The 56700-nt window shown below is 66.6% G+C and carries 56 protein-coding genes (2 of these 56 cut by a window edge); 25 read left to right on the forward strand and 31 right to left on the reverse strand.

The genetic code is table 11. The features are described from left to right. Positions 1-3073: the 5' portion of a transglutaminase family protein gene (locus tag NL2_RS05405; RefSeq protein ID WP_068072736.1), read on the reverse strand. Its footprint begins 341 nt before the window's first position; 3073 of the gene's 3414 nt are visible here — the first part of the coding sequence; its start codon is at positions 3071-3073; the stop codon falls past the left edge of the window. A 144-nt stretch (positions 3074-3217) separates the two neighbouring features. Further along, on the reverse strand, positions 3218-3463 hold the full coding sequence (locus NL2_RS05410) for a hypothetical protein (RefSeq protein ID WP_068072739.1): 246 nt from the start codon (positions 3461-3463) through the stop codon (positions 3218-3220). Positions 3464-3720: 257 nt separating this feature from the next. Here NL2_RS05410 and NL2_RS05415 point away from each other — a divergent pair, with 257 nt between their 5' ends. The 5 genes from NL2_RS05415 to NL2_RS05435 all read left to right on the forward strand — a co-directional run bounded on the left by NL2_RS05415 (position 3721) and on the right by NL2_RS05435 (position 8177). Then, positions 3721-3987 carry a spike base protein, RCAP_Rcc01079 family gene (locus NL2_RS05415; RefSeq protein ID WP_068072742.1) on the forward strand — a complete coding sequence of 89 codons (267 nt, stop codon included), beginning with the start codon at positions 3721-3723 and terminating at the stop codon, positions 3985-3987. Between the two features lie 3 nt (positions 3988-3990). Next, positions 3991-5316: an SGNH/GDSL hydrolase family protein gene (locus NL2_RS05420; protein ID WP_084355903.1), complete on the forward strand. Its 1326-nt coding sequence runs from the start codon at positions 3991-3993 to the stop codon at positions 5314-5316. Positions 5317-5672: 356 nt separating this feature from the next. Continuing rightward, positions 5673-6635: an exosortase V gene (xrtV, locus tag NL2_RS05425; RefSeq protein ID WP_068072748.1), complete on the forward strand. Its 963-nt coding sequence runs from the start codon at positions 5673-5675 to the stop codon at positions 6633-6635. Beyond that, positions 6632-7354, forward strand: a complete 723-nt coding sequence (locus tag NL2_RS05430) for an exosortase C-terminal domain/associated protein EpsI (RefSeq protein ID WP_157083044.1) — start codon at positions 6632-6634, stop codon at positions 7352-7354. The genes xrtV and NL2_RS05430 overlap by 4 nt, the downstream gene beginning before the upstream one ends. Further along, positions 7344-8177, forward strand: coding sequence for a hypothetical protein (locus tag NL2_RS05435; protein WP_157083045.1), 834 nt, complete (start codon positions 7344-7346; stop codon positions 8175-8177). The genes NL2_RS05430 and NL2_RS05435 overlap by 11 nt, the downstream gene beginning before the upstream one ends. A gap of 27 nt (positions 8178-8204) precedes the next feature. On the opposite strand, the gene NL2_RS05440 is transcribed toward NL2_RS05435, so the two are convergent. From NL2_RS05440 to NL2_RS05450, 3 genes are read right to left on the reverse strand one after another with little or no spacing between them, the layout of a single operon-like run. After that, positions 8205-9290, reverse strand: a complete 1086-nt coding sequence (locus NL2_RS05440; protein WP_068072756.1) for a glycosyltransferase — start codon at positions 9288-9290, stop codon at positions 8205-8207. A gap of 14 nt (positions 9291-9304) precedes the next feature. Then, positions 9305-10561 carry a glycosyltransferase family 4 protein gene (locus tag NL2_RS05445; protein ID WP_068072760.1) on the reverse strand — a complete coding sequence of 419 codons (1257 nt, stop codon included), beginning with the start codon at positions 10559-10561 and terminating at the stop codon, positions 9305-9307. 55 nt (positions 10562-10616) lie between these two features. Next, positions 10617-11906, reverse strand: coding sequence for a glycosyltransferase family 4 protein (locus NL2_RS05450; protein WP_281190726.1), 1290 nt, complete (start codon positions 11904-11906; stop codon positions 10617-10619). 61 nt (positions 11907-11967) lie between these two features. Here NL2_RS05450 and NL2_RS05455 point away from each other — a divergent pair, with 61 nt between their 5' ends. Next, positions 11968-13020 (forward strand): glycosyltransferase family 4 protein, encoded by a 1053-nt coding sequence (locus NL2_RS05455; RefSeq protein ID WP_169799472.1) that lies wholly within the window; start codon positions 11968-11970, stop codon positions 13018-13020. Here the strand turns inward: NL2_RS05455 and NL2_RS05460 are convergent. Beyond that, positions 12993-14072, reverse strand: coding sequence for a glycosyltransferase (locus NL2_RS05460; RefSeq protein WP_068072764.1), 1080 nt, complete (start codon positions 14070-14072; stop codon positions 12993-12995). The genes NL2_RS05455 and NL2_RS05460 overlap by 28 nt on opposite strands. A gap of 250 nt (positions 14073-14322) precedes the next feature. On the opposite strand from NL2_RS05460, the gene NL2_RS05465 reads away from it, so the two are divergent. Beyond that, complete coding sequence (locus tag NL2_RS05465; protein WP_068072766.1) at positions 14323-15720, forward strand: oligosaccharide flippase family protein; 1398 nt, start codon at positions 14323-14325, stop codon at positions 15718-15720. 19 nt (positions 15721-15739) lie between these two features. Beyond that, on the forward strand, positions 15740-16837 hold the full coding sequence (locus tag NL2_RS05470; RefSeq protein WP_068072768.1) for an acyltransferase family protein: 1098 nt from the start codon (positions 15740-15742) through the stop codon (positions 16835-16837). Between the two features lie 27 nt (positions 16838-16864). Here NL2_RS05470 and NL2_RS05475 read toward each other — a convergent pair whose 3' ends face one another. Together NL2_RS05475 and NL2_RS05480 are read right to left on the reverse strand one after the other, a co-directional pair. Then, positions 16865-18238 (reverse strand): DUF6418 domain-containing protein, encoded by a 1374-nt coding sequence (locus NL2_RS05475; protein WP_157083046.1) that lies wholly within the window; start codon positions 18236-18238, stop codon positions 16865-16867. A 98-nt stretch (positions 18239-18336) separates the two neighbouring features. Next, positions 18337-19497 carry an acyltransferase family protein gene (locus NL2_RS05480; protein ID WP_068072775.1) on the reverse strand — a complete coding sequence of 387 codons (1161 nt, stop codon included), beginning with the start codon at positions 19495-19497 and terminating at the stop codon, positions 18337-18339. Positions 19498-19628: 131 nt separating this feature from the next. On the opposite strand from NL2_RS05480, the gene NL2_RS05485 reads away from it, so the two are divergent. Continuing rightward, positions 19629-20543, forward strand: a complete 915-nt coding sequence (locus tag NL2_RS05485; RefSeq protein WP_169799473.1) for a metallophosphoesterase — start codon at positions 19629-19631, stop codon at positions 20541-20543. 62 nt (positions 20544-20605) lie between these two features. On the opposite strand, the gene NL2_RS21385 is transcribed toward NL2_RS05485, so the two are convergent. The 3 genes from NL2_RS21385 to NL2_RS05500 all read right to left on the reverse strand — a co-directional run bounded on the left by NL2_RS21385 (position 20606) and on the right by NL2_RS05500 (position 24040). Continuing rightward, positions 20606-21697, reverse strand: a complete 1092-nt coding sequence (locus NL2_RS21385; RefSeq protein WP_068072784.1) for an acyltransferase family protein — start codon at positions 21695-21697, stop codon at positions 20606-20608. Further along, on the reverse strand, positions 21694-23331 hold the full coding sequence (locus NL2_RS21390; RefSeq protein WP_068072786.1) for a hypothetical protein: 1638 nt from the start codon (positions 23329-23331) through the stop codon (positions 21694-21696). Before NL2_RS21390 ends, NL2_RS21385 begins: the two co-directional genes overlap by 4 nt. A gap of 139 nt (positions 23332-23470) precedes the next feature. Beyond that, positions 23471-24040, reverse strand: a complete 570-nt coding sequence (locus NL2_RS05500; protein ID WP_068072788.1) for a polysaccharide biosynthesis/export family protein — start codon at positions 24038-24040, stop codon at positions 23471-23473. Positions 24041-24321: 281 nt separating this feature from the next. Between NL2_RS05500 and NL2_RS05505 the strand changes: the two genes are divergently transcribed. From NL2_RS05505 to NL2_RS05520, 4 genes are all read left to right on the forward strand, one after another. Next, a complete protein-coding gene (locus NL2_RS05505; RefSeq protein WP_169799474.1) occupies positions 24322-25566 on the forward strand; it encodes an outer membrane beta-barrel protein in 1245 nt (414 codons plus the stop codon). A gap of 110 nt (positions 25567-25676) precedes the next feature. Then, complete coding sequence (locus NL2_RS05510; RefSeq protein WP_169799475.1) at positions 25677-27878, forward strand: GumC family protein; 2202 nt, start codon at positions 25677-25679, stop codon at positions 27876-27878. Positions 27879-27967: 89 nt separating this feature from the next. After that, complete coding sequence (locus NL2_RS05515; protein WP_157083047.1) at positions 27968-28363, forward strand: hypothetical protein; 396 nt, start codon at positions 27968-27970, stop codon at positions 28361-28363. A gap of 227 nt (positions 28364-28590) precedes the next feature. Further along, on the forward strand, positions 28591-28833 hold the full coding sequence (locus tag NL2_RS05520; protein WP_068072794.1) for an XrtV sorting system accessory protein: 243 nt from the start codon (positions 28591-28593) through the stop codon (positions 28831-28833). 93 nt (positions 28834-28926) lie between these two features. On the opposite strand, the gene NL2_RS05525 is transcribed toward NL2_RS05520, so the two are convergent. Next, positions 28927-29223: a hypothetical protein gene (locus NL2_RS05525; RefSeq protein ID WP_068072796.1), complete on the reverse strand. Its 297-nt coding sequence runs from the start codon at positions 29221-29223 to the stop codon at positions 28927-28929. Positions 29224-29634: 411 nt separating this feature from the next. On the opposite strand from NL2_RS05525, the gene NL2_RS05530 reads away from it, so the two are divergent. Then, positions 29635-30165, forward strand: a complete 531-nt coding sequence (locus NL2_RS05530) for an FxDxF family PEP-CTERM protein (RefSeq protein ID WP_169799476.1) — start codon at positions 29635-29637, stop codon at positions 30163-30165. 71 nt (positions 30166-30236) lie between these two features. Then, positions 30237-30926, forward strand: a complete 690-nt coding sequence (locus tag NL2_RS05535; protein WP_281190733.1) for a sugar transferase — start codon at positions 30237-30239, stop codon at positions 30924-30926. A gap of 203 nt (positions 30927-31129) precedes the next feature. On the opposite strand, the gene NL2_RS05540 is transcribed toward NL2_RS05535, so the two are convergent. Next, complete coding sequence (locus NL2_RS05540) at positions 31130-31576, reverse strand: ATP-binding protein (protein WP_068072800.1); 447 nt, start codon at positions 31574-31576, stop codon at positions 31130-31132. A gap of 81 nt (positions 31577-31657) precedes the next feature. On the opposite strand from NL2_RS05540, the gene NL2_RS05545 reads away from it, so the two are divergent. Both NL2_RS05545 and NL2_RS05550 read left to right on the forward strand, forming a co-directional pair. Beyond that, positions 31658-32050 (forward strand): FecR family protein, encoded by a 393-nt coding sequence (locus tag NL2_RS05545; RefSeq protein WP_245647579.1) that lies wholly within the window; start codon positions 31658-31660, stop codon positions 32048-32050. A gap of 3 nt (positions 32051-32053) precedes the next feature. Further along, positions 32054-32632 (forward strand): OmpA family protein, encoded by a 579-nt coding sequence (locus NL2_RS05550; RefSeq protein ID WP_157083049.1) that lies wholly within the window; start codon positions 32054-32056, stop codon positions 32630-32632. A 203-nt stretch (positions 32633-32835) separates the two neighbouring features. Here the strand turns inward: NL2_RS05550 and NL2_RS05555 are convergent, their stop codons facing one another. The 5 genes from NL2_RS05555 to NL2_RS05575 form a co-directional block, all read right to left on the reverse strand. After that, positions 32836-34926, reverse strand: a complete 2091-nt coding sequence (locus tag NL2_RS05555) for a CHASE2 domain-containing protein (RefSeq protein WP_084355908.1) — start codon at positions 34924-34926, stop codon at positions 32836-32838. Then, a complete protein-coding gene (locus NL2_RS05560; RefSeq protein ID WP_068072805.1) occupies positions 34901-35878 on the reverse strand; it encodes an MBL fold metallo-hydrolase in 978 nt (325 codons plus the stop codon). Before NL2_RS05560 ends, NL2_RS05555 begins: the two co-directional genes overlap by 26 nt. Before the next feature lie 93 nt (positions 35879-35971). Further along, positions 35972-36334: an STAS domain-containing protein gene (locus NL2_RS05565; RefSeq protein WP_174522591.1), complete on the reverse strand. Its 363-nt coding sequence runs from the start codon at positions 36332-36334 to the stop codon at positions 35972-35974. A gap of 61 nt (positions 36335-36395) precedes the next feature. Beyond that, complete coding sequence (locus NL2_RS05570) at positions 36396-36935, reverse strand: isoprenylcysteine carboxyl methyltransferase family protein (RefSeq protein WP_068072807.1); 540 nt, start codon at positions 36933-36935, stop codon at positions 36396-36398. Continuing rightward, positions 36932-37984 carry a type III polyketide synthase gene (locus NL2_RS05575; protein WP_068073061.1) on the reverse strand — a complete coding sequence of 351 codons (1053 nt, stop codon included), beginning with the start codon at positions 37982-37984 and terminating at the stop codon, positions 36932-36934. The genes NL2_RS05570 and NL2_RS05575 overlap by 4 nt, the downstream gene beginning before the upstream one ends. Before the next feature lie 160 nt (positions 37985-38144). Between NL2_RS05575 and NL2_RS05580 the strand changes: the two genes are divergently transcribed. Next, on the forward strand, positions 38145-39740 hold the full coding sequence (locus NL2_RS05580) for a DHA2 family efflux MFS transporter permease subunit (protein WP_084355930.1): 1596 nt from the start codon (positions 38145-38147) through the stop codon (positions 39738-39740). Here the strand turns inward: NL2_RS05580 and NL2_RS05585 are convergent. Together NL2_RS05585 and NL2_RS05590 are read right to left on the reverse strand one after the other, a co-directional pair. Then, positions 39728-40261, reverse strand: a complete 534-nt coding sequence (locus tag NL2_RS05585; protein ID WP_068073065.1) for an aromatic-ring-hydroxylating dioxygenase subunit beta — start codon at positions 40259-40261, stop codon at positions 39728-39730. The genes NL2_RS05580 and NL2_RS05585 overlap by 13 nt on opposite strands. Continuing rightward, on the reverse strand, positions 40258-41592 hold the full coding sequence (locus tag NL2_RS05590; protein WP_068073067.1) for an aromatic ring-hydroxylating oxygenase subunit alpha: 1335 nt from the start codon (positions 41590-41592) through the stop codon (positions 40258-40260). Before NL2_RS05590 ends, NL2_RS05585 begins: the two co-directional genes overlap by 4 nt. A 112-nt stretch (positions 41593-41704) precedes the next feature. Between NL2_RS05590 and mdlC the strand changes: the two genes are divergently transcribed. The 3 genes from mdlC to fghA all read left to right on the forward strand — a co-directional run bounded on the left by mdlC (position 41705) and on the right by fghA (position 44612). Next, positions 41705-43279, forward strand: coding sequence for a benzoylformate decarboxylase (mdlC, locus tag NL2_RS05595; RefSeq protein WP_068072809.1), 1575 nt, complete (start codon positions 41705-41707; stop codon positions 43277-43279). Positions 43280-43366: 87 nt separating this feature from the next. Next, positions 43367-43747, forward strand: coding sequence for a VOC family protein (locus NL2_RS05600; RefSeq protein ID WP_068072811.1), 381 nt, complete (start codon positions 43367-43369; stop codon positions 43745-43747). A 1-nt stretch (position 43748) separates the two neighbouring features. Continuing rightward, positions 43749-44612: an S-formylglutathione hydrolase gene (gene fghA / locus NL2_RS05605; protein ID WP_245647580.1), complete on the forward strand. Its 864-nt coding sequence runs from the start codon at positions 43749-43751 to the stop codon at positions 44610-44612. A gap of 33 nt (positions 44613-44645) precedes the next feature. Here fghA and nusB read toward each other — a convergent pair whose 3' ends face one another. Genes nusB through hisG form a run of 3 tightly spaced genes read right to left on the reverse strand, consistent with a single transcriptional unit; the run spans position 44646 to position 47079 of the window. Beyond that, positions 44646-45104 carry a transcription antitermination factor NusB gene (gene nusB, locus NL2_RS05610; RefSeq protein WP_068072815.1) on the reverse strand — a complete coding sequence of 153 codons (459 nt, stop codon included), beginning with the start codon at positions 45102-45104 and terminating at the stop codon, positions 44646-44648. After that, positions 45101-46390, reverse strand: a complete 1290-nt coding sequence (gene hisD / locus NL2_RS05615; RefSeq protein WP_068072817.1) for a histidinol dehydrogenase — start codon at positions 46388-46390, stop codon at positions 45101-45103. The genes nusB and hisD overlap by 4 nt, the downstream gene beginning before the upstream one ends. Next, the gene (gene hisG / locus NL2_RS05620; protein ID WP_245647581.1) at positions 46390-47079 is read right to left on the reverse strand and encodes an ATP phosphoribosyltransferase; all 690 of its coding nucleotides are present in this window, start codon (positions 47077-47079) and stop codon (positions 46390-46392) included. The genes hisD and hisG overlap by 1 nt, the downstream gene beginning before the upstream one ends. A 57-nt stretch (positions 47080-47136) precedes the next feature. On the opposite strand from hisG, the gene NL2_RS05625 reads away from it, so the two are divergent. Next, positions 47137-48252, forward strand: a complete 1116-nt coding sequence (locus tag NL2_RS05625; RefSeq protein WP_068072819.1) for a DUF2332 domain-containing protein — start codon at positions 47137-47139, stop codon at positions 48250-48252. 140 nt (positions 48253-48392) lie between these two features. Here NL2_RS05625 and NL2_RS05630 read toward each other — a convergent pair whose 3' ends face one another. The 6 genes from NL2_RS05630 to NL2_RS05655 are packed head-to-tail and all read right to left on the reverse strand — an operon-like array spanning position 48393 to position 53090. Continuing rightward, positions 48393-49646, reverse strand: a complete 1254-nt coding sequence (locus tag NL2_RS05630; RefSeq protein ID WP_068072821.1) for a low temperature requirement protein A — start codon at positions 49644-49646, stop codon at positions 48393-48395. Beyond that, positions 49639-50577 carry an alpha/beta fold hydrolase gene (locus tag NL2_RS05635; protein WP_068073072.1) on the reverse strand — a complete coding sequence of 313 codons (939 nt, stop codon included), beginning with the start codon at positions 50575-50577 and terminating at the stop codon, positions 49639-49641. The genes NL2_RS05630 and NL2_RS05635 overlap by 8 nt, the downstream gene beginning before the upstream one ends. Before the next feature lie 11 nt (positions 50578-50588). Then, a complete protein-coding gene (locus NL2_RS05640; protein ID WP_068072823.1) occupies positions 50589-51503 on the reverse strand; it encodes a pirin family protein in 915 nt (304 codons plus the stop codon). Further along, a complete protein-coding gene (locus NL2_RS05645; RefSeq protein ID WP_068072825.1) occupies positions 51500-51991 on the reverse strand; it encodes an NUDIX hydrolase in 492 nt (163 codons plus the stop codon). The genes NL2_RS05640 and NL2_RS05645 overlap by 4 nt, the downstream gene beginning before the upstream one ends. Before the next feature lie 12 nt (positions 51992-52003). After that, positions 52004-52765 (reverse strand): SPFH domain-containing protein, encoded by a 762-nt coding sequence (locus NL2_RS05650; protein WP_245647582.1) that lies wholly within the window; start codon positions 52763-52765, stop codon positions 52004-52006. A 52-nt stretch (positions 52766-52817) separates the two neighbouring features. Beyond that, positions 52818-53090 (reverse strand): BolA family protein, encoded by a 273-nt coding sequence (locus NL2_RS05655; RefSeq protein WP_068072827.1) that lies wholly within the window; start codon positions 53088-53090, stop codon positions 52818-52820. A gap of 39 nt (positions 53091-53129) precedes the next feature. Here NL2_RS05655 and NL2_RS05660 point away from each other — a divergent pair, with 39 nt between their 5' ends. Next, entirely contained in the window at positions 53130-53720 is a 591-nt protein-coding gene (locus NL2_RS05660; RefSeq protein WP_068072829.1) for a J domain-containing protein, read from the forward strand. 186 nt (positions 53721-53906) lie between these two features. Here the strand turns inward: NL2_RS05660 and NL2_RS05665 are convergent, their stop codons facing one another. Together NL2_RS05665 and NL2_RS05670 are read right to left on the reverse strand one after the other, a co-directional pair. Next, positions 53907-54704, reverse strand: a complete 798-nt coding sequence (locus tag NL2_RS05665; protein ID WP_068072831.1) for an SDR family NAD(P)-dependent oxidoreductase — start codon at positions 54702-54704, stop codon at positions 53907-53909. A gap of 19 nt (positions 54705-54723) precedes the next feature. Further along, on the reverse strand, positions 54724-56142 hold the full coding sequence (locus NL2_RS05670) for a sigma-54-dependent transcriptional regulator (protein WP_068072833.1): 1419 nt from the start codon (positions 56140-56142) through the stop codon (positions 54724-54726). A gap of 187 nt (positions 56143-56329) precedes the next feature. On the opposite strand from NL2_RS05670, the gene NL2_RS21730 reads away from it, so the two are divergent. Both NL2_RS21730 and NL2_RS05675 read left to right on the forward strand, forming a co-directional pair. Next, positions 56330-56455 carry a hypothetical protein gene (locus NL2_RS21730; RefSeq protein WP_281190743.1) on the forward strand — a complete coding sequence of 42 codons (126 nt, stop codon included), beginning with the start codon at positions 56330-56332 and terminating at the stop codon, positions 56453-56455. Between the two features lie 19 nt (positions 56456-56474). Next, positions 56475-56700, forward strand: partial view of an NAD(P) transhydrogenase subunit alpha gene (locus tag NL2_RS05675; protein WP_068073076.1) — the beginning only. The gene runs 893 nt beyond the window's last position; only the first 226 of its 1119 coding nucleotides appear in the window; it begins with the start codon at positions 56475-56477; the stop codon falls past the right edge of the window.

Raw genomic sequence — 56700 nt, forward strand, 5'->3', positions numbered from 1 at the left:
GGTGCATCGGCACCTGCCGCCCGTTGCAGGCGATGATGTGGCGGCCGGGGATCAGGCCGCGCGCGCGCACCTGCAGGCGTTCGGTCGAACTGTCGACATAGCGCACCGTGCCGCCGATCGCGCCGGTTTCGCCCAGCACGTTCCACGGTTCGAGCGCGTGGCTGATTTCGAGCAGCACGCCGCCGGCCTCGATCTCGCCATGCACGGGGAAGCGGAACTGGCGCTGCGCCTCGAACCACTGCGGATCGAAATCGTAACCGCCCCGGCGCAAGTCATCGAGCACTTCGAGGAAGTCGCTCCACACGAAATGCGGCAGCAGGAACCGATCGTGCAGTCCGGTGCCCCAGCGCACCAGGTTGCCCTCCTGCGGTTCGCGCCAGAACAGCGCGGTCAGCGCGCGCAGCAACAGCTGCTGGGCAATGCTCATGCGCGATTCGGGTGGCATTTCGAACCCGCGGAACTCGACCAGCCCCAGCCGCCCGGTCGGGCCATCGGGTGAAAACAGCTTGTCGATGCAGATTTCGGTGCGGTGGGTGTTGCCGGTGACATCGGCCAGCAAGTTGCGGAACAACTGGTCGACCACCCACGGGAACGGCGGCGGCTGGTCGGGGTCTGCGCTGGGTGGGGGCACCTGGCTCAGCGCGATCTCCAGCTCGTACAGGCTTTCGTGCCGCGCCTCGTCGATACGCGGGGCCTGGCTGGTCGATCCGATGAACATGCCGGAAAACAGGTAGCTGAGCGCGGGGTGGCGCTGCCAGTAGATCACGAAGCTTTTCAGCAGGTCGGGGCGGCGGATGAACGGGCTTTCGGTGACGCTGGCGCCGCCCAGCACGATGTGGTTGCCCCCGCCGGTGCCGATCGAGCGCCCATCGACCATGAACTTGTCGGCGGTCATGCCGCATTCGCGCGCGGCTTCGTAAACCTGCGTGGTGATATCGACCAGCTGCGGCCAATCGTGCGCGGGGTGGATGTTGACCTCGATCACGCCGGGATCGGGGGTGACTTTCAGCAGGTTGATGCGCGGATCGGGCGGCGGCGGATAGCCTTCGATGCGCACGGGAATGCCCAGCCGCTCTGCGGTCTGTTCGATTTCCGCGACCAGTTCGAGGAAATCCTCCATCGCCTCGACCGGGGGGATGAACACCGACAGGTACGTGTCGCGCGGTTCCACCGTCAGCGCAGTGCGGACCGCGCCTTCGATGATTTCCTGCTCGACCACTTCCTGCTGCTTGCCCTCGGCAGCGGCGACGCGTTCCGAGCGTTGCGGCGCGCCGGGCGCGCCCGGGGTGGCGGCCTCGATCTCCTGCCGTCCCACTTCGGGCGCCTGCGAGCGATGGTCGGCCAGCGGCGCATACGGATCGGTCGTCACGCGCGGATGGATGTAGGGGTAGTCCGACGGCGGCACGTACGGCAGCGAGCCCAGCGGCAGGCGATAGCCGAGCGAACTGTCGCCCGGCACCGCGAACAACGCGCCGCGCCGCACGGTCCACTGCTCGCTTTTCCAGCGCGGATCGGCCTTGGCGGCGGCCTGCCAGCGCTGGATCGGCAGGACGTAGCCCACCGGCTTGGACAATCCGCGCGAGAACACGCGCAGCAGCCGCGCGCGCTCCTCGGGATCGTCGAGCTTGGGATCATTGGGCGTGACGTTGACCGGCAGCTCGCCCTCGCGCTCGATCCATTTCGTGGAATCTTCGAACACCGGCAGGATATAACCTGTATCGATGCCAAGGCTGATCGATGTCGCTTCGAGGAAGGTTTCGGCCACCGTCGCATCAATCGGGCCGGATGGCGTCGCGGGTTCGGCGTCTGACTTTGCCGCAGGCGCAGCCGGATCGGGCGCGATGAGGTTCACGTCGTGCCACAGCGGCTGGCCGTCGGTGCGCCAGTACAGCGAATAGCCCCAGCGCGGCAGGCTTTCGCCCGGATACCACTTGCCCTGTCCGTGGTGGAGCAGCGCCCCCGGTGCCAGCCGCGCGCGCAAGTTGCGGATCAGGCGATCGGCATACAGTGCCTTGGTCGGCCCCACCGCGTCGCCGTTCCATTCACCCGCCTCGGGGTCGTCCGCGGCGATGAACGTGGGTTCGCCGCCCATCGTCAGGCGCACGTCCTGCGCGACGAGGTCGGCGTCCACTTTCGTGCCCAGCGCCAGCAGCGCGTCCCAGCGCGCATCGGTGAATGGCTTGGTGATGCGCACCGCTTCGGTCACGCGCGAGACGTGCATCTCGAAGTGGAAATTGACCTCTGCCGGTTCGGCCACGCCCGAAACCGGGGCGGCAGAGCGGAAGTGCGGGGTCGCTGCCAACGGAATGTGGCCTTCGCCGGCGAACAGCCCCGATGTCGGGTCGAGCCCGATCCAGCCCGCGCCCGGCACATAGATTTCGGCCCAGGCGTGCAGGTCGGTGAAATCGGCTTCGGGGCCCTTGGGGCCTTCGACCGGCTCGATATCGGCCTTCATCTGGATGAGGTAGCCCGAGACGAAGCGCGCCGCATAGCCCAGCCGACGCGCCAGGTTGACCATCAGCCAGCCGCTGTCACGACACGATCCGGTGCCCAGCTCGAGCGTTTCCTCGGGCGTCTGCACGCCCGGTTCCATCCGCGTGACATAGCCGATGCGCTGCTGCAGCGCCTGGTTGACCGCCACCAGGAAATCGATCGTGCGCCCGCGAAAGGCGGCGAATTCGGTTACCAGCGAATCGAGCAGCGGGCCGCCCGGCTCGGGATCGAAGTACGCGGTCAGGTCTTCGCGCAGCGTGGCGTCGTAGGTGAACGGAACCGTTTCGGCGCCTTCCTCCACGAAAAAGTCGAACGGGTTGATGATGTCGAGATCGGCGATCAGGTCGACGGTGACCGAAAAGAAGCTGATCCGTTCGGGAAACACGATCCGCGCCAACCAGTTACCGTGCGGGTCCTGCTGCCAGTTGAGGAAGTGGTTGGCGGGTTCGATCTTGAGCGAATAATTGGGAATCGCGGTCCGGCTGTGCGGGGCTGGGCGCAACCGGATCACTTGCGCGCCAAGCAGCACGGGGCGATCGTAGGTGTAGCGCGTCTGGTGGAACAATCCGGCTCTGATCATGCGTCGGAGTAGAAGTCATTTGATGCTGCACCGCAACACATAAATCCGGGAACGGCGGATTATGCGGCGCGGTTGAAAGGCGGCGCCGGTGGGCATCGCCGGTCGCCAGTCCCGGATCGGAGGCCCCGGATCGGACCCCCCGGATCAGAATGCGGTAAACGCAACGATCGCGATCGCCAGCCACACCAGGCAGCCCAGACCCAGCCCGATGACCAGCCCCTTGGGTGCGCGCATCGGGCCGCGCGCGGCGTCCGAAGCTGCGGTGCCGGGGGCCGCGACGGCCGGATTTCCGGAAGGGCCGGGGTTTTCCGAAGCATTGTCGCCGGACGAATCGTCGTCGGGCACGCCGGGCGGCGGCGATGCAGACCGAAAATCGCGAAAGTGGAACACGGCCTACTTCTCCTGCGTGTCGATCCGCAGTCGATCGGCGCGCTACCCCCAACGTAGTTAACGCCGCAGGGTAAAGTCCCGGTAAACATTCGCAAGCGAAATTCCCGGACCACCGACGTGGCGATGAACGAACCAAATAGGTAAAATCAACTTGACAATAATCGCCATATCGGCATATATGCCACGACAGTTCCCGTGGCCCGTCACCAGCGGTGGCCGGCGTTCCATCCCATCCCCACCCAGCAAGGACGGCAGCGATGACCGAGCAATTTGCCTACCAATCGGACACAACCATATCTCCATCGCGTGCGCCTTACGCGGTGACCCCCAGCGATACGGTCGAGCTGCCGTTCATCCCCAAGGGGGTTTACGTCGGATCGGGCGGGGACGTGGTGCTGCGCGGGGTGGGCGGCGCCAGCGACGTCACCTATCGCAACCTGCCCGACGCCAGCTACATCGCCGTCCGGGTCCAGTTCGTGCGCGCCACCGGCACGACAGCCGCCAACATTGTCGCGGAGGCCTGAGCAATGTCCAGAGTTTCAGGCGGAATCGGCGGCATGACGCCCAAGTTGCGGCAACGGCTCGCGCTGCTCTCGCGGCTGCGCGCGGCGGCGTCGGCGGCCGCGATCGCCAATCCCGAAGATGCGCCGGTCATGGCTGCGCCGCCCACCATCGCGACGTCGGCCACCGCGACCGCCGCGCTGACGCAGATCTACACCTTTGCCAGCAACCCCGGCGTGTTCCGCACCTCGGGCGGGATTCCCACGGTCCGCACCGATACCGCGACATACTGGGTGTTCCCGGTGACCAAGATCGGCAACGGCGTATCGGCGGGTGGTGACTTGCCCGGCTGGACCGCCGATGCGGAAGACAACCAAGGGTCGGCGTCGATCACGTTCGACACCGATGCCGATGTGGTGGAGTTCGCGCTGTTCCGCAATTCCAGCGTGGGGCGCGGGTACTGCTTCATCGTCGATGGCGCCTATGTCAGCAAGACCGTGACCGACCTTTCGGCGGCAGGGGGCGGGCTGGGCCGGTTCGTCAAACTGACGTTCGCAAGCCGCAAGATGCGCACGATCACCGTGGAAGGCCGATCGAACCAGATGCAGTTTTCCAGCGTGGCGGTCGGCCCGACCGCGCTGGTCAACTATCCGCGCGGGCAGGACGTGACCGCGATCTTTTCCGGCGACAGCTTTACCGAAGGGCAAGGGTACAGCGGATGGCGCCCGGCAGGGTTGACCGAAATCGCGCAGCGCCGCCTGGGCATCACGCGGATGTTCAATCTTGCCATCGGTGCGACCGGCTACACCAACGACAGCGGCGCTATCCGTCGCAAGCAGGTGGACCAGATCACCGATGCCACGCGGGGCTGGGGCCGGGCCGGTGTGCCGTGGAGCAATCCCGACCTCGTGATGTTCGCCAACGGCTACAACGATCGCGCCGCGATTTCGAGCAATGCCACGATCCGCGCCACGTTCAAGACCAATGCCAAGGCGGCATGGACGGCCGCGCGGGCGCTGTATCCCAACGCGCTGTTCGTGATCGTGTGCGGGTTCGGCGGGCGCAGCGGGCCCAATGCCGACACTCTGGAACAGGACGTGGCGCTGAAGGAAGCTTTCGCCGAATGGGCCGACAACTTCGCCATGTTCATCCCGGTGAACAAGGACGCCAGCGTGACCGGGTTCGTGCCGTGGCAGACCGGCACCGGCTATGCGGGTGCGACGACCGGCATCGGCAACAGCGACGTGACGACGTCGAGCGATGCCACGCACCCTGGCGATTATGGTCACGACTATCTGGCGCAACGCTTCGTCGCGGCGTTCCATGTCGGGGTGGTGCGGCTGACGGGTTAGGCGGAGAGCATCGGCGACGGGTTGTGGTGATCGGCCGATACCCGTCGTTTGCGCAGCCGGAACGGTCGGCGGCCCTGGCTGGTGCCAGAATGGGACGGCCTGGCACCCGGCGATACAACCGATCCGGCGCCGGTTATTGCAGGCTCGCCCTGCCACCGGGCTGCGATGACATCCAGTGTCGAACGGTGGAATTCCGTTACATCGCTTGAGGTTGCCATTAGAATCCTTATTCGGGTCATTTCGGAAAGTAGTGATCTGCAATGCCAGACCACGCCTGCCATCGTTCTATTGATCCATTTTGGAGTATTCGCATGAATTGTGATGAAGATACTTCCAATTTGACTTAATACGCCGCGATGGTTGCAACTGCCAAAGGTTTGGTTTCCCGCGCGGAGTTGCTCAAGGGTCCGGGGGCGCACGATCGCATCCGTGACTTGCGGCGCAACTGGGTGCTGCTGCTGGCGGCGGTGGTCATGGCCGCACCGGGGCTCGTCGCGCTGGCGCAGAACTACTGGTCGACCGAACAAGGTGCCGCCGGGCCGATCGTTTTTGCGACCGGCTTGTGGCTGCTCTGGCTGGAATCGGACGGCATGCGGCGGCATCGCGACCGGTTCGCGCTGCCGCTGGCGATCGTGGCCATTGCCGGTTGCGGGTTGTTTGCGATCACCGCGGCGGTCACGGTCAAGCAATGGCTGCAATTGCTGGGCATCTACCTGGCGCTGGTCGCGCTGCTGTATTACGTCTTCGGGTGGCGGCAACTGCTGCGACTGTGGGCGCCGGTCGTGTATCTGGCGTTCGTCATCCCGCCGCCCGACAACCTGGTCATACCGCTGACCCACGGGCTCAAGGGGTTCGTCGGCGAGGCATCGATCGCGCTGCTCGGTGCCTTGCATTATCCGGTCGCGTACGACGGCGGAGTGCTGTTCATCGGGCCGTACGAACTGGTGGTGGCGGCGGCGTGCTCGGGCCTCAATTCGGTGGTCAGCCTGACCGCGATCGGCTTGTTCTACGTGTATCTGCTCCATCGATCGACATGGCGCCACGCCGCTGTCCTGGCGCTGGTGATGGTGCCGATCGCGCTGTTCGCCAATATCGTCCGCGTCGTGCTGTTGTTGTTGCTGACGTACCATTTTGGTGAGGCGGCGGGGCAAGGTGTGTTCCACCAGATTGCCGGCCTGCTCATTTTCGCGATAGCCTTGCTGTCACTGATCGGCGTCGACGCGCTGCTGGCGCCCTTCCTCGCATCCCGGCGGCGCGCACCGGCCCCCTCGCGGGCACCCGCACGGGAGCAGGCACCGGCACAGGCACAGACGGCGTGACCTTGACGCGGCGCGATATCCTGATCGGTTACATGATGGTCGCAACCACAGTCACCTCGGTGATGCTGCGGCCCCGGCGGATGTTTTCACGGCTCACGCATGGCGAACTTTCCGCCGCGATCCCCAAGGTGCTCGATGACTACCGCTTCGTCACCGCCTCGGGGCTGGTGGTCCCCCCGCGCGACGAACTTTCGGACCGGCTTTACGACGAGGTGCTCACCCGCGTCTATGCCGCGCCGGGCAAGCTGCCGGTGTTTGCACTGCTCGCCTACGGCAGCGTGCAGAACCTCAGCCTGGAACTGCACCGACCCGACGAATGCTATCCGCAGCAAGGCTTCCGCATCACCGAGCCTGAACCGGTCCGGTTCGCGGCCGGATCGCAGGCGATCGGCGCCAGCGTGCTCACCGCGCGGCGTGCCAACGGTTACGTCGAACAGGTGTTGTTCTGGAGCCGGATCGGCCGCCATTTCCCGCAGGACCGCACCAGCCAGAGCCTGCTGGTCGCGCGCGAGAACTTCGCTGGCCGCATGCCCGACGGCATTCTCGTGCGATTGTCGGTGCCCACGTCCGACCGGGCCGCCGGGCTGGCGGCAGCCGAAGATTTCATGCGCCAGCTGGCAGCGCGCCTCAGCCCGCTCGGGCGCACGATCGTGTTTGGTCAGGGCGAACCGGGCGAGCCGCGCGGCGATGGTTTGGGGGGAATGTCCAATGATGCGTGATGTTATGGGATCGGCCGGGCGCTGGGCGTTAGTCTCTGCGGGAGTCTTTGCGGGGGCGGCATGCCTGTGCGGCTGCAGTCCCGGCAAGCCGGCCGGGCAGGTGGTTGCCAGCGTCGATGGAATCGAGATCACTCGCCGCGAGGTAGCCGCCGAACCCGAAGTCGGCCGGTTGCCGGCGGGCAGCGATGTCGATGCCGCACTGCCCGGCCTGCTCGGAGCGGTGATCGACCGCAAGCTGGCAGTCCGCGAGGCACGGGCACTCAAACTCGATCGGACGCCCGATATCCAACTGCAGCAGGAACGCCTCGGCGAAGTGCTGCTGGCACAGGCCATGGCCGAACGATGGAGCGCGGCGATGCCGGCTCCGTCCGCGCAGGAGATCGCCGCGTTCATCGCCGGCAACCCGCAGATGTTCGATGGTCGCAAGGAACTGCTGATCGACCGGATTGCGATCGGCAGCGACGGCTTCGATGCCAGGTCGCTGGCGCCGTTCAGCACCACCGACCAGATCGCCGCATTCCTGGCTGGGCGCAAGGTCGCGTTCGATCGCGCGCGCGCGCCGGTGGACACGGCCAAGCTGGCCGCACCGCTCTACCGTCAGATCGTGGCTCTCGCGCCGGGCTATCCCCTCGCCAACGTCGGGGCAGGCTCGGTCGAGGTGATATCGGTGGTTCAGTCGCGCGACACGCCGACCGCGGCGCAGGACCGTACCGCTGTCGCTGTCGCCGGAATCAGGCAGGCCAAGCTGCAGCAGAAGCTGTCCGCGCTGCGCAAGCAGGCGCGAATCGAATACCAGCCCGGCTACCGCCCGCCCGCATCGTAACCGCCCCCGTTGCCGCCGCGCCCGGCGTCAGGTCCGGTTGGCGATGGACTGTGCATAGACGCGCGAAAGCCCGTCCACCGTCCGGTCGATCGTGAACCGGTCGAGAAAGCGCTGCCGCCCGGCCTGGCCCATCGCGACGATCTGCGCGTCGCTGGCCGAGAGCAGCGCGTGGCGCAGCGCTTGCGGGTCTTCCACGGGCACGAGCAGGCCGGTGGCGCCACGGTCGACCACTTCGGGCAGGCCGCCGACGTCGCTGGCGATCACCGCGCGGCCCGATCGCATCGCCTCGACCGCGACCAGTCCGAACCCTTCCCACCGCGATGGCACGACGACCACGTCGCACCACGCCAGTTCGCTGCGGATGCGGTCTTCGTCGCACCAGCCCAGCATCGTCACGCCGTCCGCCGGTGCGGGATCGATCGGCTGGTCGCCGACCACGGTGGTGCCGATCACGCGCAGGGCGATGCGATCGGCCAAGCCGTCCACCGCTGCGAACAGCACGTCGATGCCCTTCTGGCGGTCCAGCCGTCCGATGAACAGCACGCGCCGGATCGGACCGGGGACCGGTGGCGGCGGTGGCGCGATGTCGGCCATGCCGTTGAGCACGGTCACGATGCGATCGGGCGCGATGCCGATCGCGATACCGCGCCTGCGCTCGTAGTCCGAAATCGCCACGACCCGGTCGCACCGCCGCGACAGCAGGCGTTCGGCGAGCGCGATTGCGCGGTTGCGCAACGCCGATCGCTCCATGTCGAACGCCCAGCCGTGCGCGCAATAGACGATCGGAACCGGTCCGAGCGCCGGGCGCGCGCACAGCCGCCCGGCAAGGCCTGCGAACGTCGAGTGGAGATGGACGCAGTCGGGTTCGAACCCGCGGATCTGTTCGGCGATGGTCCGGCGCAGCGCCGCAATCGACCGCACCGACCGGCCGCCTGGGTGGTCGAGCAGCACCCGGTCGGACGCTGGAATATCCGGCACCTGCCCGGCATGGGCTTCGGGCAGGATCGTGCGGACCGCCGCGATGGCGGGATCGACCAGCTGACAGCGCACGATCTGGTTGAGATAGGTCCCGCAGCCGCCCTTGATCGATTCCGCCACGTGCAGGATGCGCATTGCGGGTTTCGCCGTCAGTGGGCCGCGCCGGCGTACGCAGTGCCGTTCGCGCTGGGGTTCGCATTGGGGTTCGATCCGGCGCGCGCGCCGATCACGTCGCGATAGAAATCGAGATAGCGCGACGCCACGATGGCAGGCTGCGTTTCGCGCAGGACGTGGCCGAATTCGGCCTTGCCCGGCAGGGCATCGCGGCCCGCGTTCAGCGCATGCTGCATCCGCAGCGCCAGGTCCGCCGCGTTCCCGCCGTCGAACAGCCAGGCCGGATTGTCGTGCCCGATCAGGTCGGGAATCCCGCCCGATCGCGCGCCGATGGCGGGCACGCCCATGGCATAGGATTCCAGGATGGTGCGCGGTAGCGGTTCGGCCCAGATCGACGGGGCGATCATCACGTCGATGCCTTCGAAGAACGCCTTGGGATCGACGAACCCGGGAAATTCGACCGCGAGGCCCGCCGCCCGATCGACAAACGGCTGGATCGCGTTGTTGGCCTTGCCCGCCACGATCACGCGCCAGTTGCCGGGCGCGAGCAGGCGTGCGGCGTCGATCAGCGTACCGACGCCCTTTTCCTCGTTGATCCGGCCGAGATAGCCGAAGGTGAACGGCGCGCCGTCGCGCGAAGGCCGGACATAGCCCTGGCCCGCGCCATCGACCACCGCCGGGTTCCAGATCACGCGCTGCAAGCGCGAAGGAAGGTGGTCGAAAAAGCCGGCGCGCCGGTGGATGTCGAGCGTTTCCTGGCCGACTGCGGCAACCCCTTCGGTCAAGCGGTGGCGACCGACCTTGCTGAAGGTCATCACCTTGCATTTCAGCCCGCAGCCGCCGCCGTCATGGTACATCGATCCATCGGCGCACAGCAGGTCGTAGTCGCGCAAGGTGTGCAGGATCGGCAGATGGCGTTGCGCGGCGGCCTGCCACACCGTGGTCGATACATCGACCATCGAATGGGTGTGGACGATATCGGGCCGGAAATCGTCGATCACCCGGCCGAAATGATCGCGCAGCCGGGTGTTGAACTGTTGCGCGAACTTGCGCCAGCCGCGTTCCAGCTTGCTGTGCTGCGGCCATTCCTCCGCCCAGAAACTGGTTTCGTGCGGCATGCGATAGACGGTCACGTCGTGGCGCGATTGCTTTTCGAACGGGCCGGGCGTCGTGCAGGCCGCGGCCACGTCGTGCCCCAGCGCGACTTGCGCTTCGGCGAGCATCGCCACCGATTTTTCGGCCCCGCCCAGGATGTGCGGCGGGTAAAGCATGCTGAGATGCAGAACGCGCATCGAAAAATCCTGCCTTGAAGCGACTGCAATGCGAATCAATAACGCTGCACGAAATCTATGCTGCACTTGCGAGAAGTTGCTCGTAGTACACAATATATCGCGCGGCCACGATATTCGGCTGGAGTTCTTGCAGAAGGCGATTTGTTGAGTTCAAAATGGATGCATTTTGGGTCGTGTCTGCCTCGATCGCGCGGATCATGGTGGCGGCCAGTGCCGCAACATCGCCGGGTACTACGGTCCAGCCGGGATCGACCCGCGCCACGAACTGCCCGATCACGCCTTGCGTGGTGCCGATCACCCGGCATCCGGCGGCGTAGGCTTCCAGCGTGGTGAGGCCGAACGGCTCGTCCCACAGCGGCAAGCAGACCAGCGTGTCGATCCCGGCGAGGAAAGATGCGGCATCGACCTGCCCGGCAAACGTGATCGGCAGGCCGTGCGCCAGGCTTTCGAACCGCGCGCGGTCGGGGCCTTCGCCGGCAATGGTCAGCGACCAGCCTTGCGCGGGCAGCAACCGGCACGCGGCGATCAGCGCCGCAACGCCTTTTTCCTCCACCACCCGGCCAAGGTAGCCGAACCTGAACGCCGCACCGGGTTGGCGCCCGGTGCGCGGCGCGGTCGGCGCATCGAACCGCACCGGGTTCCACGCGACGTGCCGTCGTTCGGGCGGCAGATGCGTGAACAGGCCATGCTCAAGATGCTTGTCGAGCACCGTCTGCGACACCGCCGCGACCAGATCGATGCTGCGATGCGGCCCGTGCTTGGCGGCGGACAGCACCCGGCATGCAAGGTGGCGCGGTTCGCACTTGCGCCCGTCCTTGAACAACGCGGCGCGCACGCACAGCAGGTCGTAATCGTGCAGGGTGTGGACGATCGGGATGCCGCGCCGTCGCGCCACATCCCACACGCTGGCGGGCAGTTCGACCATCGAGTGCGTGTGCAGCACATCGGGGCGGACATCGTCGAGCAGCGCGCCGAACTGCCCGGCGGTGCGGAAATTGAAGATCGTCGCGACCTTGTTGGCCAGCCGGACGGGCGCGGGATAGTTCGCGCTGTCCGCGATCCACAGCGGATTGCGCGAGGGCAGGGGCCGTGTCGCCACGCCCGCGCGATGGCCTGCCGGTTGCGGTTCGCGCGTCAGCGATGTGGCAAACACCTCATGGCCCGCAGCAGCCTGTGCCTGCGCCACCATGGCCGCCACTTTTTCCGCACCGCCGATAGATGCCGGCGGGTAAAGCGAGCTAAGGTGCAATATCCGAATCGTAATTAATCCAAATTGGATGGATAAACTATTGGCATTCGACCCGTCACGCCAAATCGATATCGCAATCAACGGGCGATTTCTCACACAGAAACTCAGTGGCGTCCAGCGTTACGGGCGCGAGATCGTCACCGCACTGGATCGGCTGGTGGCCGAAGGACGCGATGGTCTGGATCGGCACCGCTGGCGACTGATCGTGCCGCCGGGATACGATGCCGCGTTCGGCTTGTCGCGGATCGCCATCGAACAGGTGGGAACGCGTGGGGGCCACGTGTGGGAACAGATCGACCTGCCGCGCGCGACGCAAGCTGCGCGACTGGTCAACCTGGGCAATTCCGCGCCGCTGGTGCATCGCGACAAGCTGGTGGTGATCCACGACGCGGCGGTGTTCCGCACTCCGGCCAACTTCGGCTGGCGTTACCGCACGCTGCACAAGGCGCTGGCCCGCCTGACGGCGCTGTCGGCGCGGATCGGCACGGTGTCCGAATTCTCGCGCAGGGAACTGGCCGATGTGCTCGGGCTGCGGCGCGACGCGATTTTCCTGGCGCCCAACGGTTGCGATCACCTGCAGCGCGGCGATCCCGATCCGGACGTGCTCGACGATCTCGGCTTGCGGCCGGGGCGCTATTTCCTGTGCGTGGGCACGCCAGCGCCCAACAAGAACTTGGCGGTCGTGCTGGCCGCGTGGAAGCGGCTCGCGCGCACCGATGCCACGCTGGTGATAGCGGGCTCGCTCGACCGCGGCGTGTTCGGCGGTGCCGCCCCGGACAGCCTGCCCGGGCTGGTCGTGGCATCGGGCAGGTCGGATGGCGAGATCGCGGCGCTGTATGCCCACGCCACGGCGCTGGTTTTCCCCAGCCTGTACGAAGGGTTCGGCATTCCGCCGCTCGAAGCCATGGCGCGCGGCTGCCCCGCCATCGTTTCGGACATTGCGGTAACACGCGAAGTCTGTGGCGACGCGGCCCGCTACTTCGACCCGCACGACGCCGCCGCGCTGGCAAGCCTGATGCAACAGCACCTTGATGACCCGGCGATGCGCATCGCTCTCGCGCCGCAGGCGGCCCGGCGGGTCGCAGCGTTTACCTGGGAGGAAAGTGCGCGGCGGCTGGCTGCGGCGGTTCTCGCCGATGCGCCGACGCGGGGCAGCCCGACGCCTTCATCGCGGATGGGCGATCAGCGCGCGCGTCCGGGCAGCGGATAGGCGGTATTCGCGCCCAGCTGGCCGCGCAGCCCGTCGCGCACACCGCTGCGGAACGGTTGCAACCGCCGCCACGTCGCGCCGATGCTGCGGGTAAAACGCAGGTCATCGACCAGCACTTTGGCCGCGAACAGCAGCATGTTGGCGTAGAACAAGGGCACAACCGTGCCGCCGTGGTGCCGGTCGAGATACACGTGGTTGCGTGCGGCATAGTACTGGCGGAACCCGTCCGGGCCGGTGCAAGCCCACGCGGATCCCTGCGGCGGCGCGTGATTCCACGATTCATCGCCGTCCTCGATCCGGGCGTCGCCGATCAGATGAATCTTGCATCCATTTTGAATTAATCGCCCGGCGTATTCATGATCGTCGCCGTAGATCACGAAATCCGTGCGCGGCAAGCCGGCGCGCCGCACGGCGTTGGCGGTCACGAACAACCCGCCGTAGGGCGCCGCTGCGATCTCGCGGGTTGGTGCGGGCAACTTTGCGGCTGCCACATGCCCGGCAAGGCGCTGGCGCAGGCGACCGACGCTGGCCATGACATGAAACCCCAGGAACGAGCTGGCATGACGCTCTGCCGACGATCCGTCCGCGAGCAGATCGGCATAGTGCGGCCGGTCCTGCCGGAAGCCGCACAGCACGATGTCGTCGCTGTTGCCCAATTGCGCGAAGCGATCCAGCAGCACCGGCAGATAATCGGGTTCGACAAAGTTGTCGTCGTCCAGAATGGCCAGAAACCTGCAGTCGGATTGGCCGGCGGCCATGGCGATGCCCCTGGCGAAACCCTGCGCCGAGCCCTTGTTGTCCTCGAGCCGCACGATGATGAGGCGCATCTTGCAGTCGAACAGCGATGGTCTGACCGGAACGACGCTGCCGTTGTCGACGATGACGATGCAGCGCAGCCCGGGGAATGCCGCGATGCGTTCGACGCAACCCTGCAGCAGGTTCGAACGGCTGCCGTACGTCACGATCACGCCGCAAATGCCGGTCGCCGCGTCCGGATGCGCAGCCAGCGCGGGCGCGTCCGCGGTGTCGGACGGGAGGGGAGATTGCACCATTTCGGAGTCCTGTACGCCTTGCAAATGGATCCAATCAAATGCACGTTGGCCGTCAGCGTAGATGTGTCCGCAAAAAATACAATGGTATTGATTGTGAGAACAAAGCAGTTTGTACTATAACAATGTGCAACTATATTGCCTTTGAGTAATACAGCGCTCATGCGCTTGCGCAGTGTTGTGCGGGGTTCGCAGATAAACGTTCGTAAACATCGCGCAAAATCGATCGGCTGACATTGTGATATTGAAAAAAATGTCATCGATGGCGGCGGTCAATGCCGTGAGATCGGCGGCGACGCTCGGCATCTCGTTCGTCGTCGCGCGATCGGTCGATTCCGCGCAGTTCGGGCTGGTTTCGTTCGCGATCCCGCTGATGACGTTCATCATGATCATCACCGATCTGGGGTTGATCAGCGCCATCGTGCGCCACCCGGAAATTGACCGGCGGACAGCGGGCGCGGCCTTTGTGTTCTTTGTCGTGGTCGGCATGGCGGGGGGCGCGGCGCTGTTCGCATCGTCCCGATTTTTCGAGACGTCGTTCGGCCTGCCCGGACTGACTTCGGTGCTGAAGGGGTTCGGCTTCGTTGCCGCGTTCACGATCTGGACGTCGGCGCCGCGCGCCTTCCTGGAACGCGCGTTGCGGTACAATGCGATCGCCGGGGTGGAACTGTTTTCGCTGGGTCTGGCGGTTGCGGTCGTGACGTGGTGCATCTTTGAAAACGTGGGAATATATTCGATAATATACTACCAGCTGTGCCTCAATCTTTCGCGGTTCCTGCTGTTTTCCTTCCTCGGCCAAACGTATTTCACCCCGAATTTCGCGTTCAGGATCCTCAAGCCACTGCTGCACGTCGCCGGCTGGGTGCTGATGTCGAACCTGGTGATCTATCTGGCCCGCAACATCGACAACATCCTGGTGGGCCGATATCTCGGCGCTGCCAGCCTGGGGATTTACGGGCTGGCGTATCAGTTCATGACGCTGCCGCTGGTGCTGATCACCTGGCCGGTGAGCGGCGTGCTGCTGTCGTCGCTGCGCAAGATCGGCAGCGATGACGCCAAGAAGAACGCCGTGATCCTCGCGGTGTTCTGCTGCACGTCGGCCATCACTTTCCCGATGATGGCCTTCCTGATCTTCGGCGCGGATTTTCCGATCCAGCGCATTTATTCGTCGCATTGGGATGGGCTGTATTTTGCCGTGGCCGTGCTGGCTCCGGCCGGCGCGCTGCAGTCGATCACCTCGTATTGCGGCACCGTGCTGGTCGATCGCGGCCTGGTCCGCACCAATATGGCGCTGAGCCTGGGCGTGGCCGGAAGCATGGTGGCCAGTTTCGTGTTTTCGGTGCAGTTCGGGCTGGCGGTGATGATGATCACCTATTCGGTCACCTCGCTGGTCGCCAACCTGCTCAACATCGTCGTGATCTCGAAATGGTGCGGGATCGGCCTGTGCGAGATCGGGCGCAGTCTGTTGCCGGGGCTGGTCGCGGCCGGGCTGGGCCTGGCGTTCACGAAATTCTATTTCGGGAATACCGCCGCCGATATCCGGCATTGGCTGCCCGGCGTCGCGGTCTATGCCGCGGTCGTGTTGGTCGTGCTGTGGTCGTTCCGCGCGAAAATCGCCGGCCATATCGCCGTCCTGGGCTCGGACATATGATGCCGCTGGGGATCACGCGATGACCGCAGGCAAAACCCATCTCGGGCGGATACAGGCGCTGCGGTTCTTTGCGTCGTTCGCCGTGCTGTTCGCGCATCTCCAGCGCGAAGTGGGTGAAAATCTGATGCCCGGCGTGCGCTTTGCGCGGTTCACGCTGATCGACGGGGGGATCGGGGTGGACATCTTCTTCGTGATCTCGGGCTTCATCATGTACTACATCGCGGGCGACGATTTCGGCGGCGGCGCGCGCGCCAGCCTGCAGTTCATCCGGCGGCGGCTGATGCGGGTCGCGCCGCTCTATTTCGGCGCGACCGTGCTGGTGCTGCTGGTTGCGCTGACGTCGGGCGAGGTGGTTGCCAGCGGGCCGCTGACGGTTGTCCAGACGGTGGCGTCGTTCCTGTTCATCCCCTGGCCGAACGCATTCGGACAGGTCGTGCCGATCCTGAAGCTGGGCTGGGCCCTGAATTTGCAAGTCTATTTCTACGTCGTGTTCGCCATCGCGCTGGCGTGGCCGCGCCGCACCGGCCTGGCATTGCTGTGCGTCATCTTGGTGCTGATGATGGCCGCTGCACGCATGGTGTCCGGCGTACCCTTGGCGGTTGTGTTCTGGGGGCAGGGCATGGTGGCCGAATTCCTGGCCGGGATCGCCATTGCCATCGCCTATCGCCACGGCTGGCGCGCGGGGTACTGGCAGGGATGGCTGCTGGTGCTGGGCGGACTGACGCTGGCGGCAGGCTTGCGCGCGTCGGGTCTGGCCGGCCACGTCGACCGCGCGGTTTTCGCAGGGATACCCGCCGCGCTGATCTTCGCTGGCGTGGCGGGCCAGCCGTCGCGCGAAGCGGCCGGGCGGTGGCGCGGATGGCTCGATCGGGCGCAGGGGCGCGCCGGCGATGCGTCGTATGCGCTGTATCTTTCGCACCCGTTCAGCATCCGCGCGGCGACGCTGCTGTGGCCTCGGCTGGGATTGCCGGATGCGCCATGGCTGTTCATCGTCGGCGTGATGCTGGTGGCCATCGCGGTGTCGCTGGCGATCAACCGCTGGATCGAACGGCCGCTCGATGTCTGGCTGAGGCAGTGGCGGGCGCAGACCCGGGTCGCCGCATCGGCGCGTACCTGATCGTTTCGCGCCCGCGTCGATCCAGCGTCAGCGGACCTGGCTGCGACCGACCAGCGCCAGCACAAGTTCCACCAGCGCGATGACCGCCAGCCACTTCAGTGCGAACAGGCTCATGAAATTCCATGGCGCGGCTTGGCCCAGTCCGCCCATCACCAGCGTGAAGACGTAAGCCGAGAACAGCGCGCTGAGCACGGACTTGGAACGTATGGCGTAAGCGAGATAGGCGCTGACCAGCGCCATGATCGCGCCGCAGATCGCCATCAGCACCGCCAGTCCTATCCAGCCGAATGCCGCCAGCCCGACCGGGGCCAGCGCAGCGGTGTAGGTAACGCGCCCGGCATTGCGGTGCAGCGAAGCCCGCAGGTAATCGGGCGCATAGCGGTTGGAGAAATAGCTGGGGCCGATCGATTTCTCGACCGCGAACAGATCGACGTTCTTCACCGCAAGCGCGGCAACGGTGTTGTCGACCAGCTGGTTGTCCCAGGCGAGCAACGGCGCGCCGATCCGCGCCTGCAGGTACCACAGCTCGCCCTGCCCGACGATGCGCCCGCCCAGCCGTTCTATCGTGGCGGCGGGGGTCTGCCGGCCGCCATCCGAATAGATGTACCAAGTCACCGCCGAAACGCTCGCGAGCGCCACCGCGGCGATCGCCAGCACCGCCGGGGTCCGCGCGGCCGATCCAGCCCGGCGGCGGGTATAGAGCGCGGGCGCGACGAACCCCATGATCGCCACGATCTGGGTGAAGAACTTGTCGCCGAACAGGAAGTACAGCGCCATCAGCAGCGTGAACGCCACGATCGTCGTCGCCCGCAGAAACGGGCGTGTGGGCAGGCAGAACGTGACCACACCCATGGCGAAGGCCAGCGCGAACTTGAAGTTGAGCGCGTAAAGCGTGACCTTGTCGGCGGCAAAGCGGCGGAACGCGAAACGGTCGCTTCCCTCGATCAGCGGGAAGCCCGAAATCAGTCCGCGACGGATCATCGCCAGCGCGATCACGGCGATGGCCGCCAGAACCAGCAGCGTGGTCGCATCGGCAAACCGTTCGTAGAGCATGGTCAGCGGGCCGGAGCGATGCCGGTCGGCGCCGGCAATCATGCGGAACACCGGCACAAAGGCGATCAGGAACACCGCCGTGTAGATGTTGAGCGCATTCGACCAGAACCCCGGCGTGCCGCCCAGCGCCAGTTCGAACATCGGGAAACCGTGCTCTATCCCCACCAGCGCCAGCATCGTCGAGCCCAGCACCACCATCCAGGGCGAGAGCAGCACCGCGCCCTGGCGTTCGACCCGCGCCAGCAGCGCCACCATCCACACGTAGTTGGCGAGGGCTACATACGACCACGTCGGCGCGACGAACGCCGCAGACAGCGCACAACCGGCCCCGAGCGCGAGGGCCAGCACGGCCGCTTCCAGCTGCCGCGCGCGTGACGTGCGCCATGCGGCCCAGGACGCCCTGCGCGATGGCAAGCGCCGGGGCATCGGCAAGGAATTCGAGGCAGCTACCATTCGGGTGCAATCGCGTTGGTGGGGGAAGGGCTGGGCTGGTGCGCGCGGCGGCGCAGGAGCGCGGTCAGGCGGGTCGAGACCGGTCGCTCCACGATCAGGAACACCGCAATGGCCGCGCCGGCGGCTGCGGCGAACGTGATTGCCAGGAACACCGGCGCCACGCCAGTGGCGATCCGGGGCCAGCGCGCTGCCGCTTTCAGCGCGGTCACGATCACGAACGGGTGGAGCAGGTAGAGCGCGTAGGAGGCGTCGCCCAGCAGCACCAGGCCGCGCGCGACCGGTCCGCGCAAGGCGACCGTACCTGAAATCGTGGCCAGCAGCAGCGTGGCGGCCGGAAGCCCCCAGCCGATCACGCGATAGAATCCGTTCGGCGTCGTCACCGTATGCAGCGCGGTGAACGGGTTCCACGCCAGGCAGCCGATCGCCAGCACGCCGAGCGCCAGGCGCAGCGCGACCGGGAGCGCCGGCTTTCCGGTCAGGTAAGCCCGCGCGATCCACATCCCTGCGACAAATTCCAGCGAGATGGGCTGCGTCCAGAACCGCAGCGGCACCGATGTCGGCGCAAACAGCAGTCCTGCGCCGATCAGCAGGGCGAGCGTTACCGTCACCAGCGCGATGCAGCGCTCGCGGCCTTGCGCGATGAATGTCGCGAACAGCAGGTAGAACATCATCTCGTAATTCAGCGTCCAGCCCAGATCGACGATGGGAAAGGCGAAACCGTCGGCGCGGGCCGTGGTATCGTACGGCACGAACGACAGGCTCGCAGCGATGGCCGGGAGCGACGGCAGCGCATGGTGCCCGCCCGCGACGGTCAGCGCGAGCGCGAGCGCCGTCACGCCCCAGTAGAGCGGGACGATGCGGATCAGCCGCCGCAGCAGGAATTCGCGCGCGCCGTGGCCGGCCCCGAACAGGCGACCGCTGGCCACGACCATGATGAACCCCGAAATCACGAAGAACAGGTCGACCCCGGCGCCGGTGGGGAAGCCCGGCCGGTGAAACTGGCACCCGTGCCCGGCGCAGAACAGCACCAGCCCGCCCATCAGGTGACCCAGCACGACCACGCCCGCCGCCAGCGCCCGCAGCAGCTGGATCGCTTCCAGCTTTTGCGAAGGCCGGGATGCGGGCGGTGCCGGAGTGGCCTGCGGATCGGTCATCGCGCAGAACGTCCGAACTGCGCGGCGGAGACGGCAGATGTGCCGTGGTCGGTCCCGAAGCAACCGGGATGCCCCATCGCCAAAGTCCTGTCTTGGACCTGCCACGCCGAACGTGTAGCCATGCGCCGATGTTGGCAGGCAAGCGGACCATTGCAGCGGTTGGGTTGATCGTGCTGGCCGTTTCGGCCTGCGCGTGGTGGATCGGCCGGCGTGAGGCACAGGCGATTCCGGTGGTCGTGCGCTATGCCGTCGCGCCGCTGGCCGGGCAGTGCCCCCCGCAGGCGCTGCGGATCGCGGTGGTCTCGGATCTCCACGTGTCGCCGCGCACCACGCCGCCGGCGACCATCGCGGCCATGGTCGACACGATCGATCGCCAGCAGCCCGATCTGGTGCTGCTGGCCGGGGACTACCTTGCGCCGTCCTATCGCGACGATCCGATCGATCTGTCCGTCGCGTTCGCCCCGCTGGCGCGGTTGCATCCCCGGCTCGGCACGGTGGCCGTGCTGGGCAACAACGACTGGATCCGCGATCGCGTGGCCATCGGCGCTGCGCTGGAGCGGGTCGGCATCACCGTGCTGCACAACGATGCCATGGTCACGCCCGAAGTCGCGGTGCTCGGCACCGAGGAGCTGATCTCCAACACCGCCAATCCGGTACTGGCCGACGAACGCTACCGGACAAAACTCGCCGAAGGCCACTTGCCGCCGCCCGCGCGCCGGATCTGGCTGGCGCACCAGCCCGCGATGTTCGATCGCATGGGGACCACCGGCGATCTGCTGGTCACCGGCCACACGCATGGTGGGCAATTCCTGCCCTGGCTCTCCCTGCCGCTGGGCCGGGTGTACATGCGCGCGGCGGCGGCACTGGGGTTTCGCGGCGGCTGGCCGGCCGAAAGCTATGTGCGCGGGCTGTACCGCCATGGCACCAAGCGCATGCTGGTGACGTCCGGCGTCGGCACCAGCGGACCGCCGGTCCGGCTGGGCGTTCCGCCCGAGATCGCCGTGATCGACATGCCGGCCTGCCAGGGTGGCGCCCCATCCCGTTGAGAGCGGCCGTCCCGCCGGGCCGGGCCGGGCGACAAGGTCCGCAAAAGCTGCCGCGCGTGCCATCATGCGCCCAGCACGCGCTGGCGCACGACCTTGCCCCAGCGGTTGGCCGGCGCTTCCACCAGGTGCTGGACCAGGGCCGCCACCGCAATCGCGCCAAGCGGGATCGCCAGCACGACGAACACGGCATCGAACGGTGCCGCAATCCTGGTCGCGGCGGCCACGGCAATGACAAGGCACAGCGGATGGAACAAGTACAGCGAGTAGCTGATCTTGCCCAGGAACCGGGTCTCGGGCGTGGCCACGGCCGGGCGTGATCGCAGCAGCAGGAACAGCGCGAGACCGGCGTAAAGCCCGGTGACATCGGCAATCATCCGCTCGTTGCTGGCGTGCTGGATGAAGCCGACCGAAACGATTGGGCCGGCGGCCAGCAGCACGATCAGCAGGCCGCCGCGATAGCACTGCGTGGCCATCGCACCGTCGCCGCGATCCGACAGTCGCGCCAGCGTGCCCAGATGCATCATCGCCAGGAACACGAACAGGCCGATCGGGGGTTCGTGGGCCAGTCCGGCCTGCCGCGCGCCGGCCGAGAGCGAACCCAGCAGGCACAGGACGATCACCACCGCCAGCAGGTAGCGTGGCGATTCGAGGCACTTGGCCGTGAACGCGAGGAAACACAGGCCATAGAACACCAGTTCGTAAAACAGGGTCCAGTAGACACCGATCAGATTGGGCTGGTGCAGCACCGCCTGGATCATCGTGATATTGGCCGCGATCATGGCAGGCGGAGGGCGCTGGCTGCCGAGGATGAGCGCGATCAGGATGGCCCCGGCGATCGAGACCCAATACGCCGGATACAGCCTGAAGAACCGGGCGATCACGAACGATCGCAACGGGTTGCGGTGCGAAAAGCTGAACGGGATGACGTACCCGCTCACCAGGAAGAACGCGACCACGCCGATCCGCCCGAAATTGCAATATTCGACCACCACCGCAGATACGCCGGCGCGCACCGCGCTCGATCCGGGCAGCAGCCGGATCGCTTCTTCCAGTGAATGGCCCATGACGACCGACAGCGCCGCGATGCCGCGAATGGCATCGACGCTGACCAGCCGGTTCGCAGCGGGTTGCGGTCGGTCGGGCTCGGCGCTCATGGCGCCTTGATCCCGGCCCCGGCGGCGGCGACCGCGACCGGCTCCATCGCGACCATGTGCCAGCGGTGGCCGTCGCAAAACGCCAGCGCGGGCTTGCCGTCGCCGCCATCGCGCAGCACGACGGTGGCGTTGGGCATGGTCGATGCGGCGGGGAGCGTCGATAGCGACCAGACCCGGCGCAACGGCGCGACCGCCACGTATGGCTGCACCGTCGGGGCGATGTCCCAGCGCCAGTTGCGCACGCCCGGGCCATCGCACAGCACCGCGCCGGTGCACCCCGCGCCCACGCGCATATGCACCGATTGCGCGCCGTTCTGGGTGATGGAGAACTGCAGGTCCTTGCCTTGGTCCACCACGATTCCGGTGGTGACCGGGCCCAGCGCGCCGGCGATGATGCACATCCGGGGCGGGCGCGGCACGGCATCCTGCGGCGATGCGGAAAACCGCAGCGCGGCGATGTTTTCGCCGCGCGATCCATTGAGGTCCATGCCCCGGATATCGAGGTTGGCGATCGAGCCGCGCACAGTCACCAGATCCTCGCTCGCCCCTTCGACGAACATCCCGGTGATCGCAATGTAGCGCATGTCCTGATGCGCGTTGCGGTTTTCCAGCACCACTGCGCGCCCCGCCGAGTAGATCACCAGCAAGTCGGTGATGCTCAGGTTGTTGCTGGCATCGTCGGCCGGGCGATAGCCGTCGCTCGACAGTTCGAACGCGGGCAGCCCGGCGCCCGCGTTTCCACAGCGGCGCACCTGCAGGCGATCGATGCGGCTTTCGCGCAGCAGCGAAACCGGCGGCGACCGGCGCGACAGGCCCGAGGCAAAGCCACGCCCCTTGATATGGCGCACTTCCACGTCCGAGATGAACAGGTTGTCGTTGCGTTCGTACAGCACAATGCCGTTCTGCGGGCGCAGTGCCGACCGGCTGCCCGACAGGGTGAAGCCGCCGAGCGTCACCCCGGTCGACTGGCCTTGCGGCATCGCCACCACGGCGGCGTGCGGTCCGATCTCGGTCGGGTCCTTGCCCAGCCAGGTTTCGACCATGCTGATCGCATCGCCGCTCGCGCCCGGATCGAACATCAGCCAGGTCTTGAGCGAACCCGCGCCGACCAGCGCCATCGCGCAGGTGATCGGCGGCAGCGCATTGCCCAGCCGGTATTTGCGCGCCGACAGCACGACGCAGCCTGTCAACTGCATCGCGATCCGCATCGCCTCGCCGATCGCGGCGCTGTCGTCCGCGCCGGTGAAGCGGGCGCTGCCACCATCGACCGTGACCGTGCAATTGCCTTCCGCGCCCAGCACTTCGGGCCGGATCGCGCGCAATTCGTCCTCGCATAGCACGAAGCGCCGGCCATTGGCGCTCTGGAGCGCGGGCAGGTCGCCCGCGCGGCTGGCATTCGCGACATACAGCGCGCCGCCCAGGCCCGGGATGTGATGCCCGCCGGTGCGGATCATGGTGACGCTATCCGGCACGTGCACCCGGGCAAAGTCCACGGCCACGGGCACATCCATGATCGCGCCCGCCCGCGGTGCTTCGGTCGGCGGCGTGGCACAGGCCGCCCCTGCCGACCACAACGCCAGCGTCGAGGACCCGCTCGCGGCGAGGACGGTCCTGCGATCGACCGGAGCGCTCATCGCCGCTGACAATGCCGCACGCGGTCGCACCGCATATTGCCGCCATTTTGGATAGAACGCTGCGCCGACCGGGTCTGACGCCGTGGCCGAGAACCGGCGATCGCTTTGCCGATCCCGGCGTCGAGGCGTTCGCGCGTGATCAGAAGTGCCGTTCGGCGATCCGGATGGTGTCGCCCGGATTGACCGCGCTGCCCGGGGCCATCTCGTATTCCACTTCCTTGTCCTCGCCCCAGTGCGTGATCAGCGCGGAGCCGTGGCGTGCGCGGTAGGTATAGCCTTTGGCCGTGGCGATCGCCTGGCGCACGCTGAGCCCGGGGATGAACGGATACTGGCCCGGTGCGTTGACCTCGCCCAGGATGAAGAACGGGCGGTAGTTGAGGATTTCCACCGCCACGCGGGGGTTGATGAAGAATCCGCCTTGCGTGAAATCGGCGGCGATCGCGTCCTGCAATTCCTGCACGGTGCGGCCTTTGGCCATGATCGCACCGATCAGCGGAAGCGCCAGTCGGCCGTCCCCGCCGACGTGGTATTCCCCGCTCAGCTTGTCTTCGCCATAGATGATGACCCGCAGCCCGTCGCCACCATCGAGCCGGTAGTCGATCGCCTGCGACACCGACGGCGCGGGCACCGTGGTGTGCGCGGCACAGGCCGAAAGCCCAACCAGCAGACCGGCGGCGAACAGCAAGCGAAAGCAGGTTTTGTGGTTCATCGCCAACTCATCCCTCGAAACGGGCAAAAAATACAGGGCAATACTTAATCCATTTTGGAGTAATCGAGTTGTCAAGCGATACGGTTCGAAATTAACTCCATTTTGGAACTAATGAATCCACCATATCCGAATCATTTTTTCCAAGTACAGGATTTTTTGACGAAATGGAGGAAAAGTTACTGCAATTTTTGTGTTGCCAACCGGATGCGAATCTTTAAGCTTCGACTATGAATTTTCGCGTGATCGGGGTCCTGCATGTTTGCTGCGTTGCCATTGCGTCGATGAACGGTGCGTCCGCATCCGCCCAGACGGTGACGGCGTCGTCGTCGATCGGCACGGCGTTCGACCGGAACCGGACCGTGGCGGTGGGCGACAGGGTGCAGCCGGGATACGAACCGTTGGGTATTCAGGCCGGAAGCTTCACCATCCAGCCCAAGCTGGCTGCCAGGCTGTTGCTCAGCGACAATATCCTGGCCGATGCGGTGGCCCCCAAAGCCGATGCGGTGGCCGAACTTTCACCCTCGTTCCTCGCCTCCTCGAACTGGTCGCGCCACGCGATAAGCCTGGCAGGGTCGGTCACTGCGGCGCGCCATGCGCGGATCACGCAGGAAAACAGCCAGTCGTTCAATGTCCAAGCGCAAGGACGGTTCGATGCGGGCGGTAATCTGTCGATCCAGGGGTTCGGCGGCTATTTGCGCCAGATCCAGAACCGGTTCGATCCCGGCGCGCTGCGCGGCACGGCAAGTCCGGTGTCGTTCGATCTTTCGTCCGCCGGGGTGGGCGTGACCTGGCAGCCCAACCGCACCCGGTTCAGCGCCGAAGCGCGAACCGCGAAAATCGCTTATGCCGACGTCGCGCTGGCCAACGGCTTGACGGTGCAATCGCTGGGGCTCGATCGCCGGCAGAACCAGTACCAGCTGCGCGGCGAATATGCCGTCACGGCCGATCTTGCCGTGCTGGTGCAGGCCCGGTTGACCGATCTTCGCTATGTTTCGCCAGTCGCCGGCTCCGGTCTCGATCGCAGCAGCCGCAAGGCCGAATTCCTCGCGGGCATCAATTTCGAATTCACCGATTTCCTGCGTGGCGAATTCGCGGTCGGGTATGTCGGGCAGAATTACCGGTCGCCGGCCTTTACCGATTTCGGCGGCTTCGGCGGCCGCGTCCGGCTGCAGTATTTCCCCAGCGGCCTCACCACGGTCCGTCTCGATGCCTCGCGCACGGTGGAGGAGGCGGGCAACCCGGCCTCGCCCAGTTACGTCCGCAGTGTGGTCGGCTTGCACGTCGATCACGAACTCTATCGCAACCTGGTGATTTCGGCGGGCGCGGAATACTCCCGCAACCGCTTCGACCAGCCGGTCCGAACCGATCGGCGAACCGATTTGTCGCTCGGCGCAGTCTATCGCTGCAACCGGCACCTGTCGGTGGTGTCCGGTTTTCGTCGCCTGCATATTGCCGTCAGCGACGTCGCCACGCGACGCGCGCTGACGATCGACTCGATAACTGCGGGACTGTCGTTTGAACCTTGATCGCGCACGCAAGCCGGCCTGTGCCGACGATGCTGTGCCGACGGGGCGAGCGCGGAGATCCGCACCGCATTTCCGGCCCGCGGAAGGGGCCGGCCAAAGGGGCCCAACACTTGTCCAGTGATCTAGCAGCAGGAAATGTCCCGGGAACCGGCGCAGGACGCGATGTCGATCCGGCCACCGGCCACCGCGCCCTGATCGCGTCGGACTTCGGCCACGGCGGTCGGCAGGGCGCCTACGGGCAGCCCGGATCGGGCAGCCTCGACGGTTCGCGGCTCGCCGGGTTCGTGCGGCAGAACGCGCTGCTGTTCGCGGGCATCATGATCGTCGTGCTCGGGCTCGCCGCACTGTACACCATGCGCCAGACGCCGGTCTACGAGACCAAGGCGAGCGTGATGCTCGACCAGCGCAAGAAGCAGGTGGTGCAGGGCCAGGAGGAAGTGGTGTCGCAACTTCCCTCCGATTCGAGCGTGGTCGATACCGAAGTCCAGATCCTGTCGTCGTCGGGCATGGCCTACCAGGTGGCGCGCAAGGCCCGGCTGCTTGCCGATGTCCCCGTCGAACGCATGACGCGATCGCAGCAGGAGCAGGCGAGTGCCGCGATCCGCGACATCCTTGAGCATCGTTCGATCGCCCGCGTGGGCCTGACTTATCTGATCGAGATCCAGTATTCCGCCGCCGATCCCGAGGTGGCGCAACGCATGGCCAATCTTTACGCCCGCGCCTACCTCGATTCGCAGGTGGCGGTGCGCGCGCAGGAAAACGAGCGCGTCCAGGCGCATCTCCAGGATGAAATCGGCCGGTTGCGGGGGCAAGTGAAGGCCGCCGATGAAGCCGTGGCATCGTACAAGGCACAAGCCGGGCTCAACGGCAACACGGCCGCCGGCACGCTCACCGAACAGGAAATTTCCAGCTACAACCAGACGCTTGCTGTCGCACGGGCACAATCCGCCGAAGATTCGCAGCGGTTGGCCGCAGCCCGGTCGCAGATTGCGCGCGGGGTCGATCGGCTGGGCGATCTCAATGCATCGGGCATGCAGCAACTGCGCACCCAGCAGGTCGCGGCCAGCGCCCTGGTTGCGCAGCTCGCCAGCCGCTACGGACCCAACCATCCCGATCTGATCACCGCGCGCCAACAGCTTGCGGATATCAACCGCAGCATCGGCGGCGAGGGCAATCGCGTGCTGGCGTCGCTGCAGGCGCAGTCGCAAGCGTCCGCCGGCCGGGCCGCCCAGATCGAGGCCAAACTCAACGCAACCCAGGGCGAACTGGCGCGCGCGGATCGGGACTCGGTGCGGCTGCGCGAACTGCAAAGCCAGCTGGCGGCACCGCAGGCCTTGCTCGATGCCTACATGGCGCGGTTTTCGCAGATTTCCACGCAGATCGGGACCGAACAGCCCGATGCGCGGATCACCTCGCTCGCCCCGCTGCCCGACGAACCCTCGAGCCCGAGCTGGCGGCTCAACCTCGCGCTCGCCACGGGCCTGGGGCTGATCCTGTTCCTGATCGTCGCGCTGCTCAAGCAGGTGTTTTCGGTGGGCGTGGGATCGCCCGAAGAAGTCGAGGGCATGTTCGGGACCGAGTTCCTGGCCGCGATCCCGCGCGTGCGCGGCGCGGACGACATGGCGCTGATCAACCAGGTCGTCGAAACCCCGACGTCGGCCTATTCCGAAGGCCTTCGCGCGCTTTCGGCCAGCATCTTCGTCGGAACCCATGCCTATCCCAAGGTGGTCTCGATCACCTCGGCGCAGGCGGCGGAAGGCAAGACGACCACCGCGATCGCGCTGGGCCGAAGCCTGGCCTTGCGCGGGCGGCGGGTGTTGATCGTCGATTGCGACCTGCAAAGTCCCACGTTCCATTCGCGCTACGGCATCGGTCATGGCGGGCCGGGGCTGGTGCAGGCGATGCAGGGCGCGGTCGGGCTGGGCGACTGCCTGGTGCCCGACGGGATGACGCAGGCAAGCTTTCTCGTCGTCGGAGACGACATCGCCCCCGGCCAATCGTTCGACCACGATGCGCTGGTGCGGTTCATCGCCGATGCGCGCGCGGCGTTCGATGTGGTGCTGCTCGATCTGCCGCCGGTGCTGCAGGTGGCGGACGCCCGCGTGATCGCCGCCGCGTCCGATGCCACGGTGCTGCTGACGCGCTGGAAGCACACGTCGCGCCAGGCGATCGAATATGCGCTGAGCACATTGTCGCGCGCGGGCGCGACCGTTCTGGGTGTCGTGCTGACCGAAGTGCCGGCCAGCAGCGAGATGATGATGGGTGGCTACAACGAGAACGCCAACGCACGGCTGATCCCGGCCGCAGCCTGACGGGTGGGTACCACGCCGATCGCTTTATTACGTCCTTAATCCCCTTCGCTTAATCAGGTCGCCGGGTACTAAAAAAGGAACCGGGTCGCGTGAATTGGGACGTTGGCACACATGTGCCGGCCGGATCGTTGCCGGCCGCTTCGGCAATGCTGTCGGTCAATCTGGCGATGGCCGTGATGCTATGCGCGTGCCTGGTCCTGCGGCGGTCGCTGGGGGCTTGGCCGGGCTGGATCGCGGCGTTCAGCTTTGCCGTGCTGACCGAGATCGCCTGGAACCGGCAGGGCGTGGCGCCGGCCGCGCTGCCGGGTAGCTTTGCCGCCATCATGTTCGCGCCGACGGTGCTGCTGGTGCTTGCCCGGCGGCAGCTGGTGCCAGGGTTGCGCCGCGGGCAGATGACCGAAAGCCAACGCCGCCAATGGCTGATGCGCCACGCCCTGTCGTCTGAAACCGACAGATCCATCGGCAACGCGATCGACCGGCGCTGATGTTCGACACCTGCGGCACCCGAGCCTCGCGTTGCAATCGACTGTTGCGGTAAATCTCCAAAACCGTTCCATCTGTGGTTACGGGTCCGCAACATTGTTGTGTATCACTGCGTGCGTAGCACGCCGGTACTGCAAGTTTTGACAACACAAGTTTTGGCATTGCTAGTTTTGGCATCGCTAGTTTTGGAATCGCGAGTTTTGGTGGCGCGCACTCTGCGGGGGTGTCGATGAAATCGGTTTTCGATTGGCTGACGGTTGCGATCTTCATCGGTATTGCGCTGATTTATTTGCAGCGTTCTGTCGGGGATCGGCCCGCCCATGATGCCGTGTGGAAGTATCTGCCGGCGGCGGGGGGCTGCATGCTGGCCAACTATGTCGGCAATTCCGGCATGCCCATGGTGGCTACCACAATGATGCTGGCGGTCCTGATCTACGTCTGGCTGGTGATCCGTCCGCTCGAACGGGCATGATCGGCGGTGATAGGGCAGTCGCTTGGAGGCCAAGGGCGTGAGCAGCGGTTGCTGGAGAGGCAGTGCCCGGGCCGCCCGGTCGCGAATCGGGCTCTACCGCAACAGCACGAACACCAGCAGCCACAGCATCGAAGACACCGCTGCGCCGTGGATGATCGCGCGCGCGGTGGACAGCTGTCCGTAAATGGCCGGAACCAGACCATCAAGATCCCAGCTCCCGGTTCTCGCGTTCGAGCCGCGACGCCACAAGTCCGTGATGTTCTTATCCATCATGTTCAAGCATCCCGTATTCTTATATTTGCAACATTCGTACACGACCTCGGCACGAATTTCAACAGTGCGCAGCATTCGGTAACGATCAGTATCCGATCCGATCTTGCGGTCGATCATCAGGATCCGGTTCGGGCAGCGAAAAACCTGTCATGGATTTCCAGCATAACCGTTTATTTTCGGGAAAAATCGTCGAAAATGTGTGCCAGAAAGTACATCGAATTTGGATCATTCTATTCCAGACCGGGAATTATGCAGGATAATCGATAGTATGTCCCATGCGTCAGTATCGCCGTTTCTGGATCATGTATAAGATAATACGTGAAATTTAATGACCAGCACTGCGTGGAAATACCTGCCTATGGGGAGGCAGAATCAATTAATCCAAAATGGAGTAATGTATCAGAAAGAATCCAGGTGACATTGTTTACTATGTTGCGTTGCACAAGGAAGTATGGAATCCTTAATCATTGGTATCCGGTTGCTGATTCGTGCATGAGATATCATTGTAATCTGGATAAGGATCGAACTATGCGGATACATCGCCATTTGCTTCCGGCCGCCATTGCTTTGGCAGCTTCGGTTTCGGCAGTACCGGCACATGCCACCAATTTCACGTTTTCCGGGGCAGGGTTTGCTTCGATCACCGATGGGACCGGCGCTTTCCTGGATGTCGCCATCCCCAAGGGTCTGTTTTCCGATACGCTCACGTTTACGGTTCCGTCGACCGGGATTGCCGATCTGGTCATCGGTGTGACCACGTCCGTAAAGGGCCTTTCGAGCCTGGTCGCGACGTTTAACGGAACGCCTTTCACTTTCGTTCCGGGCGCTCAGAACACGGCGTCCGCCAGCTTGTCCACACCGGTTGCCAGCGGGTTGCAACAACTCGTGATCAGCGGTGTGTCGGGCGGCAACGGATCGTTGTCCGGAACCGTGGCATTCTCCGCCGTTCCTGAAATCGCGACCTGGCTGATGATGATCGCGGGGATCGGCCTGACCGGCGCTGCCTTGCGCCGCCGGCCGCGCTACCGGATGGGCGAGACGAAGCTGGCCTACTCCTGATTTCGACGTCGCTCCGTCCTGGTGGACGGGGCGACACGTTGTCGCGCGCATGTTTTCAAATCGGAACCTTCATGCAATTCCAGCCGGGATCATCCCGTTCCTTTGAGGCGATCTCATCGCGAGTGCCGGACCAAATCGTCCGCTCGCGTTCGGACGCGGCCATGACGCGTGCCTTCGATCTGGCTCTGGCTATCCTCGCGCTGGCGATACTGGCACCGTTGCTGTGCATTATCGTCGTGGTGGTGAAGCTCACGTCGAAAGGCCCGGTGTTCTTCGCGCATCGGAGGATCGGCGCTGGGGGCAAGTCGTTCCCGTGCTTCAAATTCCGCTCGATGGTGTCGAATTCGGCCGAGGTGCTCGAACGCCATTTGCAGGACAATGCGCAGGCGCGGCAGGAATGGGCGCAGGACCGCAAGCTGCGCAACGATCCTCGGGTCACGGCGGTCGGCCGCCTGCTGCGTCGCACCAGCATCGATGAACTGCCGCAACTGCTGAACGTGCTGCGCGGCGAAATGAGCATGGTCGGTCCCAGGCCGATCACCGCCGATGAAATCGCGAAATACCGGCAGTATTTTTCGGTCTACATCAGCGTCAAGCCAGGCATCACGGGCCTGTGGCAGATCAGCGGCCGGAACGACACGACGTACCGGCGGCGCATCGCGCTCGATACGGCCTACGCGCGCTCGCGCACGGTCGGACTGGACATCGCCATCGTGCTGCGGACATTTCCGGCCGTGCTGTTCGGAACCGGGTGCTACTGATCGTAGGCGCGCTCGCTGTCTGCCGGATGAAAGCGTCGCTCCGGTTTTGAGCCGCATCGGTGGAGCAAGCCGCCCCATCGGGCACGCGGGCCTGCACGCGATCGGGCCAATGAGCTCGGCCAGCATCACTCAGGCCAGCATCACTCAGGCCAATAGCGCTCAGGCCAATAGCGCTCAGGCCAAGATAACTCGGACGCTGGGAATCAGGCGGGTGATGCCGGTCGCGGGTGCAGCCGTAACACCAGCCGATTGATGCCTCCCGCGCTGTCGTAAGCGACAATGTCGGACCATGCCTTCACCAGTGCAAGGCCAACGCCGCCGCCGCGATCGGGGTTGGGCAGGGCGTGCGGCTCGACCGTGCGCGGATCGAACGCGGCACTGTCATCTTCCAGCGTGATAACAAGGCCATCCGGCAGGCCATCCGACCCGTGGCCCAGATGCAGGGTCAGCGTCACGTCGCGGTCCGGCGCGGCATGATCGATCACGTTGGTCGCCACTTCCTCAACGATGATTGCCAGCCGCGAGGTCATGGCGGCGTCCAGTTTGCGGACGGCGGCAAACTGGTGCGTGGCCACCAGCGCGGGATACAACGTCGCGCCGGGGTCATCTCCGGCCCGATGGCACAGCGAAATTGTTATGCCCTTGGCCATGTCGATGGTATGCCATAGTGCTTCGGCCAGCGGAGAAAAACTTTGCGCCCAGCACTCATAGTCATCGTTGTTTCGGGTCTGTTGACCGCTGCTCCCGCTCTTGCCGAAATCGGCAGGGTCAAGAGCAGCGTCGGCATGGCCTCGGTCGATCGCGGCGGCCGTCACCTGCCGGTGACGCCGGGCGTGCAGCTCGAACCGGGCGACGTGCTGGTGACGGGGCGCGACGGGCGCATGGGCATCGCCTTCATCGACGAGACGCGCATGGCGGTCGGGCCCAACAGCCGGATCGCATTGACCAATTTCCAGTATGACCGGACGCGGCAAACCGGGTCGTTCCTGACCAGCGTCGATCGCGGATCGCTCGGAGTGGTGTCGGGGCGGATCGCCAAGTCGGGGCGCGATGCAATGAAAGTGCGCACGCCCACCTCGATGCTGGGGGTGCGCGGCACGCGGTTCGTGGTCGAGGTTCACTGAGCCGTGCGGTCGGGGGCATCGATCGCATTGCTGGCGATATTGACGGGGTGCGCGGCACCTTCGGCGCTGCTGCTGCCCGGCGAGGATGGCCATCCCACCGGCGCGCTGGCGGTGCTGGACCAGAAGGGTGGCGAACAGCTGCTGGATACACCACTGGCATCGGCGCGGATGTCGCGCGGCGGCGCCACGCTGGGCACCGCTGCGAAGGTCAAGCCGGCGTATCGCCAGCTGATGGCCACGCTGCCACCGCCGGCCAGAAGCTTCACGCTGTACTTTGTCGAGGGCACGACCACGATGGTGGAATCGTCGCGTCCGATGCTCGACCAGATCCGCGCCGAAATCGCGCGCCGTCCGGGCGCCGAAGTGCAGGTCACCGGCCACACCGATACGCTGGGCAGCGACGATGACAACGATCGCCTGTCGCGGCAGCGCGCCGGCGAGATCATGTCCGTGCTGATCGCCGAAGGATTTCCGCGCGACCTGTTGAGCGCGGTCGGACGCGGTGAGCGCGAGCCTGCGGTCGATACCGGTGACGGCGTGCGCGATGCGCGCAATCGCCGGGTCGAGGTGATCGTCCGCTAACGGGGCGAGCGATTAATCTGGACCCCTCATGGTGAGGAGGGACTGAGCTTGTCGAAGGCCCGTCTCGAACCACCTTCCCAAAACGACTGGGCGGTCCTTCGAGACGCCGCTTCGACAAGCTCAGCGGTCCTCAGGCTGAGCGGTTCAGCTAATGTGCAAGACGATCTAGCGTCATTTGGCCTTGGCCGACCCCGACGCCATCCTCATGCGGGTGGTGCGGGCGGCGCGGGTCCGCGATAGTGCAGCGACAGCACGGTCAGGTCGTCGCTGGGTTCGGTCGGGTGTTCGAACCGGCGGACCGCGCGCACCAGCCTGTCGACGGTCTGCTGGCCTTGCGCGTTCTCGTCGGGTTCGCGCGCGGCCAGCGCGGTGAAGGCCCCGTCCACGCCGAACATGCGGTTGTCCTCATCCTGTGCTTCGGTCACGCCGTCGGTGATCAGGATCAGCGTCTCGCCCGGCGCGAGCGTCAGCCGTTCTTCGGGATAGGCGAATTCGCACACGCAGAACGGCGGCCCGCCGCGCATCGGAAACGTCTCGGGCGCGTGGCCGGGGCGCAACAGGATCGGGTTTTCATGCCCGGCGTTGACCATCCCCAGATCACCGGTGGCGCAATCGAACAGCACGATCAGCATGGTAACGCCCATGGCATCGTCGGCTTCGCGCAGCAGTTCGAGGTTCAGCGTGTCGACTGCGTGCGCCAGCCCGCCGCTTTCGCGCACCAGCACGCTTTTCGCCAGCGTCTTCGACAGCGCCATGTACAGCGCGGCGGGCACGCCCTTGCCGGTCACGTCGCCGATCACGAACAGCACGCGGTCGGCATCGATGCGGATCGCGTCGTAGAAATCGCCGCCGACCGATCGCGCCGGTTCGAGGATCGCGCTGGCGTGGATGCGCGGATCGAGCTCGGCCAGCCGCTCGCGCGCGGGCACCATGCCCAGCTGGATCGCGCGCGCGGCAACCAGTTCGCCTTCCTGCACCGCCGAGGTCAGCTGCTGTTCCAACAGTTCGCGCGCCAGGCTGGCGCGTTCGGCGCGGTTGCGCACGAACAGCAGCGTGCCCAGCGCGAGCGCGGCACCCAGCCCGATCATCAGCGGGCGTGCCGGGTCGAACAACAGCCCCGGCCCATCGAACAACGCCCATGATGCCACGGGCAGCGCGATCGCGATGCCGCCCGCGAGCAGCCATGGCCAGTGACGCCGGATGATGCCGGCCAGCGCGATCACCAGCGCCAGCACTGCGCCTGCGATCCATTCGCCGGCGGCGAGCCAGCCCGGACGCGACAGCCAGCCGCCGCGCAGGATCGCATCGACCGCCTGCGCCTGGACGAACACGCCATAGCCGCGCGGGGTGAGCGGGGTCGATACGACATCGGACACGCCTTCCGCGCCCAGCCCGACGATCACCACCTTGCCGGTGAACGTGCCGGGCTTCAGCTTGTCGCTGAGCACGAGCGCGGCCGAATAGCGCGCGGTATCGGGAAACTTGCCAAGGCGGATCTGCATTTGCCCGGCATCGTCGGTGGGCACGCGATGCGGGCCGATCACGGCGGTGGTGCCCTGCCAGGAAATCTTCGGCGCGCCGGTGGCGATGCGTGCCAGTTCGGCGGCGAGGCCGGGCATCGGCCGGTCGCCCGCGAGCACGGTCAGCGGCACCCGGCGCACGATCCCGTCGGCATCGGGCGGGCCGTTGACCAGCGCGTGGCCGAGCGCGACATCGTCGAGCTGGGGGATGCTGGCGAGGACTTGCGGAAACCGCATGGCATCGGGGGGCGGGCGGCCGTCGATCTCGGGATCGAGCAGCAGGCTTTTGGGATCGCTGCCAAAGCCCGCGATGCCCAGCCGGCCGAGCACCACCGGTGCGCCGCCGAGCACTTGCGCAAAAATCGTGTCCATCGACGGCAGGTTGCCGATCGAGGCGGCGGCGGCGGGGGCGATTTCGGGATAAAGCTGGACGAACTGATCGGGATTGAGCCGGTCGGGTTCGGGAAAGATCATGTCCATGCCGATCACGCGCGGCTTTTGTGCGGCGATCGTCTCGGTCAGCCGGCCCAGGTAATAGCGCGGCCAGGGCCACGGGCCGACGGTCTTGAGCGCAAGCGGATCGACCAGCACGACCACGACGTTGCGGCCGTCGATGGCGCGCGGGGCCAGGCGCTGCCAGCTGTCGAACAGGCCGCGCCGGGCGGGTTCGGCGGCGATCAGGCTGAGCAGGGCAGCCGCCAGCCCGCCCAGCAGCACCGCTGCCCAGATCGCCCCCCGGCGTGTGCGGTCAGATCTCGACGGTGAGGCCGTCATAGGCGCAGATCACGTCGAGCGGGGCGGCTTCGCGCGTCAGTTCTTCGTAGCGGATGCTTTCGCGGTGCATGCGCTGGATGTCGGCGTCGCTGTAGGTCGGTTCGTGATGGAACAGCGCCAGCCGTTTGGCGCGCGCTTCGTGGCACAGATCGATGGCGATGACGTTGCTCGAATGGCCCCAGTCTTCCTTCATCGAGATGCTGTCGGCCAGCGAGTACATCGTGTCGCAGATGACCAGATCGCATTCGGTGAAGAAATCGACGAACGCGGATTCGCCGTCCATCCGGTCGATCTTGTGTTCACTATCGGTGCTGTAGATTGCGCATTTGCCGTCTGCATCGGTGAACTTGTACCCATAGCTGACGTGCGAATGGTGCTGCGCGATCAGCTCGACCGTGACCGCGCCGATCGGATAGCGCTGTCCGGGTTCCAGCGTGCGGAAGCTGATGTCGGCGCGCAGCCAGTCGAACGCCACGGGGAACGAGATTTCCTCCTGCTGGCGGCGCAGCGCGGTTTCGGCATCGGGATGGCCCGAATGGATCACGATCTTTGCGCCCGGATCGAACGCGGGAACGAAGAACGGGAACCCCATGATGTGGTCCCAGTGCAGGTGCGACAGGAACACATGATAGAGCCGCGCATGCCCGGCGGCGCAGCGCGCCATGGCGTTCAACCCGAATTCGCGCAGCCCGCTGCCCAGATCGCAGACGATGAAGGCGCCGTCATCGCTCGGGCCGCCGACGGCTTCGATCTCGACGCAGCTGGTGGCGCCGCCGTACGTCCCGTTGGTGGCGAAATCGAGCGTGTCGTCGGCAAAGCGCGCGGCTTCGGCGGTATCGGCAAAGCGCCGGCCGTCGGCGGCGACCAGCGCAGCGGCGATCTTGTCGCGAACGGCAGACGATTTCTGCGCCACCGGAAGCGAACCGCGCGTACCCCAGAACCGCACCTTCATCGTTCGCTTCTCCCCTCGCCAAGTGGATCGTGTCGGCTCGTTTCGCCGGTGCCGACCACCCGCAAGGGCTGCCGGCGTCGCGATCCTGTCAATTCAAAGCGCGCCCGAAGGGACCAGTTCGATGGTGTCGTAAACCTTGAAAACCATGTCGTAGCGGCTGATCGCGAGTATTTCGCGCATGATGTCGTTGGGCTGCACCAGCACGATCGTGATGCCGTGATCGCCCGACTTGCGCTGCGCCAGCGTCAACCCGCGCAAGCCGCGCGACGACATGTAGTCGATCAGCGAAAGATCGATCGCCAGCTGCTTCGCGCCATCGCCCGCCGCCACTTCGATTTCCTGCGCGAGGTGTTCGGCAAAGGCAGTGGCGGTGCTTTCGTCGATCCGCCCGGCGGGCGATACCACCCGCAGCGTATCGCGCGCCTGCGCTGTCCAGACCAGATTGCCCCCTGTCATGGCGTCAGGTTAGGCGACGATCGCCGGCTTGGAAAGCGTCCATATTGACCCGGCTTGACCACTATCGGGACGGAGCGCGGGTCGGACGGTTGGCAGGCCCGCGCGGGGCCTGCGGTCCGGCGGCCAGCGCCTGGTTCTCGCACCCGATCCGCACCCACAGCATCCAGGCGTTGAGCAGCGAGAATACGATCGCCACGCCGATCAGCCCGAATGCCAGCGGGAGCAGCGCGATCTCGGCCACCACGATGCAGTAGTTGGGGTGCCGCACCCAGCGGAACGGGCCGCGCGCGACCAGCGGCTCGCCCGGCAGCACGATGACCCGCGTGGTCCAGCGCGTGCCCAGCACCATCAGCACCCACACGCGCAACCCCTGCATGACCATGAACGCGGCGAGCAACAGCAGGTTGACCGGGCGATCCCACGCCAGCAGCCACAGCGTCGCCAGCCAGCTGGCGTGCAGCAGCACCATCACCGGATAGTGCGCGCGGCCATGCTCGATCGCGCCTTGTGCCATCAGCAGTCGCGTGTTGCGCCGCGCGATGATCAGCTCGCCCAGCCGCTGCGCGGTGACGAACAGCAGGACCGCGATGGCCAGCGTCATGCGGCGTGTCGCAACGTCACGGTGCTGGTCGTGAACCCCGGCCCGAGCGCGGTCAGCACCGACAGCGGCGGCAGTCCCGCCTGTCGCACCCGGTCGAGCACGAACAGCGCGGTGGGCGCGGACATGTTGCCGTGATCGCGCAGCACGGCGCGTTCATGATCGAGCGAGCCCTGGTTCAGCGACAGCGCCAGCTCGACCGCATCGACCACCTTGGCGCCGCCGGGATGGCAGATGAAGCGGTCGATGTCCGCCACGACCAGCCCTTGCGGCGCGAGCATTTCGGCCATCGCCTGCGCCATGTTCTGCCGCGCGAACACCGGAATCGCGCGGTTGAGCACCACGCCCAGCCCGTTGGGTTCGATCTTCCAGCCCATGATGTCGAGCGTATCGGGCCAGGTCTTTTCCGCCGCGCCCGAGATCGAGACGAAGCCCTCGTCGCCCACTTTCAGGATGCAGGCGGCGGCGCCATCGCCGAACAGCGCGGTGGAAATGATGTCGGCCTTGTCCACCCGGTCGGTGCGGAAGGCCAGGCTGCACAGTTCGACCGTGACGAACAGCACCACCGATCCGGGCGTGCACTGCGCCAGCTTGGCGGACAGGCTCAGCCCGGTGACGCCGCCGGCACAGCCGAGGCCGAACACCGGCACTCGCGCGACGTCGGTGCGAAAGCCCATGCGGCCCATCGCGCGCGCCTCAAGGCTGGGCGTGGCGATCCCGGTGGACGATACGGTGACGATGGTGTCGATGTCGCTCGCCGCCAGCCCGGCTTCGTCCAGCGCGCTCTGTGCCGCCGCGACGAACAGGTCGAGCGCGGTTTCGAGATAGACTGCGGTCCGCTCGGTGAAGTCGTGCGGTTCGCGATACCAGTCGACCGGGCGCGCCAGCTGGCGGTTGGCAATGCCGGCGGTGGTGAACACCGAGGTCATCCGCTCGAAGTCCTTGAAGCCACCCGCCAGCACGTCGCGCGCCACGGCCAGCGCATCGGCCTGCGCCACGACGAACGGGGGGGTCGCCGTCGCGAGCGACAAAATCGTTACCGGGTCGGCCATGCTGGTTCCTGTCTGGCCGGTCTTCGGCGCGTGGTGCGATACGGGAAACGAATGCATGGTGCGCGAGTTCCCCTACATTACAAGTCGTGATCGGGGGCGAAAAGCGTTAGACGCCGCCAGCACCCGGTTGTCGGTACGCGCCCACATGGTGAAAGCCCGCATGATCGAGACGCTCCCGCTGCCCGAATCCCTCAGTTCCGCACGTGTAGAAGGTGAGCATGGCCGCGCCGTGTCCTGGCGCACATGGACCGGGTTCCTGTTCATGTGCCTGGGCATGTTCATGGCGATCCTCGACATCCAGATCGTCGCGACCTCGCTGCCGACGATCCAGAAGGCGCTCGGCATCGCAACCGACCAGATGAGCTGGGTGCAGACAGCATACCTCATCGCAGAGATCGTGGCGATTCCGTTGACGGGTTACCTGACCCGGCTGCTGGGGATGCGCCGGCTGTTCGTGGTCGCGATCACGGTGTTCACGCTGGCGTCGGCGGGCTGCGCGGCGAGCCACGATTTCACCAGCCTGATCGCGTGGCGGGTGTTGCAGGGGTTTGCCGGCGGCACGCTGATCCCGGCGGTGTTTTCGGCGGTGTTCCTGATGTTTCCGCTGCGCCTGCAGGGCATCGCGACTACCATTGCCGGCGTCGCGGCGGTGTTTGCCCCCACGGTCGGCCCGATCGTGGGCGGCTGGCTGACCCAGACCTATTCGTGGCACTGGCTGTTCCTGGTCAACATCGTGCCCGGCATCATAGCAGCCATCGGCGCAGCGGCGTTGTTGCCGCGCCGCCCGGTCGATCGCGCGGAACTGCGGTCGGTCGATGCGCTGGCGTTGGCGGCGATGGCCGTCGCGCTGACCGCGCTCGAGATCGGACTCAAGGACGCGCCGTCGTTCGGCTGGGCATCGCTGCGGGTGCTGTCACTGCTGGGCCTGTTCGCGCTGTGCGGGCTTGCGTTCGTGGCCCGCACGCTGCGATCGGTGCACCCCGTGGTCGAACTGCGCAGTTTTGCCGATCGCAACTTCACCATCGGCTGCATCCTCAGTTTCGTGCTGGGCATCGGGCTGTTCGGATCGACCTACCTGATGCCGTTCTTTCTCGGGCTGGTGCGCGGCCACGGCGCGCTGGAGATCGGCAAGATCATGCTGGTGACCGGGATGGCGCAACTGCTGGCCGCGCCGGTCGCGGTGGCGCTGGAACGCCGGGTCGATCCGCGCCTGCTGACGCTGCTGGGTTTCGGCATGTTCGCGGCGGGGCTGTGGCTGAGCGCGTCGCAGACCAAGGATACCGACTTTGCGCAGATGATGCTGCCGCAAGTGCTGCGCGGCGCCTCGATCATGTTCTGCCTGCTGCCGCCGACGCGGCTCGCGCTGGGGCGGCTGCCCAATCACCTCGTCGCGGATGGCAGCGGATTGTTCAACCTGATGCGCAACCTGGGCGGCGCGATCGGGCTGGCGCTGATCGATACGGTGATCTTCAGCCGCGGGACCGATCACGCGCGCACGATCGGCGAAAGCCTGCGCGCGGGCGATGTCGATGTCGCGGTGTCGATCGGCATTCCGCGCGAGCTGTTCCTGGCGCAAGCGGGCCGCCCGGCGAGCGAGGCGGCGCAGAACATGGCGCGCCCGCTGATCGAAAAGGCCGCGCTGGTCCAGTCGATCAACGACGCCTGGATGATGATCGCGGTGCTGACCGCAGCGGCGGTGCTGCTGCTGCCGTTCGTGGCAAAATCGCGCGTCGCTGCGCCCGGTCAGACCGAGTAGAAATCGACCACTGTCGGGATGCGGTCGTTGAGCAGGGTGATCGTCTTGGCGGCGATCAGCCAGCCACCATTGCCCCCGTCGCCGTTGCCGTTGCCGTGCCGCAGGCGGTAGTCGTAGCGGCCGAAGTTCACATGCACCCCGCCCGAACGCGGATCATAGAGGTGCACCGTGAAGCACGCCGACACCGCCCATTCACCCCCGGCTTCGCCTTCCAGCAGCACATTGGTGACCGCGTGGACCACGCGCGGTCGCGGGGTGGAGGCGACCGACAACCCTGATCGCGCGCGCCACACCCGCTCCTCGATCCCGCGCCGCCCGGCGTAATAGATCAGCGACAGCTCGCGATCGGGATCGCCGGTGGTCTCGGCTTCGTTGCGCCACGCGGGCATCCAGAACGTGCTGTCCTCGGTATAGAGCGCCAACCATGCGTCCCAGTCGCCGTTGTCGAGCAGGCGTGCCTCACGGAACAACAGCCGTTCAGCATCGCGTTCGGTCAGCTCGGCGACGTGGGGCGCGGTCATGCCGCAGCCCCCGCCATGCGGCGCTGCCACTCGCGGTAATAGCCATGGAACAGCGTTTCATCGCCCAGCTGCGAACCGCCCGCCACGCTGCGTTCGGGTACCAGGCCGATGGTATCGCCGAACGCGTTGCCGCCCGCCCGGCTTTCGGTGGCGCCGCGATTGTAGCCCTGCAGCCACGGATCGACCCGGCTGGCATAGCCGCGCTGGCAGTTTTCATAGCTCACGGTGTCATCGGGCGTGGCCATGCCCGATGGGTTGAAGAAGTCTTCATACTGGCGGATGCGCTGGCGACGCGCTTCGGCGCTTTCGCCTTTGGGCGCGATGCACCACGTGCGCATTTCGGTGCGACCGGCTGAGATTGGTTGGATCACGCGCAACTGACTCGAGGCGTTCTCGGCGATCTGCAGGTTGGGAAAAATCGTCAGGTTGCGCATGTTGAACATCCAGTCGCGCGCGCCGGTGCCGACGCGCGTCGCCAGCGCATCAGCGCTTTCGAACAGCGGCATCGCATCGGACACGCCCATCACACCCCAGTTGAGCACATGGCCGTGCGCCATGCTGAAGCTGCCGCCCTGTACGCCTTGCGCGTCTTCGGCCCAGTTGCGGTTGCTGTCCCACGCCGATCGCGCGGTGACCGTGGTCGGATCTTCCCGGCGCCGTTCGAGCACGCGCAAGTACGAAGGGTGCGCCGAGGTGAAGTGATAGGCGTCCGAACAGTTTTCCAGCTGCAGCTTCCAGTTGGCGTCGAACGTGAAGGTGACCATGCCCGGCACCAGTTCCATGCCCTGTTCGCTTTGCCCGGCGACGAGATCGAGCAGCTTGCGCGCTTCGCCGAGGTGATCTTCCAGCGTGGGCACATCCGCGCTCAGGCTGCCGAACAGGAAGCCGCGATACTCGCCGAAGCGGGGCAGGGATGCCAGATCGTGGCCGGTCTGCGCGAACGCGGGGGAGTATCCGCCCGCATTTTTCCATTTCACCGCCTTGTTGCGGCCCGCGCTGTCGAACGTCCAGCTGTGATAGGGGCACACATGCAGCCGCGCGTTGCCGCAGGCGGTCTGCGCCAGCATCGATCCCTTGTGCGGGCATGAATTGACGAACGCGGCCAAGCTGCCGTCGCCGTCGCGGCTGACCAGCACCGGCACCCGGCCGATGCGCGTGGTGAAGAAGTCGTGCGGCCCTGCCGCCTGGTCGGCCAGCCCGAGGAACACCCAGCCGCCGCCGAACACGCGGGCCAGCTCGGCCTCGAACACCTCGGCATCGTCGAAGATCGCGCGATGGACACGGAACAGCCCGTCTGCCGGGCGATCATCGATCAGGGTGTTGAAATCCACCTGCGCCACATCCTCTGCCAGCCGATTGAGTCGGACATTTTCGTTTGCGTTGCATAGCAATCGGCGAAAGGAAATGGCAGGCTCGCCAAGCGCGCGCGGTGGAGGACGGGGAATGCTGGGTGATGCCGCAACGACGACGGTCCGCGACGCGACGCTGTCGTTCATGCGCAGCGTGGGCATGACCACAATCTTCGGCAATCCGGGATCGACCGAACTGCCGATGTTCCGGAATTTTCCCGGCGATTTCCGCTATGTGCTGGGCCTGCAGGAAAGCGTGGTGCTGGGCATGGCCGATGGCTTTGCCCAGGCGACGCGCAACGCGGGCTTCGTCAACCTGCATTCCGCCGCCGGTGTCGGCCACGCGCTGGGCAACCTGTTCACTGCGTACAAGAACCAGACGCCGCTGGTGATCACCGCCGGGCAGCAGGCGCGATCGATCCTGCCGTACGAGCCGTTCCTGTTCGCCGACCGGCCCACCGAATTCCCGCAGCCATACGTCAAATGGGCCTGCGAACCCGTGCGCGCCGAGGACGTGCCCGCCGCCATCGCCCGCGCCTATCACGTGGCGATGCAGCCGCCATGCGGCCCGACGTTCGTCTCGATCCCGGTCGACGACTGGGACCGGCCCTGCGATCCGCTGCCGGTGCGCCGCGTTGCCGCCGCCAATCCGGGCGATCCGGAGGCGATGGCCGAAATAGCGCAGGCGCTGGCCGCAGCATCATCGCCCGCGATCGTCGTGGGGGCGGGCGTGTCGCGCGACAATGCTTGGGACGCGCTGGTGGCGCTGGCCGAGCGCCATGCGGCAGCGGTGTGGGTCGCCCCGCTGTCGGCACGCTGCGGCTTTCCCGAGGATCACGCGCTGTTCGCCGGGTTCCTCAAGGCCTCGCGCGAGGCGATTGTCGCGGCACTGGCCGGGCACGATGTGGTGCTGGTGATCGGCGGGCCGCTCAGCCTGTATCATGTCGAGGGGTTCGGCCCGCACGCGCCGCCCGATGCCACCGTGTTCCAGATCATAGACGATCCAGCGCAGGCGGCGTGGGCGCCCGAGGGGCTGGCGGTGATCGCCAATGCCCGGCTGGCCACGCAGGCGCTGCTGGCGGGGCCCGCACCGCAACGCCCCCGCACCGCGCCGCCGCGGCTGGTCCGCCCGGCGCTGCCGCCAGCCGGGTTCACCGACGCGCACCTGCTGGCGCGGATCGCGGCGCTGCGTCCGGCAGGCTCGATCATCGTCGAGGAAGCCGCCTCGAGCCGGGGGGCGATGCACGATCACCTGCCGATTGTCGCACAGGACACGTTCTACACGTGCGCCAGCGGCGGGCTGGGTCACGGTTTGCCCGCCGCGATCGGCGTGGCGCTGGCGCGGCGGTCCGGCAAGGTCATCGCCGTGCTGGGCGATGGCGCGGCGATGTACGCGATCCAGGGGCTGTGGAGCGCGGCGCAGCTGGGGCTGGCGGTGTCGTTCGTGATCGTGCGAAACCGGCGCTACCAGGCGCTGGTCGAGTTTTCGCGTCACTTCCAGCTGCACTCACCGATGGCGACCGACTTGCCGGGGCTCGATTTCTGCGCGCTGGCACAGGCGCAAGGGGTGTCGGCAGTCCGGGTCGAGGCGTATGACGGGCTTGATGCCGCGCTGTCGGCGTCGTTCGAGTCGATCGGCCCGACGCTGGTCGAAGTCTGCGTCGACTGATCGTCGGCGCTTGGCGTCGCCAACGCTTGACCCCGCCCACCGGGGCCATACAAGTCGCATTCCGCAACCCATTGGGAGAGAGCACCGATGTACAGTCACATGATGGTGGGCAGCAACGATATTGCCCGGTCGAAGAAGTTCTACGACGCGCTGTTCGGCTCGCAGGGCGGCAATCCGGGGATGGAAGACCCCAACGGCCGGCTGGTCTACATGCACAACGACGGGATTTTCCTCGTGACTCCGCCGATCAACGGCCAGCCCGCTACCCACGCCAACGGCGGCACCATCGGCTTTGCCATGGGCAAGCCGGAAGATGCCGATGCGTGGCACAAGGCCGGCGTCGAGAACGGTGGCACCACGTGCGAAGACCCGCCGGGCGTGCGCGACGGCGGCTTCGGCAAGCTGTACCTGGCGTATCTGCGCGATCCCGATGGCAACAAGCTGTGCGCGCTGCACCGGGTCGGCTGACGTGACGGTTGAGACGCTCGGCACGAGCAAGGCCCACGGCGGCACGCTGGGCGTCTACAGCCATTCTTCTACCGCGACGGGGACGGGAATGACCTTTTCGGTCTTCCTGCCCCCGGCTGCGGCGGCACAGGCGGCTTCGGGCAAGCCGCTGGCGACGGTGATCTACCTGTCGGGGCTGACCTGCACCCACGCCAACGTCACCGACAAGGGCGAGTACCGCCGCGTGTGCGCCGAACTGGGCCTGATCTTCGTCGCGCCCGATACCAGCCCGCGCGGCGATGGCGTGGCCGATGATCCGGCGGGCGCTTATGACTTCGGGCTGGGCGCGGGGTTCTATGTCGATGCGACGCAGGCGCCGTTTGCAGCCCACTACAAGATGTGGAGTTACATCGCGGACGAATTGCCCGCGCTGCTCGCCGCGAATTTTCCGGTCGATCCGGCGCGCACCGGGATCATGGGCCACTCGATGGGCGGCCACGGCGCGCTGACGCTGGGGCTGACCTATCCGGAGAAATTCCGCTCCCTGTCCGCGTTCGCGCCGATCGTCGCGCCGGGGCAGGTGCCGTGGGGCGAAAAGGCGCTGGGCGGCTACCTCGGCGCCGACCGCAGCCTATGGCGCGCGCACGATGCGGTGGCCTTGATCGAGGATGGCAAGCGCCCGGCGGGCGACATCCTGGTCGATCAGGGCGAGGCCGACGGGTTCCTTGCCGAACAACTGCGGCCCGAATTGCTGGCGGCGGCTTGCGCCACGGCGGGCATACCGCTGACGCTGCGGATGCAGCCGGGCTACGACCACAGCTACAACTTCATCTCCACGTTCATGGAAGACCACTTGCGCTGGCACGCCGCGCGGCTTTCAAGTTGAACGTCGTCCCGGGTCGAGCCCCGGGACGACGTTTTACCGTCCCGCATCCTTGGCGATCGCGTCCAGCAATCCGTTGACGAACTTGGCGTCGCGGCTTTCGAAAAAGGCGTGTGCCACATCGACATATTCGCTGATCGTAGTGGCCTTGGGGACGTCGGCGCGCGCCAGCAGTTCGTAAGTGCCGGCGCGCAGGATCTGGATCATGGTGCGGTCGAGCCGCGTCAGCGACCAGCCTTGCGCCAGCTTGCCCCCGATCAGCCCGTCGATCTCGTCGCGCCGCGCGGCGGTGCCGCGCACCAGATCGTCGAAGAACGCGACGTCGGCATCGGCATATTCGACATCCTCGATCGACGCGCCCAGCCGGTGCATGTGGAATTCGTCGATCAGCTGGACCAGCGCAGGCTGTTCCATTTCGAGCTGGTACAGCGCCTGCACCGCGGCAAGCCGCGCGGCCGATCGGGCCAGCGCGCGCTGGTTCTGCGGGGATTTCATATGCCAAGCCTCAGTTCGATGGAGCGCGCGTGCGCGGCCAGCCCTTCGGCCTCGGCCAGCGCGATGGCGGCGGGGCCGATCGCGGCGAGCGCGTCCGCGCCCAGTTCGATGAAGCTGGTGCGCTTCATGAAATCGAGCACCGACAGCCCGGACGAAAAGCGCGCGCGGCGCCCGGTGGGCAGCACGTGGTTGGGCCCGGCGACGTAATCGCCCACCGCCTCGGGCGTCATCCGGCCCAGGAACACCGAACCGGCGTGGCGGATCCGGTCGAACAGTGCCTGAGGATTGTCGGTGGCGATCTCGACATGTTCTGCGGCGAGCGCATTGGCCAGCGCTGGCGCCTCGTCGAGCGAGCCGACCACGATGATCGTGCCGTGATCGTCCCAGCTGGCCTTGGCGACGCGCGCGGTCGGCAGCATCGCGATTTCCACGCCGACCAGATCGGCCACCTGATCGGCAAAGCGCGCGTCCTCGGTGATCAGGATCGCTTGCGCGGCGGGATCGTGCTCGGCCTGGCTGAGCAGGTCGGCGGCAATCCACACCGGATCGTTCTTGGCATCGGCGATGATCAGGATTTCGGACGGGCCGGCAACCATGTCGATGCCGACCACGCCGAACAGCTGGCGCTTGGCCTCTGCCACCCAGGCGTTGCCGGGGCCGGTCACCACGTCGACCGGGGCGATGCGCTTGGTGCCATGGGCGAGCGCGGCGACGGCCTGCGCCCCGCCGACGCGGTACACTTCATCGACGCCGGCGAGGTGCGCGGCGGCCAGCACCAGCGGATTGACCATGCCCTTGGGCGTCGGGGTGACCACCACCAGCCGCTCCACGCCCGCGACTTTGGCGGGGATCGCGTTCATCAGCAGCGACGAAGGATAGGCGGCGCGGCCGCCGGGCACGTACAGCCCCGCGCCGTCCACCGCGCTCCAGCGCGCGCCCATGCGCACGCCCTTGGCGTCGGTGATGTCGCGGTTTTCGGGCCGCTGCGCCTCGTGAAACGCGCGAATGCGGTTGGCGGCGAGTTCGAGCGCGGCACGCAACGCCGGGTCGAGCGTGTCGAACGCCTCGCGGCAAGCTTCGGGCGCGATCCGCCAGTTGTCGTCGGACAGGTTGTGGCCGTCGAACCGTGCGGTGAATTCGGCGACCGCCTCGTCACCGCGCAGGCGCACTTCCTCGATGATGCCGGCAACATCGCGCGCGATGTCCTCGTCGCTTTCGCGGCGATCCTTGACCAGCCGGGCAAACGCGCGGGCAAAGCCGGGGTCGGCGGAATTCAGGCGCTGCATCAGGCGGGCTCCCGTTCCGTCACCAGCGCGCGGAACGCATCGATCAGCGCGCCGATGCGCGCGCTGTCGGTCTTCAGCGCGGCGCGGTTGACGATCAGCCGCGCCGACACCGGCAGGATCACGCTGGTTTCGACCAGCCCGTTGTCCTTGAGCGTGCGCCCGGTGGAAACGAGATCGACGATGCGGCTGGCGAGCCCCAGGCTGGGCGCCAGTTCCATCGCGCCGTTCAGTTTCACGCATTCGGCCTGCACGCCCAGCGATTCGAAATGGCGGCGGGTCAGGTTGGGATACTTGGTGGCGACGCGCGCGTGGCTTTCGCGCGCCACGCCGCTGCCGTTGTCTACCGGCGCGGCGGGTTCGGCCACTGACAGGCGGCAGTGGCCGATGCCGAGATCGACCGGGGCATAAAGGTCGGAATAGTCGAACTCGTCGATCACGTCGGAGCCGACGATGCCCATCTGCGCCGCGCCATGCGCCACGAACGTGGCGACATCGAACGCGCGCACGCGGATCAGCGTCATGTCGGGGCGGCTGGTGGCAAACGACAGCGCGCGCGAGTTCTTGTCGTGGAAATCCGCATCGGGCACCACCCCGGCGCGCGCGAGCAGCGGCAGGGCCTCGTCAAGGATGCGGCCCTTGGGTATGGCGAAAACCAGCGGCGACGCGGCGGGGGGCGACATGTCTGACATGGCTCGCGCCCATATGGCCCCCGCGCGCAAAGGGCAACCTGCGGAAAGGGAATCGCGATGAGCGACACGTACCGGTACCAGACGATCTACCAGGCCGGGACCGGCGCGGTGGCCGACGCGTTCCACAACCAGCTGCTGTATTGCCGCGCCAACGATGCGCCGATCACGGCACGGATCGTGGCGGCGCTGGCGGCGTGCGTGGCGGGTGACATACCCGGCGCGTTCCTCGATCGCATCCGCGACTGGCAGGGGCCGCCGGTGGCCGATGCGCTGGCGTTGCGCGCCGCCGGGGGGCTGCATTCGCTGCACATCGCGGGTGGCGAACCGGCGCTCGACGCGATCTACCGCAACGCGAGCCCGTCCGATGAAGCGGATGCGGCGGCGGTGGCCGATGTCATCGCGCGGCGTGGCGCGGACCTGCTGCCCTGGCTCGATGGTCCGCCGCAGACCAACGAGGCGGGGCGATCATCCAACTTCATCGCGGCGATGCTGTGGCTGGCCGATCAGGGCCTGCCGCCGCGCTTCCAATGCATCGAGATCGGATCGAGCGCGGGGATCAACCTGATGCTCGGCCGCTATCGCTATGAACTGGGCGGGGTGGGCGTGGGGCCGCAGCCCGGCGCGATGCGGTTTGCGCCCGAATGGCGCGGGCCCCCGGCGCCCGACCGCGCCATCGCAATCGCCTCGACCCGCGGCTGCGACGTCGCGCCGGTGGACTTGTCCGATCCGGCGCAGGCGCTGCGGCTGAAGGCTTATATCTGGCCCGAACACAGCGTGCGGTTCGAACGGATGGAACAGGCGGTCGCCGCCGCCCGCCAGCAACGGCCTGACATGGTCGCGATGAACGCCGCCGATTTCGTCGAGACCGAACTCGCCCGGCCGCAGGCGGCGGGCACCACGCGCGTGCTGATGCATTCGATCGTGTGGCAATATGTCCCGCACGACCAGCAGGCGCGCGTCACCGCCGCAATGGAAGCGGCGGGTGCAAACGCCACGGTGGAGCGTCCGCTGGCGTGGATTTCGCTCGAGGCCAACCGCACGGTGCATCACCACGAACTGACCGCGCGGTACTGGCCCGGCGGGGCGCAGCGCGTGCAGCTGGGCACCGCGCACGCGCACGGGGCATGGCTCAACTGGTTCGGCGAACCGGTCGTCAAAGCATCGGGCGATTAATCCTGATCGCTCATCCTGAGGAGCCGTTGAGCCTGTCGAAACGGCGTCTCGAAGGACCGCGCGTGCGATGGTTCGAGACAGGTCTTCGACAGGCTCAGCCCCTCCTCACCATGAGCGGGAGGGGTATGGCTCACCATGCTCTAGCGCTTGGCCGGACGGCTGAACCGCTCCTTCCACCCGCCGTGGAGCGATCCCCACTCCCACGCGGCGACCAGCACCAGCGCCAGCGTGGCGGCACCCGCCAGCACGATGCGCGATGGCGCGGCCAGCCCCATCGCTTGTGACAACGACGCCCACCCGGCCAGCGCAATGAGCAGCGCGCCTCCGGCAAAGTGCGACAGCGGGAAGTTTCCGAACGTGCTGCTGAACCGCTTGAACAGGCCCAGCCCCGCCAGATAGACCAGCAGCCCGCCGCTCATCACCAGGATGAAGCGCGCATCGGCAGGCTCGCCCGGTTGTTCCAGCAGCAGCGCGTCGGCCACGGCGGTGATCACCACCCCGGCCACGATCGGCATGTGCAGGTAGGTATAGGCGTTGCGCGCCACACGGCCGGGCTCGGCGTGGTGTTCGATGTGGCTGGCGCCGCGCTGCGCGCCGACATCGAAATAGATCCACCACATCAGGATCGAGGACAGGAACGCCAGCGCGAAGCCGGCGATGCGCGCGGCGGTCATCTCGCGTTCGGCAAAGCTGGCGCCGGTCACCACGATGCCTTCGCCCAGCGCGATGATGATGAACAGCGCGCAGCGTTCGGCCATGTGGCTGCCGGAGATGTTCCAGTCCGACGGCAGCGACCGGCCCAGACCGGGCGTGCGGAACCCGGCCACGGGGCCCAAGTATTCGATGGCGAGTGCCACGGCCCACAGGCCCAGCCGCGCCATGCCCTCGGTGCCGAACGCGCCATGGAGCCACAGCGGCGCGGACAGCGCAAACCATGTGGATATCCGCAGCATGTTGCGCGCGCCGTCGCGTCCTTCGGCCCCCGCATCGCGCCCCATGACCCAGGCCATGAACAGCGTGCGGCCCAGTTGCAGCACGACATAGCTGCCCGCGAACAGCCCGGCGCGGTCCCCGAACGCCTCGGGCAGCGCGGCGGCCATCAGCAGGCTCAGCAGCATCGCGACCAGCAGCATGAGCCGCACCGGCACGCGCTCGGGATCGGCCCAGTTGGCCGCCCACGTGGTGTACATCCACGCCCACCACACCGCCAGGAACAGGACGGCCATCTCGGCCAGACCGATCCAGCCCGGCGCTTTCAGCAGAAAGTGCGAAAGCTGGGTGATCGCGAAGACATAGACCAGGTCGAAGAACAGCTCGAGGTAGCTGACCGTCGCATGGCCGCCGCCATGGTTGCGCAGCAGCGAGCGGTGGCCCGCCGGCGGCGCGTCAGCCATCGGTCCGCGCAAGAAACGCGTCGATCGCGGCGTTGACGGCGGCGGGTGCTTCCCACGGCACAAAATGCCCGCAATCGGGCACTTTGACCAAGGTCAGGTCGTCGATGATGTTGTCCAGCCCGTCGATGTTGGCGGGCGGCAATGCCAGGTCGTCCAGCGCCCAGATCACCAGCGTCGGGATCTTCAGCGGCGGCAGCGACGGCGGGGTCCAGCCTGCGGGCGCGGACATCGGCGCGTCCATCGGCGGCACGTCGACCGGGCTGGCGCGATACCAGTTGAGCATGCCGAAACAGGCGTCGCGATCCTGCCAGTCGGCCAGCAGGGCATCGCGCTCGGCCACGCCCATCGCGCTCGATCGTTCCCACTTGATCGCCTTCATCAGGATGCCCGCGATGCCATGGTTGCGCACCAGCTGGTCATTGGCGGGATCGCGGAAGGCGCGCATGTACTGGCTGGCCGCGCGCTGCACCGGATCGGTATAGAGCAGCTTCTGGAAGATTGCGGGATGCGGCGCGTTGGCGATGACGCAGCGGGTGACGCGTCCGTTCATCGGGCCGCCCGCCTTCTGTCCGACCAGCGCCACGCCCCAGGCGATCGCGCCGCCCCAATCGTGGCCCAGGATGGTGAACTCGCCGACGCCCAGCGCATCGGCCAGCTGGAACACGTCGGCGATCAGCTTGTCGGGGGTGTAGCTCGCGACGTCCTGCGGCTTCGACGATCCGCGGTAGCCGCGCTGGTCGGGCGCGATGCAGCGGAACCGGTCCGAAAGATGCGCGATCTGGTGGCGCCAGGTGCGGTGCGATTCGGGAAAGCCGTGGAGGAAGATCAGCGCAGGGGCATCGCGCGGCCCCGTATCGATCGTGTCGAGTTCGATGCCGTTGGCGAGCGTGACCCGCACTTGCGGCGGAAGCGTTGCGGTTCGGTCGGTCATGGCTTGATCTGTCATGGATAGCTCACCGTCTTGGCCACTTCGGGCAGGGGGATGAATTCTTGCGTGTCGCCGGGGACCGTGGGGAATCGCCCGCCGCGCCAGTCGGCCTTGGCCTGGTTGATCCGGTCGCGCGAGGAGCTGACGAAGTTCCACCACACATGGCGCGGGGTGGCAAACGCCTCGCCGCCCAGCAGCATCACCCGCCCGCCGCGCTGCGAGGCGAGTGTCAGCGCCGCGCCCGGCGCGAGTACGGTCAGTTCGTAAAGTCCGAGCACCTGCCCACTAATCGTCGCCTCGCCGCCCACCAGCATCACCGCGCGCTCGTCCGCTTCGGCATCGACCGGCAGCGATCCGCCCGGCGCCAGCACGATCTCGGCATAGATCGTCGCGGCGTGCTGCGTGGTCGGCGCGGTTGCGCCCCACAGCGTGCCCATGATCACCCGCGCCGTGGCGCAAGGGTCCTCGACCAGCGGCAGGTCGGCGTGCGCCTCGAACGCCGGGGCGATCTCCTCGCGCCCGTCGGGCAGCGCGAGCCAGGTCTGCATGCCGTACAAGTGTGGCCCCTTTCCGTCGCTGCCGTGCCGTTCCGCCTGCGGGCTGCGCTCGGAATGGACGATGCCCGATCCGGCGGTCATCAGGTTGACCTGTCCGGGGCGGATCGTGGCGAACGTGCCCAGGCTGTCGCGATGATCGATCGCGCCCCCAAACTCCCCGGCGAACAGCCAGGTGACCGTCGCGAGATTGATGTGCGGATGCGGGCGCACGTCCATCGCCTCGCTGGGGGCGAGCACCGCCGGGCCGAACTGGTCGACAAAAATGAACGGCCCGACCATCGTGCGTGTCCGCGACGGAATCGCGCGGCGCACCTGGAACGCGCCCAGATCGTGGGTGACGGGGACGATCGTCTGCAGGATCGGTTCGGTCATGGGGCCTCCGCAAGGTTGAGCAGGGACAGGATGTCGCGCGGCACCACCGGTTCGTGCCAGCCGGCGATGTCGTCGCGGGAGAACCAGCGATGGTCCTGCATCACCGCGCGTTCCATGGCGGTGTGGCCGCTGGTATCGATCGCGCCCGACGCCACGCGGATCACGAAGAAACGTTCGTCCGCCGTCACCGGTTCCCCGTGGAAGGTGATGAAATCGTTGCCGCGCGCCGCGATCGGCTCACCCGGGTCGGCGGCGATTCCCGTTTCCTCCAGCAGCTCGCGCCGCGCCGCATCGGCAAAGTCCTCGCCCGGATCGCACTCACCGCCCGGCGTTGCCCAGAACGGCGGGCGATCGTCCGGGGTGAAGCGGAACAGCAGCAAGTGCTCCGCGCCATCCAGCAGCAGGATCCGCGCGGCACGGCGGATGCGGCGCGGTGCCTCGACCGGGGTCGCCTCGACCGGGGCTGAGCGTGGGGCAGGGACGTCCATCGCAACCCGCCGTCAGCTCGCGGCGATCTTCTTGGCGGCTTCGAGCAGTTCGGTGGGGAACATCGCGATGATCGTGGAATTGTGCTCCACACCGATCTCGGTCAGCGTCTGCAGGCGCCGCAGCTCGAGCGCGCCGGGCACGTCGCAGATGATCCGCGCGGCGTCCGCCAGCGTCTTGGATGCCTCGAACTCGCCTTCCGCCTTGATGATCCGCGCGCGCTTTTCGCGGACCGCCTCGGCCTCGCGCGCGATCGCGCGCTGCATCTGTTCGGGGATGTCGAGATCCTTGATCTCCACCGCATCGACCACCACGCCCCACTGCACGCAGGTCTTGGCCAGCAGGTCGAGCAGCCGCGAATTGATCGTGGTGCGTTCCTTCAGCATCTGGTCGAGATCGCTTTGCCCGATCGCATCGCGCATGCCCGTCTCAGCCGCCTGGATCACCGCCGACTGCCAGTTGACGACCGATGTCACCACCAGCTTGGGCTCCACCGCGCGATACCACAGCACGGCATTGACGCGCACCGCCACGCCATCGCGCGTCACGGTCTCCTGCGTGGCGAGCGCGAACGTCACCGTGCGCAAGTCCACTTTCACCACGCGGTCGATCAGCGGGATCAGCCAGAACCAGCCCGGCCCCTTGGTTTCCACCAGCCGCCCCAGCCGGAACACCACGCCGCGCTGGTATTCCTGGTTGATGCCGAACGATTTCAGCGCCAGCAGCACAAGGATCGCGATCAGAAACAGCCCGAAGCCCGACATCGTGGCAAACATGCGCATTCTCCCTGTCGGGCCGGAGATGAGTCCCCGCCCGTGCTTCGTCGCGTTATTCGCCGGGCGCCTTCGCCTTGATCGCCAGCGCGTGGACCCGCTGTCCGGGCAGGTCGCCCAGTGCGCGGTTGACCATGCGCTGGCGCTCCAGCCGCGAGACGCCGGCGAACGCCGCCGCCTCGATTTCCACGGTGAAATGCGATTCGCCGCTACCGTCGTGGCCCGAGTGGCCCGAGTGGCTGTCGCTGTCGTTGATCACCGCCAGCCGCCCCGGAGCGAAGGTTTCAACCAGTTTTCGTTCGATTTCGAGGGCAATCGGTCCCGTCATGACTTTCCTTCCGGCGCCTGTGCCACCATGTGGTAGCACGTGAGACACGACAAGTTCCATGGCCGCATCGCAGGCACGGGGCGGCATTGCGATGCCCCCGGTTGCGACGAGCACGGCGAATTCCGCGCGCCCGGCTATGTTCCGCCGGGGTTCGACGGGCCCGGCCACTACCGCTGGTTCTGCCTTGACCACGTGCGCGCGTTCAACGCCGGGTATGACTGGTTCGACGGGATGAGCGCCGAGGAAATCCTCGAAGCGCAGTCGCCCATCGCCGGCTGGGCGCGCGAAACCCGCGCGTTCCGCCCCGACGCCGGGATCGACCAGGCCCCGCGCTGGGCCGATTTCAGCGACCCGCTCGATGCGATCCAGCAACGCGCCCGCATGCGCCGGGCCGCCGCGATGCAGACCGCCGACGCCGCGCGGCGCGGCATCGGCAAGGAAGACCGCCAGGCGTTCGAGGCACTGGGCCTTGGCTTCGACGCCGATCGCAAGGCCCTCCGCGCCCGCTATTCGGAACTCGTCCGCCGCTACCATCCCGACCGCAACGGCGGCGACCGCACCCACGAAGCGCGGCTGCAGCAAGTGGTCGAGGCGTATCAGCGGCTGAAGGGTTCGGGGTTGTTCGGGTGAGGGGTGATCCATCGTGTGATTACGCTGAACCGCACATCCTGAGGAGCCGCTGAGCTTGTCGAAGTGGCGTCTCGAAGGACCGCCCGGTCGTTGGGCCGGTCGTTAGGGGCGGTGGTTCGAGACGGGCCTTCGACAGGCTCAGTCCCTCCTCACCATGAGCGGGTGTTCAATATTGAAACAATCCGCCTAAATCGAAAACCCGCCGTCGCTCACCAGCACGGTACCGGTGATCGTGGTGGCGAGGTCCGAAAGCAGGAACGCGATCTGGCCGGCGATTTCCTCGGCGGTGGCGAAACGGCCGAGCGCGGAGCCGGGCTGGCCCATCGCCGCAATCGCGGCCTCGCGGCTGCCGCTGCTGGCCACCAGTTCGCGAAATGCCTCGGTGTGGTCCCACATCGGGGTGTCGACTCCGCCCGGCGCGATGGCGTTGACGCGGATGCCCAGCGGACCGCCCTCGCGCCCGGCGATGCGCGCCATCTGCGCAACGGCGGCTTTCGACGCGCCGTAGTCGATCGGGCCGACGCCGCGCAGCCCGGCGACCGACGCGGTCAGCACGATGCTGCCGCCCGCCGGCTTTGCCTCGCTGGTGCGGCTCATGTTGCGCATCGCGCTGCGCAGGGCGAGGAACGTGCCGTCGAGATTGACCGCCATGGTCTTGCGCCAGTCGGTGATGTCGGTGTCGACGATCGACTTGCCCGCGCCGGGGATGCCCGCGTTGATCACCGCGTGGTCGATCCGCGGCAGTTCACGCGACATCAGGCTCCACAACGATGGGTCGGCAACGTCGCCGCCATAGGGGCGCAGCTTGCAAGTCGGGCTGGGTTGGTCCTTCCACAACCGGTCCAGCGCGGGGCGGTCGCGGTCGATCAGCACGAGTTCGGCGATGCCCTGCGCCGCCAGCAGCCGCGCGGTGGCCGCGCCGATGCCCGATGCCGCGCCGGTGACCAGCGCGGTTTTGCCCGAAAAGTCTAGGATACCCGCCATTCCGGCAGGCTAGCCGGATTCAGGCGGCGTTGTCGATGCCGAGTTCGCTCAGCTTGCGATACAGCGTCGATCGTCCGATGCCGAGCCGCCGCGCGACTTCGGTCATGCGCCCGCGATAGTGGCCGATGGCGAGGCGAATGACGTCGGCCTCGATCTCTTCGAGCGGGCGCAAGTTGCCGTCGGGCGCGTACAGCATCACCCCGCCGCCGTCCGATCCTTGCGAGGCGATCGCCGGAGCTTCACCCAGCATGCTGGAAAGGTTGGGGAAATCCTGTGCGGTCAGCGCCTCGCCGTCGCAGAACACGGCGGCGCGGAACAATGTGGCCTGCAACTGGCGGACATTGCCCGGCCAGTCGTACGCCGAAAGCAGCGACAGCGCGCCATCGGTGATGCCGAGCGGGCGCAGTCCGGGCTGCTCGCCGATGCGGGCAAGGAAATGGCGGGCCAGCGCCGCGATGTCGCCCAGCCGTTCGCGCAGCGCGGGGAGCGAGACGAGCACGGCGGACAGCGATTCGTACAGATCTGAGCGGAAATCGCCCGACGCGACCAGATCGCGCAACGGGCTGTTGCTCGCCGCGAAAATGCGCACATCGACGCGGAACGAATGGCGCGCGCCGATCGGCTGGACGTCGCCGCGCTGGAGCGAGGCGGCAAGGCGGTCCTGCACCGAAGGCGGCAGGCGATCGATTTCGTCGATCACCAAAGTGCCGCCGTCGGCATGTTGCAAAGCGCCGATATGCCGCTCGAACGCGCCGGGGAAGGCGCCCTTTTCGTGGCCGAACAGCGTCGATTCAAGCTGGTTGGCGGGCACTCCGCCGGCGTTGACGAAGCGCAGCGGCGCCTTGGCGCGCTGGCTGGCGGCGTGCATCGCGCGCACCAGCATTTCCTTGCCGCTGCCGGTCTCGCCCTCGATCAGCACCGGGCTGTGCGTGCGCGCGGCCTTGGCGGCAACGGCCAGCGCGGTGCGGAACGCCGATGAAGCGCCGATCATCGCATCGAAATCGAGCGTTGCGCCGATCTTCTCGGTCATCGGCTGAAGTTCGTCCGTCGGCGTTTCCAGCGTCGTGGCGGAGCGCAGGGCCTGGAGCAGGCGATCGGGCGCAACCGGCTTGATCAGGTAATCGGTCGCGCCGGCGCGCATCGCCTCCACCGCCAGCAGCGGCGAGGCGCTGGTGGTGAGCATCAGGATCGGCAGTGCGGGGCGGCGGGCCTTCAGCTCCGCGATCAGCGCGCAGGCATCGTCGCCCGGCACCCACTGGTCGAGGATGATGGCACCAAGCTGCATCCCCTGGCGCGTGCCAAGGGTCGCGATCGCGGTTTCCGAATCGCGGGCTATGATCGTACGCCAGCCTTCCCGCGCAGCCAGGGCCGAAATCAGCCGGCACTGCGCAGGTTCGTCGTCGATCAGCATCAGCAGGCGCGTCTCGGGTTCGGCCATTGTCTCCCCGTCTTTCCGTCAGGCGATGGGCCTAGCGCCTTTGGGTAAAGAGCGGATTAAGCAGCGGATGGACTTCGAACGCACTGGCCCCTTGAGTGTGGCCGTTTCGGACGATAGACGGACGTTCGGTTCGGCGCGGCCGCTTGCGCTGCGCCACGCATGACAAGAAACCAGCATGGGGAAGACAATGGCATCCGCAAACGACATGAAGGCCGCCACCGCGACCTATTCCAGCTTCATCAACGTGGTGAAGGTGTCCGTGCCGGTTATCGCGATCATCGCTGCGATCGTCGTCCTGATCATCGCGCGCTGATCGCGGCGTGACCGCACCGATTCGGATCGCCGTTCTTCGCGAACGGGCGACTGGCGAAACGCGCGTCGGCGCGACGCCGGAAACGGCCAAGAAGTTCATCGCGCTGGGCGCCGAAGTCGTGGTCGAAGCCGGAGCGGGCCTGACCGCCTCGATCGCCGACGCCGATTATGCGGCCGTGGGCGCGAGCATCGTGGCCGATGGCGCGGCCAGCGGTGCCGACATCGTGCTGGGCGTGCAGGGGCCGG

This window comes from Novosphingobium lentum NBRC 107847 (genome assembly GCF_001590965.1).
Taxonomy (GTDB): domain Bacteria; phylum Pseudomonadota; class Alphaproteobacteria; order Sphingomonadales; family Sphingomonadaceae; genus Novosphingobium; species Novosphingobium lentum.

Coding starts and splice junctions, on each gene's coding strand:
- NL2_RS05415 (WP_068072742.1), top strand. CDS start 3,721: ATGACCGAGCAATTTGCCTACCAATCGGACACAACCATATCTCCATCG.
- NL2_RS05420 (WP_084355903.1), top strand. CDS start 3,991: ATGTCCAGAGTTTCAGGCGGAATCGGCGGCATGACGCCCAAGTTGCGG.
- xrtV (WP_068072748.1), top strand. CDS start 5,673: ATGGTTGCAACTGCCAAAGGTTTGGTTTCCCGCGCGGAGTTGCTCAAG.
- NL2_RS05435 (WP_157083045.1), top strand. CDS start 7,344: ATGATGCGTGATGTTATGGGATCGGCCGGGCGCTGGGCGTTAGTCTCT.
- NL2_RS05440 (WP_068072756.1), bottom strand. CDS start 9,290: ATGCGCATCCTGCACGTGGCGGAATCGATCAAGGGCGGCTGCGGGACC.
- NL2_RS05445 (WP_068072760.1), bottom strand. CDS start 10,561: ATGCGCGTTCTGCATCTCAGCATGCTTTACCCGCCGCACATCCTGGGC.
- NL2_RS05460 (WP_068072764.1), bottom strand. CDS start 14,072: ATGGTGCAATCTCCCCTCCCGTCCGACACCGCGGACGCGCCCGCGCTG.
- NL2_RS05465 (WP_068072766.1), top strand. CDS start 14,323: ATGTCATCGATGGCGGCGGTCAATGCCGTGAGATCGGCGGCGACGCTC.
- NL2_RS05470 (WP_068072768.1), top strand. CDS start 15,740: ATGACCGCAGGCAAAACCCATCTCGGGCGGATACAGGCGCTGCGGTTC.
- NL2_RS05480 (WP_068072775.1), bottom strand. CDS start 19,497: ATGACCGATCCGCAGGCCACTCCGGCACCGCCCGCATCCCGGCCTTCG.
- NL2_RS21385 (WP_068072784.1), bottom strand. CDS start 21,697: ATGAGCGCCGAGCCCGACCGACCGCAACCCGCTGCGAACCGGCTGGTC.
- NL2_RS21390 (WP_068072786.1), bottom strand. CDS start 23,331: ATGAGCGCTCCGGTCGATCGCAGGACCGTCCTCGCCGCGAGCGGGTCC.
- NL2_RS05500 (WP_068072788.1), bottom strand. CDS start 24,040: ATGAACCACAAAACCTGCTTTCGCTTGCTGTTCGCCGCCGGTCTGCTG.
- NL2_RS05505 (WP_169799474.1), top strand. CDS start 24,322: ATGAACGGTGCGTCCGCATCCGCCCAGACGGTGACGGCGTCGTCGTCG.
- NL2_RS05520 (WP_068072794.1), top strand. CDS start 28,591: ATGAAATCGGTTTTCGATTGGCTGACGGTTGCGATCTTCATCGGTATT.
- NL2_RS05525 (WP_068072796.1), bottom strand. CDS start 29,223: ATGATCGACCGCAAGATCGGATCGGATACTGATCGTTACCGAATGCTG.
- NL2_RS05530 (WP_169799476.1), top strand. CDS start 29,635: ATGCGGATACATCGCCATTTGCTTCCGGCCGCCATTGCTTTGGCAGCT.
- NL2_RS05535 (WP_281190733.1), top strand. CDS start 30,237: ATGCAATTCCAGCCGGGATCATCCCGTTCCTTTGAGGCGATCTCATCG.
- NL2_RS05540 (WP_068072800.1), bottom strand. CDS start 31,576: ATGGCCAAGGGCATAACAATTTCGCTGTGCCATCGGGCCGGAGATGAC.
- NL2_RS05555 (WP_084355908.1), bottom strand. CDS start 34,926: ATGACGGCCTCACCGTCGAGATCTGACCGCACACGCCGGGGGGCGATC.
- NL2_RS05560 (WP_068072805.1), bottom strand. CDS start 35,878: ATGAAGGTGCGGTTCTGGGGTACGCGCGGTTCGCTTCCGGTGGCGCAG.
- NL2_RS05565 (WP_174522591.1), bottom strand. CDS start 36,334: ATGACAGGGGGCAATCTGGTCTGGACAGCGCAGGCGCGCGATACGCTG.
- NL2_RS05570 (WP_068072807.1), bottom strand. CDS start 36,935: ATGACGCTGGCCATCGCGGTCCTGCTGTTCGTCACCGCGCAGCGGCTG.
- NL2_RS05575 (WP_068073061.1), bottom strand. CDS start 37,984: ATGGCCGACCCGGTAACGATTTTGTCGCTCGCGACGGCGACCCCCCCG.
- NL2_RS05580 (WP_084355930.1), top strand. CDS start 38,145: ATGATCGAGACGCTCCCGCTGCCCGAATCCCTCAGTTCCGCACGTGTA.
- NL2_RS05585 (WP_068073065.1), bottom strand. CDS start 40,261: ATGACCGCGCCCCACGTCGCCGAGCTGACCGAACGCGATGCTGAACGG.
- mdlC (WP_068072809.1), top strand. CDS start 41,705: ATGCTGGGTGATGCCGCAACGACGACGGTCCGCGACGCGACGCTGTCG.
- NL2_RS05600 (WP_068072811.1), top strand. CDS start 43,367: ATGTACAGTCACATGATGGTGGGCAGCAACGATATTGCCCGGTCGAAG.
- nusB (WP_068072815.1), bottom strand. CDS start 45,104: ATGAAATCCCCGCAGAACCAGCGCGCGCTGGCCCGATCGGCCGCGCGG.
- hisD (WP_068072817.1), bottom strand. CDS start 46,390: ATGCAGCGCCTGAATTCCGCCGACCCCGGCTTTGCCCGCGCGTTTGCC.
- hisG (WP_245647581.1), bottom strand. CDS start 47,079: ATGTCAGACATGTCGCCCCCCGCCGCGTCGCCGCTGGTTTTCGCCATA.
- NL2_RS05625 (WP_068072819.1), top strand. CDS start 47,137: ATGAGCGACACGTACCGGTACCAGACGATCTACCAGGCCGGGACCGGC.
- NL2_RS05630 (WP_068072821.1), bottom strand. CDS start 49,646: ATGGCTGACGCGCCGCCGGCGGGCCACCGCTCGCTGCTGCGCAACCAT.
- NL2_RS05635 (WP_068073072.1), bottom strand. CDS start 50,577: ATGACCGACCGAACCGCAACGCTTCCGCCGCAAGTGCGGGTCACGCTC.
- NL2_RS05640 (WP_068072823.1), bottom strand. CDS start 51,503: ATGACCGAACCGATCCTGCAGACGATCGTCCCCGTCACCCACGATCTG.
- NL2_RS05645 (WP_068072825.1), bottom strand. CDS start 51,991: ATGGACGTCCCTGCCCCACGCTCAGCCCCGGTCGAGGCGACCCCGGTC.
- NL2_RS05650 (WP_245647582.1), bottom strand. CDS start 52,765: ATGTTTGCCACGATGTCGGGCTTCGGGCTGTTTCTGATCGCGATCCTT.
- NL2_RS05655 (WP_068072827.1), bottom strand. CDS start 53,090: ATGACGGGACCGATTGCCCTCGAAATCGAACGAAAACTGGTTGAAACC.
- NL2_RS05665 (WP_068072831.1), bottom strand. CDS start 54,704: ATGGCGGGTATCCTAGACTTTTCGGGCAAAACCGCGCTGGTCACCGGC.
- NL2_RS05670 (WP_068072833.1), bottom strand. CDS start 56,142: ATGGCCGAACCCGAGACGCGCCTGCTGATGCTGATCGACGACGAACCT.
- NL2_RS21730 (WP_281190743.1), top strand. CDS start 56,330: ATGGCATCCGCAAACGACATGAAGGCCGCCACCGCGACCTATTCCAGC.